Annotated in this window: 51 protein-coding genes and 2 pseudogenes (1 of these 53 cut by a window edge); 23 read left to right on the top strand and 30 right to left on the bottom strand. The window is 72.1% G+C overall.

Annotation, left to right across the window (positions count from 1 at the left end; genetic code table 11):
* From ACZ4WH_RS30770 to ACZ4WH_RS30705, 14 genes are all read right to left on the bottom strand, one after another.
* A protein-coding gene (locus ACZ4WH_RS30770) for a sugar kinase (RefSeq protein WP_468186914.1) crosses the window boundary here: on the bottom strand, positions 1–438 show its 5' portion. Its footprint begins 606 nt before the window's first position; the window shows 438 of its 1,044 coding nt (coding positions 1–438); it begins with the start codon at positions 436–438; its stop codon lies off the left edge, out of view.
* Positions 435–1,355, bottom strand: a complete 921-nt coding sequence (locus tag ACZ4WH_RS30765; protein WP_468186911.1) for an SMP-30/gluconolactonase/LRE family protein — start codon at positions 1,353–1,355, stop codon at positions 435–437. Before ACZ4WH_RS30765 ends, ACZ4WH_RS30770 begins: the two co-directional genes overlap by 4 nt.
* Positions 1,352–1,984, bottom strand: a complete 633-nt coding sequence (locus ACZ4WH_RS30760) for a bifunctional 4-hydroxy-2-oxoglutarate aldolase/2-dehydro-3-deoxy-phosphogluconate aldolase (RefSeq protein WP_468186908.1) — start codon at positions 1,982–1,984, stop codon at positions 1,352–1,354. Before ACZ4WH_RS30760 ends, ACZ4WH_RS30765 begins: the two co-directional genes overlap by 4 nt.
* Before the next feature lie 23 nt (positions 1,985–2,007).
* Positions 2,008–2,877, bottom strand: a complete 870-nt coding sequence (locus ACZ4WH_RS30755) for a hypothetical protein (protein ID WP_468186906.1) — start codon at positions 2,875–2,877, stop codon at positions 2,008–2,010.
* Positions 2,878–2,882: 5 nt separating this feature from the next.
* Complete coding sequence (dgoD, locus tag ACZ4WH_RS30750; protein ID WP_468186903.1) at positions 2,883–4,028, bottom strand: galactonate dehydratase; 1,146 nt, start codon at positions 4,026–4,028, stop codon at positions 2,883–2,885.
* Complete coding sequence (locus tag ACZ4WH_RS30745; RefSeq protein ID WP_468186900.1) at positions 4,025–4,762, bottom strand: FadR/GntR family transcriptional regulator; 738 nt, start codon at positions 4,760–4,762, stop codon at positions 4,025–4,027. The genes dgoD and ACZ4WH_RS30745 overlap by 4 nt, the downstream gene beginning before the upstream one ends.
* Positions 4,763–4,872: 110 nt before the next feature.
* Positions 4,873–5,643, bottom strand: coding sequence for an SDR family NAD(P)-dependent oxidoreductase (locus ACZ4WH_RS30740; protein ID WP_468186897.1), 771 nt, complete (start codon positions 5,641–5,643; stop codon positions 4,873–4,875).
* Between the two features lie 49 nt (positions 5,644–5,692).
* A complete protein-coding gene (locus tag ACZ4WH_RS30735) occupies positions 5,693–7,792 on the bottom strand; it encodes an alpha-galactosidase (RefSeq protein WP_468186894.1) in 2,100 nt (699 codons plus the stop codon).
* Positions 7,789–8,652 (bottom strand): carbohydrate ABC transporter permease, encoded by an 864-nt coding sequence (locus ACZ4WH_RS30730; protein WP_468186891.1) that lies wholly within the window; start codon positions 8,650–8,652, stop codon positions 7,789–7,791. Before ACZ4WH_RS30730 ends, ACZ4WH_RS30735 begins: the two co-directional genes overlap by 4 nt.
* Positions 8,652–9,587, bottom strand: a complete 936-nt coding sequence (locus tag ACZ4WH_RS30725; protein ID WP_468186888.1) for a carbohydrate ABC transporter permease — start codon at positions 9,585–9,587, stop codon at positions 8,652–8,654. The genes ACZ4WH_RS30730 and ACZ4WH_RS30725 overlap by 1 nt, the downstream gene beginning before the upstream one ends.
* A gap of 1 nt (position 9,588) precedes the next feature.
* Positions 9,589–10,878: an ABC transporter substrate-binding protein gene (locus ACZ4WH_RS30720; protein ID WP_468186885.1), complete on the bottom strand. Its 1,290-nt coding sequence runs from the start codon at positions 10,876–10,878 to the stop codon at positions 9,589–9,591.
* A 112-nt stretch (positions 10,879–10,990) separates the two neighbouring features.
* Positions 10,991–13,135 carry a DUF8189 domain-containing protein gene (locus tag ACZ4WH_RS30715; protein ID WP_468186882.1) on the bottom strand — a complete coding sequence of 715 codons (2,145 nt, stop codon included), beginning with the start codon at positions 13,133–13,135 and terminating at the stop codon, positions 10,991–10,993.
* A 159-nt stretch (positions 13,136–13,294) separates the two neighbouring features.
* The gene (locus ACZ4WH_RS30710) at positions 13,295–14,221 is read right to left on the bottom strand and encodes a GNAT family N-acetyltransferase (protein ID WP_468186879.1); all 927 of its coding nucleotides are present in this window, start codon (positions 14,219–14,221) and stop codon (positions 13,295–13,297) included.
* 390 nt (positions 14,222–14,611) lie between these two features.
* Positions 14,612–15,577 (bottom strand): LysR family transcriptional regulator, encoded by a 966-nt coding sequence (locus tag ACZ4WH_RS30705; RefSeq protein ID WP_468186877.1) that lies wholly within the window; start codon positions 15,575–15,577, stop codon positions 14,612–14,614.
* A gap of 181 nt (positions 15,578–15,758) precedes the next feature.
* Between ACZ4WH_RS30705 and snpA the strand changes: the two genes are divergently transcribed.
* Positions 15,759–16,454, top strand: coding sequence for a snapalysin (gene snpA / locus ACZ4WH_RS30700; protein WP_468186874.1), 696 nt, complete (start codon positions 15,759–15,761; stop codon positions 16,452–16,454).
* Between the two features lie 286 nt (positions 16,455–16,740).
* On the opposite strand, the gene ACZ4WH_RS30695 is transcribed toward snpA, so the two are convergent.
* The 3 genes from ACZ4WH_RS30695 to ACZ4WH_RS30685 form a co-directional block, all read right to left on the bottom strand.
* The gene (locus ACZ4WH_RS30695) at positions 16,741–17,964 is read right to left on the bottom strand and encodes a beta-ketoacyl-[acyl-carrier-protein] synthase family protein (RefSeq protein WP_468186871.1); all 1,224 of its coding nucleotides are present in this window, start codon (positions 17,962–17,964) and stop codon (positions 16,741–16,743) included.
* Positions 17,961–18,269 carry an acyl carrier protein gene (locus ACZ4WH_RS30690; RefSeq protein WP_468186868.1) on the bottom strand — a complete coding sequence of 103 codons (309 nt, stop codon included), beginning with the start codon at positions 18,267–18,269 and terminating at the stop codon, positions 17,961–17,963. Before ACZ4WH_RS30690 ends, ACZ4WH_RS30695 begins: the two co-directional genes overlap by 4 nt.
* Before the next feature lie 113 nt (positions 18,270–18,382).
* Positions 18,383–19,894: an MFS transporter gene (locus ACZ4WH_RS30685; RefSeq protein ID WP_468186865.1), complete on the bottom strand. Its 1,512-nt coding sequence runs from the start codon at positions 19,892–19,894 to the stop codon at positions 18,383–18,385.
* A gap of 153 nt (positions 19,895–20,047) precedes the next feature.
* Between ACZ4WH_RS30685 and ACZ4WH_RS30680 the strand changes: the two genes are divergently transcribed.
* The 7 genes from ACZ4WH_RS30680 (at position 20,048) to ACZ4WH_RS30650 (ending at position 26,390) form a co-directional block, all read left to right on the top strand.
* Complete coding sequence (locus ACZ4WH_RS30680; RefSeq protein ID WP_468186862.1) at positions 20,048–21,316, top strand: cytochrome P450; 1,269 nt, start codon at positions 20,048–20,050, stop codon at positions 21,314–21,316.
* Between the two features lie 60 nt (positions 21,317–21,376).
* Positions 21,377–21,994 carry a hypothetical protein gene (locus tag ACZ4WH_RS30675; RefSeq protein ID WP_468186859.1) on the top strand — a complete coding sequence of 206 codons (618 nt, stop codon included), beginning with the start codon at positions 21,377–21,379 and terminating at the stop codon, positions 21,992–21,994.
* A gap of 187 nt (positions 21,995–22,181) precedes the next feature.
* Positions 22,182–22,538 (top strand): PRC-barrel domain-containing protein, encoded by a 357-nt coding sequence (locus tag ACZ4WH_RS30670; protein WP_468186856.1) that lies wholly within the window; start codon positions 22,182–22,184, stop codon positions 22,536–22,538.
* A 26-nt stretch (positions 22,539–22,564) separates the two neighbouring features.
* Positions 22,565–22,738: a hypothetical protein gene (locus ACZ4WH_RS30665; protein ID WP_468186853.1), complete on the top strand. Its 174-nt coding sequence runs from the start codon at positions 22,565–22,567 to the stop codon at positions 22,736–22,738.
* A 187-nt stretch (positions 22,739–22,925) separates the two neighbouring features.
* Positions 22,926–24,080, top strand: a complete 1,155-nt coding sequence (locus ACZ4WH_RS30660) for a polysaccharide pyruvyl transferase family protein (RefSeq protein WP_468186851.1) — start codon at positions 22,926–22,928, stop codon at positions 24,078–24,080.
* Positions 24,081–24,114: 34 nt separating this feature from the next.
* Entirely contained in the window at positions 24,115–25,524 is a 1,410-nt protein-coding gene (locus ACZ4WH_RS30655; protein ID WP_468186848.1) for an FAD-dependent oxidoreductase, read from the top strand.
* Between the two features lie 89 nt (positions 25,525–25,613).
* Positions 25,614–26,390 carry a LamG domain-containing protein gene (locus tag ACZ4WH_RS30650; RefSeq protein ID WP_468186845.1) on the top strand — a complete coding sequence of 259 codons (777 nt, stop codon included), beginning with the start codon at positions 25,614–25,616 and terminating at the stop codon, positions 26,388–26,390.
* An 8-nt stretch (positions 26,391–26,398) separates the two neighbouring features.
* Here the strand turns inward: ACZ4WH_RS30650 and ACZ4WH_RS30645 are convergent, their stop codons facing one another.
* Both ACZ4WH_RS30645 and ACZ4WH_RS30640 read right to left on the bottom strand, forming a co-directional pair.
* Positions 26,399–26,644, bottom strand: a complete 246-nt coding sequence (locus tag ACZ4WH_RS30645) for a hypothetical protein (RefSeq protein WP_468186843.1) — start codon at positions 26,642–26,644, stop codon at positions 26,399–26,401.
* A gap of 109 nt (positions 26,645–26,753) precedes the next feature.
* Positions 26,754–27,635: an SDR family NAD(P)-dependent oxidoreductase gene (locus ACZ4WH_RS30640; RefSeq protein WP_468186840.1), complete on the bottom strand. Its 882-nt coding sequence runs from the start codon at positions 27,633–27,635 to the stop codon at positions 26,754–26,756.
* Positions 27,636–27,704: 69 nt separating this feature from the next.
* Between ACZ4WH_RS30640 and ACZ4WH_RS30635 the strand changes: the two genes are divergently transcribed.
* Positions 27,705–28,373 (top strand): TetR/AcrR family transcriptional regulator, encoded by a 669-nt coding sequence (locus ACZ4WH_RS30635; RefSeq protein WP_468186837.1) that lies wholly within the window; start codon positions 27,705–27,707, stop codon positions 28,371–28,373.
* Here the strand turns inward: ACZ4WH_RS30635 and ACZ4WH_RS30630 are convergent.
* Positions 28,374–28,687 (bottom strand): annotated as a pseudogene (locus ACZ4WH_RS30630) (methylmalonyl-CoA mutase family protein); the annotation flags it as partial. It abuts the gene before it with no gap.
* Positions 28,688–28,745: 58 nt separating this feature from the next.
* Positions 28,746–30,290, bottom strand: coding sequence for an aromatic amino acid ammonia-lyase (locus ACZ4WH_RS30625; RefSeq protein WP_468186834.1), 1,545 nt, complete (start codon positions 30,288–30,290; stop codon positions 28,746–28,748).
* A gap of 143 nt (positions 30,291–30,433) precedes the next feature.
* Here ACZ4WH_RS30625 and ACZ4WH_RS30620 point away from each other — a divergent pair, with 143 nt between their 5' ends.
* The 4 genes from ACZ4WH_RS30620 to ACZ4WH_RS30605 are packed head-to-tail and all read left to right on the top strand — an operon-like array spanning position 30,434 to position 33,753.
* A complete protein-coding gene (locus ACZ4WH_RS30620) occupies positions 30,434–31,468 on the top strand; it encodes an ABC transporter ATP-binding protein (RefSeq protein WP_468186832.1) in 1,035 nt (344 codons plus the stop codon).
* Positions 31,465–32,106 carry an ABC transporter permease gene (locus tag ACZ4WH_RS30615; protein ID WP_468186829.1) on the top strand — a complete coding sequence of 214 codons (642 nt, stop codon included), beginning with the start codon at positions 31,465–31,467 and terminating at the stop codon, positions 32,104–32,106. The genes ACZ4WH_RS30620 and ACZ4WH_RS30615 overlap by 4 nt, the downstream gene beginning before the upstream one ends.
* Positions 32,106–32,804 (top strand): ABC transporter permease, encoded by a 699-nt coding sequence (locus tag ACZ4WH_RS30610; protein WP_468186952.1) that lies wholly within the window; start codon positions 32,106–32,108, stop codon positions 32,802–32,804. The genes ACZ4WH_RS30615 and ACZ4WH_RS30610 overlap by 1 nt, the downstream gene beginning before the upstream one ends.
* A 10-nt stretch (positions 32,805–32,814) precedes the next feature.
* Positions 32,815–33,753, top strand: a complete 939-nt coding sequence (locus tag ACZ4WH_RS30605; RefSeq protein WP_468186826.1) for an ABC transporter substrate-binding protein — start codon at positions 32,815–32,817, stop codon at positions 33,751–33,753.
* 35 nt (positions 33,754–33,788) lie between these two features.
* On the opposite strand, the gene ACZ4WH_RS30600 is transcribed toward ACZ4WH_RS30605, so the two are convergent.
* On the bottom strand, positions 33,789–34,205 hold the full coding sequence (locus tag ACZ4WH_RS30600) for an SRPBCC family protein (protein ID WP_468186824.1): 417 nt from the start codon (positions 34,203–34,205) through the stop codon (positions 33,789–33,791).
* A 40-nt stretch (positions 34,206–34,245) separates the two neighbouring features.
* Entirely contained in the window at positions 34,246–35,253 is a 1,008-nt protein-coding gene (locus tag ACZ4WH_RS30595) for an aldo/keto reductase (RefSeq protein WP_468186821.1), read from the bottom strand.
* A gap of 144 nt (positions 35,254–35,397) precedes the next feature.
* Here ACZ4WH_RS30595 and ACZ4WH_RS30590 point away from each other — a divergent pair, with 144 nt between their 5' ends.
* The 4 genes from ACZ4WH_RS30590 to ACZ4WH_RS30575 all read left to right on the top strand — a co-directional run bounded on the left by ACZ4WH_RS30590 (position 35,398) and on the right by ACZ4WH_RS30575 (position 39,100).
* On the top strand, positions 35,398–36,297 hold the full coding sequence (locus ACZ4WH_RS30590) for a LysR substrate-binding domain-containing protein (protein WP_468186818.1): 900 nt from the start codon (positions 35,398–35,400) through the stop codon (positions 36,295–36,297).
* 161 nt (positions 36,298–36,458) lie between these two features.
* Positions 36,459–37,976 carry an MFS transporter gene (locus ACZ4WH_RS30585; protein WP_468186815.1) on the top strand — a complete coding sequence of 506 codons (1,518 nt, stop codon included), beginning with the start codon at positions 36,459–36,461 and terminating at the stop codon, positions 37,974–37,976.
* A gap of 345 nt (positions 37,977–38,321) precedes the next feature.
* The gene (locus ACZ4WH_RS30580; RefSeq protein ID WP_468186812.1) at positions 38,322–38,540 is read left to right on the top strand and encodes a hypothetical protein; all 219 of its coding nucleotides are present in this window, start codon (positions 38,322–38,324) and stop codon (positions 38,538–38,540) included.
* Between the two features lie 134 nt (positions 38,541–38,674).
* Positions 38,675–39,100: a pyridoxamine 5'-phosphate oxidase family protein gene (locus tag ACZ4WH_RS30575; RefSeq protein WP_468186809.1), complete on the top strand. Its 426-nt coding sequence runs from the start codon at positions 38,675–38,677 to the stop codon at positions 39,098–39,100.
* A 48-nt stretch (positions 39,101–39,148) separates the two neighbouring features.
* On the opposite strand, the gene ACZ4WH_RS30570 is transcribed toward ACZ4WH_RS30575, so the two are convergent.
* A complete protein-coding gene (locus ACZ4WH_RS30570; RefSeq protein ID WP_468186806.1) occupies positions 39,149–40,444 on the bottom strand; it encodes a DUF1479 domain-containing protein in 1,296 nt (431 codons plus the stop codon).
* Positions 40,445–40,546: 102 nt separating this feature from the next.
* On the opposite strand from ACZ4WH_RS30570, the gene ACZ4WH_RS30565 reads away from it, so the two are divergent.
* Positions 40,547–41,686 carry an ROK family transcriptional regulator gene (locus tag ACZ4WH_RS30565; protein ID WP_468186804.1) on the top strand — a complete coding sequence of 380 codons (1,140 nt, stop codon included), beginning with the start codon at positions 40,547–40,549 and terminating at the stop codon, positions 41,684–41,686.
* Here the strand turns inward: ACZ4WH_RS30565 and ACZ4WH_RS30560 are convergent.
* The 5 genes from ACZ4WH_RS30560 to htpG form a co-directional block, all read right to left on the bottom strand.
* A complete protein-coding gene (locus ACZ4WH_RS30560) occupies positions 41,652–42,224 on the bottom strand; it encodes a DUF2269 domain-containing protein (RefSeq protein WP_468186801.1) in 573 nt (190 codons plus the stop codon). The two genes, ACZ4WH_RS30565 and ACZ4WH_RS30560, sit on opposite strands and share 35 nt — an antisense overlap.
* 108 nt (positions 42,225–42,332) lie before the next feature.
* Positions 42,333–44,624, bottom strand: a complete 2,292-nt coding sequence (locus tag ACZ4WH_RS30555) for an AbfB domain-containing protein (RefSeq protein WP_468186798.1) — start codon at positions 44,622–44,624, stop codon at positions 42,333–42,335.
* A 118-nt stretch (positions 44,625–44,742) separates the two neighbouring features.
* The gene (locus tag ACZ4WH_RS30550) at positions 44,743–45,942 is read right to left on the bottom strand and encodes a S1 family peptidase (RefSeq protein WP_468186795.1); all 1,200 of its coding nucleotides are present in this window, start codon (positions 45,940–45,942) and stop codon (positions 44,743–44,745) included.
* A 183-nt stretch (positions 45,943–46,125) separates the two neighbouring features.
* A complete protein-coding gene (locus tag ACZ4WH_RS30545) occupies positions 46,126–46,722 on the bottom strand; it encodes a class I SAM-dependent methyltransferase (protein WP_468186792.1) in 597 nt (198 codons plus the stop codon).
* A gap of 248 nt (positions 46,723–46,970) precedes the next feature.
* Positions 46,971–48,881 (bottom strand): molecular chaperone HtpG, encoded by a 1,911-nt coding sequence (gene htpG / locus ACZ4WH_RS30540; protein ID WP_468186789.1) that lies wholly within the window; start codon positions 48,879–48,881, stop codon positions 46,971–46,973.
* A gap of 311 nt (positions 48,882–49,192) precedes the next feature.
* On the opposite strand from htpG, the gene ACZ4WH_RS30535 reads away from it, so the two are divergent.
* The 4 genes from ACZ4WH_RS30535 to ACZ4WH_RS30520 all read left to right on the top strand — a co-directional run bounded on the left by ACZ4WH_RS30535 (position 49,193) and on the right by ACZ4WH_RS30520 (position 54,113).
* On the top strand, positions 49,193–49,669 hold the full coding sequence (locus ACZ4WH_RS30535) for an SRPBCC family protein (protein ID WP_468186786.1): 477 nt from the start codon (positions 49,193–49,195) through the stop codon (positions 49,667–49,669).
* A gap of 346 nt (positions 49,670–50,015) precedes the next feature.
* Entirely contained in the window at positions 50,016–51,926 is a 1,911-nt protein-coding gene (locus ACZ4WH_RS30530) for an SMI1/KNR4 family protein (protein WP_468186783.1), read from the top strand.
* A gap of 272 nt (positions 51,927–52,198) precedes the next feature.
* Positions 52,199–53,101 (top strand): DUF6424 family protein, encoded by a 903-nt coding sequence (locus ACZ4WH_RS30525; protein WP_468186780.1) that lies wholly within the window; start codon positions 52,199–52,201, stop codon positions 53,099–53,101.
* Positions 53,102–53,189: 88 nt separating this feature from the next.
* Complete coding sequence (locus tag ACZ4WH_RS30520; protein ID WP_468186777.1) at positions 53,190–54,113, top strand: hypothetical protein; 924 nt, start codon at positions 53,190–53,192, stop codon at positions 54,111–54,113.
* 38 nt (positions 54,114–54,151) lie between these two features.
* Here ACZ4WH_RS30520 and ACZ4WH_RS30515 read toward each other — a convergent pair whose 3' ends face one another.
* Positions 54,152–55,369: an alginate lyase family protein gene (locus tag ACZ4WH_RS30515; protein WP_468186774.1), complete on the bottom strand. Its 1,218-nt coding sequence runs from the start codon at positions 55,367–55,369 to the stop codon at positions 54,152–54,154.
* 373 nt (positions 55,370–55,742) lie between these two features.
* Between ACZ4WH_RS30515 and ACZ4WH_RS30510 the strand changes: the two are divergent.
* Positions 55,743–55,927: pseudogene (locus ACZ4WH_RS30510) on the top strand (hypothetical protein); the annotation flags it as partial.

Here is a 55,927-nt window from a genome sequence, read left to right as displayed (position 1 = left end):
CAGAACCGCCGAGCGCACCGGCTCCGCGTCCAGCAGTTCGGGGCCGAGTGCGGAAGCCGCCGAGCCGGTCCTGTAGTAGTGCACGCGCGTGCCGGTGGAGGAGGCCGGGTTCTTCACCAGGAGACCCGTGGGACGGTGGGCGTCGGTGCGTACGTGCGAGACGTCGACTCCGGCGGCGGACACCGTGGCGCGGACGCGTCTGCCCAGCGCGTCGTCTCCCAGGGCCGAGAGCCAGGCGACCGGGATGCCGTGGTCGGCCAGGTACATGGCCACGTTCGACTCCGCGCCCGCCACCGACAGGCTCAACTGCCCGGCCCGCTCCAGCGGTTCCGGCGGGTCGGGTACCAGGGCCGCCATCGTCTCGCCGACGCACACCACGCGCCCGGCGGCGGGGCGCCAAGGTTGTGTCGTCAGGGGTTGGGTCCCGGCCCCGGTCATGCGGGTCCCCTCCCGGGCCTCTCGTCCCGGACCGCCCCCGGCGACGCCGGGACGGTCAAGGCAGCCGGCCGGTACGGCGCGGCGGGGCTGCCCGGCACGTCGACCCGGACGCTGAACACAGCGCCGTCGTACGGCCCGGGCGGGTTCAGGCCCAGCCGAGCCGTGGTGACGTGCAGGACGTCGCCTTCGAGGCACACACCGGCCGGCCGGCTCGCGGGCAGCCGCAGGGTGCGGTCCAGCGTGCCGTCGGGAAGGTGACGGCGTACCGTTCCGCTGCCCCAGACGGCGATCCACACGGCGCCTTCCGCGTCGATGGCCATCCCGTCGGGGCTGCCGTCGTCCACGGTGACGAAGACCTCGGGCGTGCCGAGCCGGGCGGTCGTGGGGTCGACCGGATAGCGGCGGACGACGCCTCGGGCGCTGTCGGCCAGGTACATCGAGCGCCCGTCCGGGGTGAAGACCGGGCCGTTGGGCACCGTGATGCCGTCCAGGACGCGTTGCACGGTGCCGTCGTGGTCGACACGGTAGAGGGAACCGGCGTCCTCGTCGGCGTCGTAGCTCATGCTGCCCGCCCAGAACCGGCCCGAGGGGTCGGCCACGGCGTCGTTCATGCGCATGCGGGGCGCGGAGCCGTCCTCCGGGCGGGCCAGCCAGCTGGTCGCGCCGTCGGGGTGCAGGAGGCAGATGCCGGTTCCGGCGGCGGCGATCCAGGTGCCCGGGTGACCGGCCACGGGGGCGACGGCCCCGAGCGGAACAGGGAGTCGCGCGACGGACAGCAGCGGGGCCGTGGGATCGGCGGGGGCCGTGAGGAGGCGTCCGGCGAGGAGGTCCACGAGGACGATCCCGGTGCCGGTCCAGCGGATGCCCTCACCGAGTTCGAGGCGGTCAGGGCGGGCGGGGAGGGGCTCTGCGGTCACGGTCCCACCTCTCGTACGACGGTACGGAGGGCGCGGGCGCGGGTCCTGAGCGCCTCGACGCTGCCGCCGTCGGCGGCGTCGCCGACGAGCGGGGAACCGACGCCGACCGCTGCCGCGCCGGCGGCGAGGCAGGCGCGGGCGACGGCCTCGTCCACTCCGCCCACGGGGACGAACGCGGCGTCGGGGAACGGGCCGCGCAGGGCCTTCAGGTACGCCGCTCCCCCGGCCTGCGCGATCGGGAAGATCTTCAGTGCCGCCGCGCCCATCCTGCGGGCGGCGATCACGTCGGTCGGGGTGAACACCCCGGCGAGCACCGGCAGGCCCAGCTCGTGAGCCACGGGTATGGCTTCGCCCAGGCCGGGTGTGACCACGAACGACGCGCCCGCGCGGTGGGCGGCACGCGCGTCGTCGGCGGTCAGGACCGTACCGGCGCCCAACGGGCGGTCGGGACCGAGGAGTTCGCGGGCCCGCGCGATGACGGTGAGGGCGTCTGTGCCGGAGAGTGACACCTCTATGAGGTCGATGCCCTCCTCGGTCAGGGTGAGTACGGTGCGCAGCGCGGCGTCGGCGTCGCGGCCACGGACGATGGCCAGCAGACGGTGGGCTGCCAGGGCGGCGGGTAGGTCCACGGACCGGTCTCCTTGCTGGGGGTTCAGGGGCAGCGGCAGGCGGTGGTGAGCGTCAGGCGCCAGCGCGCCTCTCCCGTGGCGGGCACCTCGGCGGCATCCCCGGGGCCGGCGTCGGCGAGATCGAAGACGCGGCCGAGCATCGGCTCGACGCCCGTGCTGCGGTAGGGGTTCGCCTCGGGGAAGCCGCCGAGGTTGCGCCACAGGGCGATCGACACGGGTTGCTCGACTCCACAGGGCCGGCCCACCGGTTGAGCGACCGCACGCTGTTCGGTCCCACGGGGTCCGGTCACCCGCACGCTCAAGGACAGCCGGTCGCGGCCGTCGTGCACGCAGCACACAGGTGTGTCCACGACCGCTCCCACCGCGGTGCCGTCGTCGGGGCCGAGCCGGTCGAGGGCCAGTCCGCGCGGGGCGGGCCAGGAGCCCGCGAGCCAGGGTGCGCCGTCGGGCCACGGCTCCTTCAGGAGGGGGGCGGCTTCCGGGAACAGGCGGGTGGTCGCGCCGCCGGTCATGTGGAGGGTGGCGTGCTCCGAGAGGTCGAGCAGGGCGTGGGCCGCCCAGAGGAAGCGGAAGCCCGGTTCGGCGGTCAGCGTGTAGTCGGCCTCGGCCCCGTCGGGCGTGGCGCGGAGGGTGCGGGTCAGGGTGAAGGCGTCGCAGTCGACGCGCTCGGTGTCGCCGTCCCGGGTCCACGGGCGGGACCAGGCGTCGCCGTGGTCGGGGCGGCCACGAATGGTGGGCACGCACTCTTCGAGTCCGCCCGCGTCGATGAACGCGTCACCGGGGACGGCCTTGTCCCGCTCCGGTGCCGGGCGGTGCCAGAGCCATTCGCGGCCGTCCGCGCGCAGCGAGGTCCAACGGCCGCCGTGGGCGGGGTCGGTGACGACGTCGAGCACGCGGGTCACCATTCCGCGAACGAGCCGTCGGGGTGCCGCCACACGGGGTTGCGCCAGGCGTGTCCGCGCCGGTCGGCCGCGCGTACGGCGGCCTCGTCGAGGGTGATGCCGAGGCCGGGGGCGTCGTTGCGGCGGGCGTGGCCGTCGACGAACCGGAACGGTTCGGGGTCGGCGAGATAGGAGAGCAGGTCGGCGTCCTTGTTGTAGTGGATGCCGCGGCTCTGCTCCTGGATCAGGAAGTTCGGGGTGGCGAAAGCGATCTGGAGGCTGGCCGCGAGGGCGATGGGGCCGAGGGGGCAGTGCGGGGCCAGCTGGGCGCCGAAGGTGTCGGCGAGCGAGGCGATCCGGTGCACCTCGGAGATGCCGCCCGCGTGGGAGAGGTCGGGCTGGGCGACGGCGATCCCGGCGGTGAGGACGGGCAGGAACTCGCCGCGGGAGTACAGCCGTTCGCCGGTGGCCAGGGGAACCGGGCTGGCGGTGACCAGGCCGGGCAGCAGGTGGCTGTGCTCGGGGAGGACCGGCTCCTCCACGAACAGCGGGTGCAGAGGGGCCACTTCGGTGAGGGCGCGGCGGGCGCTGGCGGCGGTGAAGCGGCCGTGGAAGTCGACGGCGACGTCCCGGTCGGGGCCGAGCACCTCGCGGGCCGCCGCCACCCGGGCGACGACGGCTGCCGTCTCGGCCTGGGTGGTGATCGGCGAGGTGGCCCCGGCGGCGTTCATCTTCACCGCCGTGAAGCCGGCCTCCACCTGGGCCGCTATCTGGTCGGTCAGCTCGGCGGGCTCGTCGCCGCCGACCCAGGCGTAGACCCGGACGCGTTCGCGCACGGAACCGCCGAGCAGGGCGTGCACCGGAGCGCCGTAGGTCTTTCCGGCGATGTCCCACAGGGCCTGGTCGAGGCCGGCGACCGCGCTGGAGAGCACGGGGCCGCCACGGTAGAAGCTGCCCTTGGTGAGCACCTGCCAGTGGTCCTGGATGCGCAGCGGGTCCTGTCCGAGGAGCTGTTCGGCGAGGACGTCGACGGCGGCGCGGACCACTTCGGCGCGTCCCTCCACGACGGGTTCGCCCCAGCCGACCACGCCGTCGTCGGTCTCGATCCGGCAGAACAGCCAGCGCGGCGGTACCAGGAACGTCTCAATGCGGGCGATCTTCACTTGCCGCCGGTGCCTTTCGTGTCGTCGGGGCCGTCGATCCGGTCCAGGTCGCGCCCGGCCTGCTCGAGGAGGGCGTGCATGGCGGCCTCGGCGGCCCGCGGGTCCTGGTCGCGTACGGCGTCCAGGACGGCGCGGTGGGCCGGAACCGGGTCCTCGCTGTGCGGGGAGCTGTGGACCAGGCGGTCGCGGTGGGCGAGGCCGGACTCGATCACCATCTCCATGCGTTCCAGCAGTTCGTTGTGGGTGGCGGCGAGCAGGGCGCGGTGGAAGGCGAGGTCGGCGTCGACGGCGTGGGCGGGGTCGGTGTCGTGCTCTCCCATCTCCGCGAGGGCGGCGTCCAGGGCCACGAGGTCGTCGTCGGTACGGCGCTCGGCGGCGAGGCGGACGGCGGCCGGCTCGATGATGGCCCGCACCTCGGCCAGGTTGCGCAGCAGCGCCCGGTCGGCCTCGTCGGCGCCGCCGCCCTCGAACTGCCAGCGCAGGACGTCGGCGTCGAGGAGGTTCCAGTCGGCGCGCGCCCGGACGAAGGTGCCCCGTTTCTGGCGGGCGTCGACCATGCCCTTGGCGGCCAGGACCTTCAGGGACTCGCGCAGGGCCGTGAGGCTGACGTCCAGTTCGCTCTGCAACGCCACCAGGTCGAGCGTGGCCCCCTCGGGGATCTCGCCGCCCAGGATGCGGCGGGCCAGCGCCTCCACCGTCTGGCCGTGCACGCCGCGGCGGGCGTAGGGCGTCATGTCGTACAGCCTTTCTCTTCGGATGCGCACGTGTCGGACGGGTTCGGATGCGCACGTGTCGGACGAGTATGGACCGGGTGCGCACGGGTCGCGTGTGCGGGCGGCGGTCGTCACGCGGAGGCCTTCGTGACGCTCCAGCCTCCGTCGACGACGAGGTGCGCGCCGGTGATGAACGAGGCCTCCTCGGCGCCGAGGAAGGCGATGGCCGCGGCGACCTCGTCGGGGGTGCCGAAGCGGCGAACCGCGGTGGCGACGACGCTGCGCTCGCGTTCCTCGGGCGGCACCCGTTCCCAGGCCGCGGTGAGCACCGGTCCCGGCAGGACGGCGTTGACGCGCACCTCGGGCCCGTACTCGACGGCGAGTTGGCCGCACAGGGAGAGCAGCGCGCCCTTGGAGGCGGCGTAGGCGGGATGGCCGGGGATGCCGGCGTGGGCGTGGACGGAGGAGGTGAGCACGACCGCTCCCCGGCGGGAGCGCAGGTCGGGCAGGACCGCCCGGAAGCCCAGGAAGGCGGCGGTGAGGTTGACGGACAGCTGCCGCTGCCAGGAGGCGAGGGACATCTCGTGGGCCGGGGTCACGTCGACGGTGTAGGCGTTGCTGACCAGCACGTCGACGGGCCCGTAGGCGTGGGCGGCGGAGACGATCCGCTGCCAGTCCTGCTCTGCCGAGACGTCGGCGGGCACGAAGCGGGCCCGGCCGCCGTCCTTGGTGATGCGTGCGGCCACGGCCTCGCCTGGTTCCTCGGCGATGTCGGCGAGGACCACTGCGGCGCCCTCCTGGGCGAGGCGTTCGGCGGTGGCGGCCCCGATGCCGGAGGCGGCTCCGGTGATCACGGCTGTGCGGCCGGTGAAGCGGGCGCCGTGCCGTCGTGCGGAATCCATGGGGCGGGGCTCCTTCTCGTCTGGGTGGCTGGTCGCCTGCGGGTGCGGGCTACTGCCGTGTCAGTACCACCAGGTCGGCGTCGTGATCGGCCGTCCACGCGCAGGGCAGCCCGTAGTGCAGCAGATGGGCGCCGCTGTACGTGGTCGCGGTCGCGGCGTCCCGGTAGGCCGCGGCGGGGTCCAGGCCGCGCAGTCGCAGCCGGGCGGGGCGGCCCGGCACGAGGGGGGCGCCGTCGAGCCGGCCGGTGCTGAAGGCGGCGACGACGGTACGGCGCGCGTCGGGGGCGTCGTACTGCACTCCGCAGGTGGCGTCCCCGGGAGAGCCGAGCAGGCGGGCGTCGCCGTGGTGGATGACGTCCCGCACCTCCTTGTACCGGGTGATCCAGCCGGCTGCCTCGGCGCGCTGCTCGGGCGTCCAGGCCCGCAGGTCGGCGCCGATGCCGAGGACGCCGCACATGGCGGTGACGAACCGGAAGGCGAGACTGCGCGGGCGGGGGTCGAACACGCCGGGGGCGTCGGTGACCCAGGAGCTCATGACGTGCGGGGCGTGCGCGTGCAGGAAGCCGTACTGGATGCGGAGCCGGTCCAGGGGTGCGGTGTTGTCGCTGGGCCAGACGACGTCGGTGCGCGCCAGGGTGGCGTGGTCGATCCGGCCGCCGCCGCCCGCGCAGCCCTCGATGGTGACGTGGGGGTGCGCGGCGCGCAGATGGTCCAGGACGCGGAGATAGCCGTGGACGTGCTCGGCGTCGAGGTCCAGCAGGTCCGCGGGGCCGGCGCCCGGACGGCCCCGCTCGGTCGGCGGGCGGTTCATGTCCCACTTCAGGTAGCCGATGGCGTGGCCGGTCAGCAGCCGGTCGAGGGTGGCGAGGACGAAGTCCTGCACGTCGGTGCGGCCGAGGTCGAGCAGGAGCTGGTTGCGGACGCGGCGCGCCGGGCGGCCGTCGATGCGGTACACCCACTCCGGGTGCTCGGCGTGCAGGCGGCTGCCGGGGCTGACGGCCTCGGGTTCGATCCACAGGCCGAAGTCCAGGCCGAGGGCGCGGACGTCGTCGACGAACCGGTCGAAGCCGTGCGGGAAGGCAGCCGGGTCCGGGTACCAGTCGCCCAGTCCCCCGGTGTCGTCGGCCCGGCCGGTGAACCAGCCGTCGTCCACCACGAACAGCTCCGCGCCGAGGTCGGCCGCCGCCTTCGCCAGCTCCAGCTGGCTCTCGGCGTCGACGTCGAAGCCGGTGGCCTCCCAGGAGTTGTACAGGACCTTGCGGGGGCGGTGCAGGCGCTCACCGGCGAGCCGGCGCTCGTAGCGGTGCCAGACGCGGGACAGTCCGTCGAGCCCGTCCGGGCTGAAGGCGCAGGCGAGGCGGGGGGTGGTCAGGGTGTCGCCGGGTGCCAGGCGCACCGCGCCCTCGTGCGGCACGCGTCCGGCGCGCACCCGTACGGCGCCGCCGGGTTCGGCCTGCGCGGTGATGTGCCAGTTGCCGGGCCATTCCAGGGCGATGCCGTAGGCGGGGGCGGGGGCGTCGCGGGGTGCCGTCGCGTCCTGGACGGCGAGCCAGGGGGCGTACGCGTGACCGGGCACTCCCTGGGTGCTGCTCATGGTGAACGTTCCCCGGGCCAGGTCGAGTTCGGTGTGCTGGAACTCCTGCGACCACTGGCCGGTCAGATACGTCAGCCGGGCGGCGGCGGTGACCGGGATGTTCACGGCGGCGGAGTCCAGCCGCTCCAGCCGTACGTCTTCCTCGCCCGTGCAGGTGAGTTCGGTCCAGCGGTGCAGGACGTCGGTGCCCGGAACGGTCGCGTAGCACAGGGTGGTGCGCAGGCCGAGGACGTCGTCGGTGAAGGTGAGCCGGAGCGTGCCGGGACCCTCTCGGGCGTCCTCGAAGCTCCACCACACGCCTCGGTCGGAGCCGGGCCGGGCGGCGACGAGGTCGGCGCCGGTGAACGGGCGCAGCCCGTGCGGCACGTATTCCGCGGGGGCGGCGTCCGCCGGGGTGATGAAGTGGGTGCGGTGGGACCAGTCCAGCGCCGAGGGACCGTCCTCCACGCCGTGCGGTCCCCACGCGTCGAGTTCCGCCCAGGGGCCGTCCGGTGAGAGCCGGACGGTGTAGCTGGTGTGCTCGGTGCGCAGCGTCCAGCGCTGGTGCGGGGTCACTTCACTGCTCCGAGGTTGAGGCCGGCCACGAAGTGGCGCTGGAAGCGGAGGAAGACGGCCACGGTGGGGGCGGCCGCGATGACGGAGCCGGCGGCGATCACGTTCCACATGGACACGTACTGGCCCTGGAGACCGATGAGCGCCGCGGTGATCGGCATCCTGCTGTCGCTGCGCAGCACGGTGATCGCCCACAGCAGGTCGTTGAAGATCCAGGTGAAGGACAGCGCGCTGAGCGCGGCGAGCGCGGGCCGGGTGAGCGGGAGGATGACGCGCCAGAAGATCTGCCAGGGGCCGGCGCCGTCGACGACGGCGGCCTGCTGGATCTCGGCGGGGATCGCGCGCATGAAGCCGTGCAGGACGAACACGTAGAAGCCGACGCCGAATCCGATCTGTACGCCGATCAGGGCGGGCAGGGTGTCGTAGACGCCCATCATCTCGCTGAGCTTGGAGACCGGGATGAGCAGGATCTGCGGCGGCAGCAGGTTGCCGCCGAGCATGAGCAGCAGCAGGGAGCGGCGGAAGGGCATCTCGTAGCGGCTGAGGGCGAACGCCGCCATGGCCGCCAGCGCGAGGGTCACCAGGACGCAGGGGACGCTGACGATCAGGCTGTTGATCAGGGCGCGTTGCTGGCCGCCGTCGACCCAGGCCTGGCGGAAGCTGTCCAGCGTGAAGGAGCGGGGCCAACTGCCCAGGCCGTGCGCGGCGATGTCGTTGAAGGACCGCAGGCTGGTCACCACGACCAGGAGGATCGGCAGCAGCCACAGGACGGCCAGCGCTCCGGCGCCGAGGTGGAAGCCGGCGGTGGCGGCCCGCCGGCGGCGCAGCGCGCGGGCGGACGTGTGCGGGTGCGCGGCGGACATCAGTCGGCCTCCCGGAAGGCCCGGACCAGGTAGGAGGCGATGACTCCGAAGGCCAGCAGGAAGATCACGACGGCGAGGGCGGAGCCGTATCCGAGGCGCAGGGACTGGAAGGCGGTGGAGTACATGTAGGTGCTCAGCAGTTCGGAGGAGTGGTAGGGGCCGCCGCGGGTCAGCGACCACACCACGTCGAAGGAGCGCAGCGAGTCGATGATGATGACGGACAGCACGACGGCGTTGACACCGCGCAGCTGAGGCAGCGTCACATGGCGGAAGCGCTGCCAGCGGCCGGCGCCGTCCACCTTGGCCGCCTCGTACAGGGCCGGGTCGATGCCCTTCAGGCCCGCCAGGTAGAGGACCATCACATAGCCGATCTGCCGCCACAGGGCGGGCACGATCACCGCGTACAGGGCGGTGTCCTGGTCGGCGAGCCAGGCATGCCGCAGGCTGTCCAGGCCGACCGACTCCAGGAGGCGGTTGAGCACGCCGTCGGGCTGGTAGATGGCCTGCCAGACCAGGGCGGTGGCCACCAGGGAGAAGACGACGGGCAGGAACAGGGCCGCGCGGTAGAAGCCGACGCCCCGGCGCTCCTGCTGGAGCAGCAGGGCGGCGGCCAGGCCCAGGACGGCGGACAGGCCGCCGAAGAGGAGCAGCCACAGGACGGTGTGGCCGGCGGCGCTGCGGAAGACGGTGTCGCCCGCCATCTCCCGGAAGTTGCCCAGGCCGACGAACTTCGGCGCGGAGACGCCGTCCCAGCTGGTCAGGGCGAGGTAGAAGCCTTGCAGCGCGGGCCAGAAGACCCAGACGGCCTCGGCGAGCAGGGGCACGAGGACGAAGGCGAGGACCAGCGGGGGTGTGCGCCGGGGGCCCCGGGCCCGGCGGCCTCGGGGCGGCGCCGGGACCGGGGACTTCCGGTGCGGGGCGGTCAGGACGGCCATGTCAGGCGTTCCAGATCTTCTCGGCGTCGCGCTGCCAGTCCCTGAGGATGCCGCCGATGTCCTTCGGCCTGGCGATGAACTTCGTGAGCGCGGTGTCGGCGGTGGGCTGGAGGGCGTCGCTGGAGTCGCGGTTGAAGAACTGCGTCAGCTCGGCCGCCTGCTCGATGTGCTCGCGGCCCTTCTTCACCAGCGGCGTGCCCGCGTCCTTCGCGTCGGGGTTGCAGGGCAGGACGGTGCCGGACGAGCCCTTGATGTAGATCTCCTGCGCCTCGGCGGTGGCGAGGTACTTCATCAGGTCGAAGACCTGGTCGCGGTGTCCGGTGCGGGCGCTCGCGAAGTAGCCGTCGGTCGGGGCCTCTTCGGCGAGCGGGACCTTTGGGTCGATGACGGGGAAGCGGAAGAAGTCGATGTCGTCGAGGGCGTTCTTGGGGGCGGCGTCGGCGAAGAAGGTGCCGATGAGCATCATGCCGGTGCGGCCGTTGAGCAGGGCGGTCGTGGCGTCCTGGAAGGCCACGGCGGTGCCGTCGGGGTCGAAGTACGGCAGCACCTCCTGCCAGCGGTCGAAGACCTTGCGCACCTCGGGGTCGTCGAAGCGGTGCTTGCCCGCGAGGAGTTGGCGGTGGTATGCGGCGCCGTTGATGCGGATGTCGAGGTAGTCGAACCAGGCCGAGGCGACCCACGGGGTGTTGCCGCCGGCGCCGAGCCCGATCGGCGCCACGCCCTTGGACTTGAGCTTGTCGCACAGGTCGAGGAACTCGTCCCAGGAGGTGGGCGCGCTCACGCCCCACTTGGCGAAGTTCGACTTCCGGTAGAACATGCCCCACCAGTAGTAGGTGGCGGGCACGAAGACCTTCTTGCCGGAGCCGGCGGTGCACAGGCTGTTCAGCGCCTTCGAGTACCGCTTGAGGTCGGGCGACGCGTTCCAGACGTCGTCGAGGTCGAGGAGGAGGTTCTTCTTCGCGTAGGCGTCCGACACGGAGCCGGGGTACCAGGTGTACACGTCCGGCGGGTTGGCGGAGGTCAGGTAGGTCGGCAGCTGGGTGCGGAAGGTCTCCGCGGCCACGGTGTTCAGGCTGGCGTGGCCCTTGCCCTTCGTGGCGTAGGCGGCGACGAGGTCCTCCATCGCGGCCTTGGCCTGCGGTGCGGACAGGTTGGACTGGAGGGTCACCGGGCCCTTGGAGGAGGACTTGGCGGAGGAGGTGGAGGTGACGCAGCCGCTGAGCAGCGCGGTCGCTCCGGCGGCTCCGAGTCCGGCGAGGAAGTGCCGGCGGCCGGACAGGTGGTTCGTCATGGAGGCTCCCTGTGGATCCGCGCGGCGGGGCCGGCCCTCTGACGGCCGGGCCCCGTTCGCGGCGGATCCAGAGTCGCGTGGCGATCTCACCACGTCAATATTAATTACTAATTTATTTGAACTGGGTTCTGTGGACGTAGCCGTCGACACCGCGGAACACCGCGTCGACCGAGCCGTCCGGTCCGGCGACCGCTCCGAGCGCGCCGTCGAAGGCCGCGCTGGGGAACTCCTGGCGCTTGGTCCAGCCCCGCCACGCGCCGTCGTCGTACCGCTGCTGCCACAGGGTGTAGTCGGCCGCCCGCGCGTACAGCACCACGGCGTCCCCCACGGCGACGAGCGTCGGGCTGCCGCTCACCGTGCCGCCGAGCGAACTCCACGCCGACCACTGTCCCGACTGGTCCCGCGAGCTGGTCCACACGTCGTCCGAGGCGGTGCGTACGGCGACATGGACGCGCCCGTCGGCGTCGACGACCGCGGACGGCCTGCCGTACGCCGGCCGGCCACCGGGCGCGCCGAGCGACGACCAGCCGGCCGAGGGGCCGCGCCGCACGACGCTGCCGTCGGCACCGCGCGCGACGAGGGTCCAGTGCGCGGGATCGGTGAAGGCCACGGTCGGCGCGTCGGTCAGCCGCCCGCCCAGATCCTGCCAGTCGCCCCAGCGCCCGCCGGAGAAGACCCGACGGTAGGCGTGGTGGTCGGTCCCACGGACGAAGACGTCGATACGGCCGCCGGCGGAGGCGTGGGCGGCGGGCTGGCCGAGAATCCGTCCGCCGACCGGGCCCGCGAGGTCCCTGGTCCGCGCCGGACGCGTGCCGTCCGCCGTGTGCTGGACGAGCGTTCCGCGCGGTCCCCGGAAGAAGGTGGTCAGCGTGTCGCCGTCGCGCACCACGGCCGGGCTCGCCGAGGCCTTCTGCCCGAGGCTCGTGCCGGGCGGCGCGTCCTGCCCGGTGAGCCGGAGGAACGCGGTGCCGTGGGCGGGGACCTCGACGGTGTACGACCCGGTGTGCGTGCCGCGATCGGCGCGTGCCCGCAGGTCGCGCACCTCGACGGACCCGCCGAGGGCGACGTCCGCGAAGTGCACGGTGCGCTCGGCCGGCTGGTCGGAGCGGTTGAGCAGGACGACCGCGCGCTCGCCGTGACCGGCCAGGACCTTGCTGTACACGTCACCGACGGAGTCCGTGGCGACCCGGACCCCCTGGATGCCGAGCGGGTCCTGGTCGACGGCGATGATCTCCGGGTTGCGGAGCGTCTCGATCATCGACGGCGTCAGGGTGCGCGGATCGGAACCGAGGACGAGCGGGGAGGCCATCTCGGCCCACATCACGAACTGGGTGGTGGACTCCTCCTGCGTCAGCTCCAGGGAGCCGTCGGCCATGCGGCGCATCGGGATGAGGTAGTCCGGGTCGTTGTAGTGGCCGGGCCCCTGGGCCTCCGGGTGCCAGGCGTTGGCGTCCATGTTGCGCAGGATGTTGGGCCACTCCCCCGGACTCGGGGTGCCCCAGGCTATGTCGGTGCCGGTGCGCCAGGAGTCCGCGATCGTCGGGGCGTAGGCGTAGGTGTTGTGCGCGTCCTGCTCGGGCGTGTGCGGCAGGCCCCAGTCGTCGGTGAGCGGATTGCACAGGTTCAGCAGCATCTTCCGGCCCGACTTGGCGACGGCGTCGCTGAACTCCTTGAAGGCCGGCCCAGGATCGAGCTTCTCGCCGATGCCGCACAGGAAGTCGACCTTGATCGCGTCGATCTTCCAGCCGGCGAACTGCCGTGCGTCCTCGGCGTAGTGGCCCCGGCTGCCGAGTCCGCAGCTCTTGCCGCCGTCGTAGGTACCGGCGTCGGTGTAGATGCCGGCGCGCAGGCCACGCTGGTGGAGGTAGGAGACCAGGGCCGGGATGCCGGACGGGGAGCGGTCCGGGTTGGCCACCAACCGGCCTTGCGCGTCACGGGGGTTGTCCGCCTGCCAGCCGCCGTCGAGCCAGACGATGTCGTAGCCGCTGTCGCGCAGACCGCTGCGCACGATTTCGTCGGCGACCGCGCGCACCTCCTTCTCGGTGGGCGCGCCGAGTCCGTAGTACGTGTTCCAGCCCATGTAGGGCGTCGGGGCGAGACCGCTGTCGTAGTAGTCGGGCGCCCCTTGGTCGACCGCGGTGTCCGCCGTGGCCGGTGGGACCGCGGACGCGGTGAGGACGACCGTGATCGCGGCGGCGAGGGCCAGCTTGGTGGACCGGTGGCGTGGGGGGCTGTGCGTGGGCGACTGGGAAGTCACGGGCCTCTCCCGGGGGTTGGGAAGCGGGAAGGTGTGAGCCGGGCGCGTCCCTGGGGAGGCCCGGGCTTCACGGCGAAGACTGTGGCCCGTGGCCGAAACCCTGTCAATATTAATTACTAATTTAGTAGCACCCCGGGGTCATGGCCGGGGTGAGTCGCGTCAGGCCGCGGTGCCGGGAAGGGTGTGAGGAAGGTCGGTGGAGCGCCACTCCTCCACGACGCGGTACCCGGCGCTCGTGTACAGGTTCATGGCCACCTCGTTGCCGCCCCACACGGTGAACATCAGCATCGAGTCACCGGCCGCGAGCGTGGCCTGTTCACCGGCCGCCATCGCGGCCCGGCCGTACCCCTTGCCGCGATGCCGCTCCTGGACGTACAGCGAATAGCCGTACGTCACCCCCGGCAGATGCCTGTGCCTCAACCAGCCGGTGCCGATCCGCTCGCCCGCCGCTTCGAGCACCAGGACCGTGTTGTCGGGCGTCGCCAGGCCCTGGGGAAGCAGCTTCTCGAAGTCCTGGTCGGACTTGCGCGCGGCCTCCTCCGGGCTCATGGCTCCCGACCTGACGATGTCGGCGATGTAGGCGGCCTTCTCCGAGGCATGCCACTCGGGGTACTCGCCCGGGGTCATCGGCCGTGCGGTGACGCCGTCGAGCGGTTCTGGCGTGGAGCTGATGCGCCGCGCTCTGAGCTGGCCACGGATGCCGTAACCGGCGAACAGTTCGCCGGCGGGCTCGGTGAGCCGTACGCGCAGCCGGCGCGCGCCGCGTTGCGCGCACCACGCCTCGGCCCAGTCCCGGGCGGCCTGCTCGTACCCTCGGCCGGCGTGGGGCGTGTCGACGCGGAGGTCGCCGATACTGCCCACGAGCACGCCCTTGTCGTCGGTCACGTCCACGGCGACGTGCCCCACTCGGGTCCCGGAGTCCGTGATCTCGGCGACGGTCCAGTCATCGATGCGGGCGCGTATGTCCTCGAGCATGCGCTCGGCCGCGCCCGCGCCGAGCCCGGCCGCCGTGTAGGAGGCGTGCAGCCGACGTTCGAAGTCCTGCCGCCATGCGCTGTGGTCATCAAGGATGCGGAGTTCTGTCACTTGATCACCTTAGAGCTGTCCGTCAACTGCCCTTGAGCGAGCGGCCCGTGATGGCTGTGCGGCGAGGACGACGTCCCCGATTCCCACGGTCGGGTCGGGGCCTGCCAGTCGATGTTCCGACGGTCGTCGCAGTGCGCTACGACGAACGCCGGGCAACTTGTCCGCGCGTGAGCGTGAGCGTCACGTACGACTCCGCCGGCCCCGGCGCACACGGTCCTGGTCCGAGCCATCGGTGGCGGACCTGGTGGCGTCCGGGAACAGGCCGTCCGGGCGGAGAGCGGCCGGGAGCGGGCCCGTCTGGTGGCGGTCGGCGCCGGGGACCGTGAAGGCGTACCGCTGCTCGCCGTCCTCGGCGCAGGCGAAGTGGAAGAGGTTCGCGCAGTGCGACGATCACGCGGTGACAGGTGTGTTCGGCCGAGCGCCAAGCGCACCCGCTCGTTTCAGCCACTCCCGGTAGGCCGGCGCCTCCCGGGCCGCTGTCCAGTACGCCTGCTCCAACTCCGGGTACGCCTCGTCCAGTTCGTCCTCGGTGCGGGCCGCCAGCAGCAGGCGTACCCCTATCGGGTCGCCCTTCAGCGGGCGGATCGCGAGGTCGGGGCGCGGGTGGGCGGTCGGCTGGCTGACCGTGACGACCTCGCCGGTGGCCGCCAGAGAGTACGCGGTGAGGTAGTCACCGTGCAGCATCTCGGGGTTCAGACCCGCGGCGCGCAGTACCCGGCTCAGGCCGTCCCACTCGCCGTCGACCGTGGAGTCGACCATCCAGCGGTCACCGGCCAGGTCGGCAAGGCTCACCTCCTGCTGCGACGCGGCCGGATGATCCGCGGCGAGCGTGACGAACTGCGGTTCGCGCTCGACGAGCACGCGCAGGCACAGGCCGGGCGGAATGCGCAGCGGGCTGCCCTCGACCTCGTGCACGAACGCCATGTCGAGCCGGCCGGCGGCGACCATGGCCAGCAGGGCGTTGGCGGACACGTTCATCTGGAGCGTCGGTCCGGGTCCGGCGCCTCGTGCCCTCAGCAGGCGTAGCCAGCCCGGGATGGCCCGGCTCGCGGTGGCGCCGATGCGCAGCTGGAACCCGCCGGCGGCGCGGGCGGCCGCCGCCCTGGTCTCGGTGACGATCGCCGCGAACTCCGTGACCAGGGGCCGGGCACGGCTCAGCACGGCCAGGCCCAGCGGGGTGGGGTGGCAGCCGGTGCGGCCGCGTACGAAGAGCTGAGCACCGAGGGCGCGCTCGATGCGCCGCAGCTGAGTGCTCAACGAGGGCTGCGCCAGGCCGAGTTGCCGTGCCGCTTTGTGCAGACTGCCGGTGTCGGCGATGGCGCACAGGACGCGCAGGTGCCTCACCTCCAGCTCCATGGGGGGAGCGTAGGGCGGCGCGCGGCACCGCACCAGATGTTCAAGTCCCAACGAACAGGGACGAGTCGGCCCGCGATAGCCCCGCGCTATCCCCGATTGCCATCATCCCTGGCCCCGTTGGCCTGCCCGAGACTCACTGGCAACCGATCGTTCCACCCCACAGGACGAGAAGGAGCCCCCCATGGCGTCGTTCCGTACCAGCACCGGGTCGAAGCACACCAGAAGACTTGTGGCCCTGGCGCTCGGTCTCGGTCTGGCCTCCGCCGCGCTGGGTACCGCGAGCCCGGCGAGCGCCCAGAACACCGCCGAGGCACCGGCCCGCACCACCACCGTCGCCGCCGGATACGTGGGCGCGGCCGACAGCGCCGGCAGCAAGGCGTTCTTCGACGCGGTGCTGAAGTCGGTCGCCGAGCGGCAGGCCGACCAGCCCTCGCTGAAGGTGGTGACCGTCTACTACAACGCCTCCCAGGCCCCGAGCTTCCGCTCCCAGATATCGAGCGCCGCCTCCATCTGGAACAGCTCCGTGTCGAACGTCAAGCTCCAGGCGACCTCGGGCACCGGCGACTTCGCCTACTACGAGGGCAACGACTCGCGCGGGTCCTACGCCTCCACCAACGGCCACGGCCGCGGCTACATCTTCCTGGACTACGCGCAGAACCAGCAGTACGACTCCATTCGCGTCGCCGCGCACGAGACCGGCCACGTGCTGGGCCTGCCCGACCACTACAGCGGCCCGTGCAGCGAACTGATGTCGGGCGGCGGCCCCGGCCCGTCCTGCACCAACCGGTACCCGAACGCAACCGAGCGCTCGCGGGTCGACCAGCTGTGGGCCAACGGCCTCGCCAAGGCCCTCGCGAAGGTGAACCGGACCGGCTGATCCCCCACACAGCCCAGCCGTCTCACCCCGGTACGGACCGCGGAGTCGCCGACCCGCGGTCCGTACCGCCGCTCGTAGTCGGGGGCGACGATCCGCCGGTGCCGGATGGCCTCGGTGACGATCTGCTCGGGGGCGGCGTGACGACCGGAGGTGAAGGGGGTGTCCGCGCGGCGCCCTCTCGCGGTCCGCGGCGAGCAGTCGAACGGGGCGCTGAACCCTTCGCGGGCGATCGGGCTCGTACGAGGATGAAATGCTCACCAGGGGGGCGCGTACCGGCCGTTGGTGGTCAGACGGCCTGGAAGACGAGGACCGCGTTCTGGCCGCCGAAGCCGAACGATGTGCTCAGGACGGTGTCCATCCGACAGGTGCGGGCGGCTTTGGTGACGATGTCGAGGTCGAGTCCGGGTTCGGGCGTGTCGAGGTTGGCCGTCGGGTGGATGGTCTGGTGGTGCAGCGTCAGCACGCACACGGCGGCCTCGACGGCACCCGCGGCTCCCAGGGAGTGCCCCAGGACGCTCTTGGTGGCCGTGACGGGCGGCGGTCGGCGGAAGACCCGGTGCAGCACGGCGGATTCCATGCGGTCGTTCAACGGCGTCGAGGTGGCGTGCGCGTTGACGTGGTCGACGTCGCCGGGCGTCAGGCCGGCCTCCGCCAGTGCCTGCCGCACCGCGCGTTCGGCGCCCTCGCCCTCGGGGTGCGGGCTGGTGGGGTGATGGGCGTCGCTGGTGGCACCGAATCCGGACAGCACCGCTTTCCCCCTGACCCCACGGGCGCGGGCGTGTTCCCTCCGCTCCAGGACCAGGACGCCGGCGCCCTCCGCCAGGACGAAGCCGTCGCGTTCCGTGTCGAAGGGGCGCGAGGCGCCCAGCGGGTCGCGGCAGCGGGTGGACAGCGCGCCCAGCCGCCAGAAGCCCATGCTGGACAGCGGCCCGCAGGCGCTCTCCGCCCCGCCGACCAGCGCGATGTCGCACATGCCGCCGTTCAGGAGCTGCCGGCCGATGCCGATGGCGGTCGCGCCGGAGGCGCAGGCGGTGCTGACACCGAGGCCGGGTCCCTTGGCGCCCAGGTCGGCGGCGATCTCTCCGGCGGCCATGTTGGGCAGGGCCCGCGGGACCGTGGTCGGCGAGATCTTCCGGTGGGTGCCCGAGATCAGGCATCGCGCGACATGCAGATCGGTGTCCCGGCCGCTGCCGCCCACGCCGATGACCACGCCGACCCGGTCGCCGTCCCACTCCCCCGGCTCCAGACCGGCGTCCCGGATCGCTTCGCGGGCGGCGGTGACGGCGAGGTGGATGAAGCGGTCGGTGCGCCAGCGCAGCCCGCGCCCGAGGGCGGCGGCGAGCTGCTCGTCCGGGACCCGGCAGCTGAAGTCGACGGGCAGGCCCGCGAGTTCCGGGTCGGTGGACGCCGTGGGCTCCGCCGCGCACAGCCGTCGCCAGGTCGCGTCGGCGCCGACTCCGGCGGGGGTGGCCAGTCCGATGCCCGTGACGACGGTCTGTGATCGACTCATGCGTCGACGTCCGCCGGGGCGGCGGCCAGGGTGTGCAGGACGGCGCGGGTGGACTCGTCGGCGAACCGGGCCACGTAGTCGGCCACCGCGGCGATGGTGACACCGGGACCCGTCGGCATCGTCTCGTCGGTGAGCGGCACCTCGATGCCGGTCTCCTCCTCGACCACGACGAGCAGTTCCGCGAGGGCGATCGAGTCGAGACCGAGGTGTTGCAGATTGCTGTCGGCGTGCAGTTGCGCCGGGTCCATTTCGAAATGGCGGACGATGAGACGGACAAGCGTGTCGACGATCAGCTGGTCGGCCAAGAATTCCCCCTGGGCAGGAAAGGGTGTGTGATCGACGGAAAGCCAGCAAAGCGCACCTGCGGCGGGCCCGATCATGAGACGGGCGCGTGTCGGAGAACAATGACCAGAGTGGTCTACGGAGAACCGCTCATCTCCGAACAGGGCGACGCGAGGGCGGTGGTCCGGCGCGGCAGCCCGCGCCATGCGGCCACCGCCCCGGTGACGGCGACCGCGGCCGCCACCCACGCGCTGCGGGTGAGCCCGGCGACGAAGGCGTCCGCCGCCGCGGTGAGCAGCTGGCTCCGCACGGCCGGGGTCGCGTGCCGGCCCGCCAGCGCGGCGGCGACGACGCTGTCCTTGGCGGCGGACGGCAGGCCGCGCAGGCCGGCGTGGGCGAGTGCGTCGCCGATCCGGTCCCGGTAGACGGTGGCGAGGACGGAGCCCTGGACGGCGACCCCGAGGGTGGCGCCGACCTGGCGGGTGGCGTCGTTGACGGCGGACCCGACCCCGGCGTGCGGCTCGCCCACGCTCTCCATCACCGCGGCGGTGCCCGCCGCCGCCGTCAGCCCCGCCCCCACACCCGCGACGATCTGCACCAGGGCCAGGTGCGGATAACCGGACTCCGACGTCGTACGGGCCAGCAGCACGAAGGAGCCGGCGACCACGACGAGGCCGCTCACCATGACGGGCCGGTGGGTCAGCCGCGCGGTGAGCGCGGCGGCCAGCGCGGCGCCGGCGACGAGAGCGGCGGGCAGCGGCAGCGTGCGCACACCGGCCTGCCAGGGGGTGCAGCCCAGCACGCCTTGCAGATACAGGGAGATGACGAAGAGCGCGCCGAACATCCCGAACGACATCATGGCCAGGGCCGCCGCCGGGACGGTGACCGCACGTCGCCTCACGTGCCGGGGCAGCATGGGCGCCGGAGCCCGCCGCAGCCACACGCCGAACGCGGTCAACAGCCCGGCGGCGAGGGCGGACGCGGCGAGGACCGGCCCACTGGTCCATCCCCGGCCGGGGCCTTCGGTGATCGCCCAGACCAGCGCCAGCAGCCCCGTCGCGGACAGCAGGGTGCCCGGTACGTCGACGGGCCCGGTGCGGGAGCGCGGCGGCGAGGGGACCACGAGGAGCGTCAGCGCGATGACCCCCGCGGCGAAGGGGACGTTCAGCCAGAACACCGCCCGCCACGAGTGCTGACCGACCAGCCAGCCGCCGATCACCGGCCCCAGGGCGCCGCCCAGCCCGCCCACCGCGGCCCACAGCGCGATGGCCCGCCGCCGCGGCACGGGCTCCGGAAACAGGCCGGTGAGCAGCGACAGCGTGGCGGGCATGATGAGCGACGCGCCCGCGCCCATGGCACCGCGCGCCGCGATCAGCTGCCACGGTACGGCGGCCACCGCGCCGGCCCAGGAGGCGCACCCGCAGAGGGCGAGGCCGGCGAGGAACGCTCGTCTGCGGCCGATCCGGTCGGTGACGCCCCCGGCCGTCAGCACGAGGCCGCCCAGGACGAGTGCGTAGGCGTCGACGATCCACTGCGTCTGCCCCGCCGACGAGCCGAGCGCGGTCTGGAGATCGGGAAGGGCGACGTTGAGCACGGTGAGGTCCATGCCCAGCAGGAACAGCCCCGAGCAGACGGCCCCGGCGCTCACCCAGCGTCTCCGCGTTTTTCCCGCAGCCGCGTGAAAAGCGACGAATTCCGTTCCGCGTTCACCCGTCATGTGCACTCTTTACCAGAGTGCGGGGACAGAGGAATCACGGGCGAGGTCTGAATGGAAGCATCCGATACGCTGACCGACTCTCTGATGAGACAGTTCCCCTTCGACATCGGCGCCGACGAATTCGTACAGAATCCGTACCGCTTCTACGAGGAGGTGCGCCGTGCGAGCGGCCCGGTGCACCGCACGCCCTCGGGTGACGTCGTGGTCCTCGGCTACGTAGAGGCCCAGGCCGTCCTGCGCGATCCGCGCTTCGGGCACGGCGCCCAGACGGCACAGGACCGGACCGGTTACGGCGTACCCGCCCGCACCTTCCTGCTGACCGATCCGCCCGGCCACACCCGCCAACGCGAGCGCGTACGGCGCGCCTTCACCGCGCGCGAGGTGCTGGCGCTGCGCCGGAGGATCGACGACGTGGCGGCGGGTCTGGTCGAGGCGGCGGCGCGGTCGGGTACGGCGGAGGTCGTCGCGGAGGTCGCGCGGCCCCTGTCCGCCCGGGTGGTCGCGGATCTGATCGGCGTGCCGGAAGACCTCCGCGACCGCTTCGCGCAGGCGGCCGCGCTCCTGGTGCGCGGCATGGATCCGCCCGGTCTGCTCACCCCCGGCACGCGCGAGCGCATCGCGCGGGCGGGGGTCGGGCTGGCGCGGGACATCGGCGTCGCCCTGCGGCGCCCGGAAGCCTCCGGGATTCTGGGCGTGCTCGCCCACGACGCCGACGACCGGCCGGCCCGGGCGGAGACCGTGACGACGTGCGCGCAGCTCGTGGCGGCCGGGTACGAGACGACCGTCGGTCTGATCGGCAACGGCCTGCACGCGCTGCTCCAGCACCCCGACCAATTGGCGTGGCTCGCGGCCGCCGGCCACGCGGAGGAGGCGCTGGCGGCGGCCGTGGAGGAACTGCTCCGCTTCGATCCGCCCATTCAACTGGCGCCCCGCACCGCCCTGGTGGACGCCGACATCGCGGGTACGCCCGTTTCGCGCGGCGCCGTCGTCTCCGTGCTGCTGGGCGCGGCCAACCGTGATCCGCGTGTCTTCCCCGATCCGCACCGGCTCCGGCTCGACCGGCAGCCGAAGCATCTCGCCTTCGGGCTGGGCAGCCATTACTGTCTCGGCGCCGCGCTGGCCCGGCTCGAAGCCACCGCGGCCCTCAGACACCTGCTCGCCCGCCGGCCCCGGCCGGACGGTCACCCGGTGTCGTACGGCCCCGCTCGCGTGGCCCGCAGTGTGCAGAGCCTGCGCGTGCGGCTGGACCCGGGCGACAACCGGACGGAGCAGCCGACCGGTGACGTCTGTGACCGTTCTGTGGCACACGGGGGCACAACGCACCGCCCCCGGGACGGGTCGTACTCCACATGACGGCCGGGAAGGAACCCGTCCTCCCGGCATCCAGCGCATCACACCGCACAGGGGGACACCATGAAGATCCGGACGCGGGGCATCCGCAGCGCTCTGACGGCCCTGGCCACCGGCACCGCCCTCGCGTTGGCGGCGGTGCCGGCGACGGCTGCCGCCGGCACCGCCGGTACACCCGCCTTCCTCGACCCGGCGGAGCTGCCGCCCCACCCCTCGTCGCCCTGGTACGCCGGCCCGGTCACCGCCGGCCAGCCGGACCCGCTGCCGATGTGCGTCGGCGACGCCCTGCCGTCGATCTCCGTGCACCGCGCCTACTGGACGGACCTCGACACCAACGCCCTTCAGGTCACCGTCGTCGAGCGCGACGAGCAGCGCGCCGCCGACTTCGCCGCCCTGCTGCGCAAGGACCTCTCGGGCTGCGCGAAGAAGCTGGAGTCGCAGTCCTCGGACATCACGGCGGCGAAGAAGTACTACGGCAAGGTCGAGGTGGCGGAGGGCGCCCACGTCTACGGCATTCACACCACCGCGTCCTGGGGCGCCTCCGACATCGCCCTGTTCTCGGTCGGCCGCGACGGCAGGACCGTGACGGTCGTGAAGTGGTCCCAGATGGGCTCGTTCCGCGACGCCCCGGTCAAGGCCTTCAAGACGACCACCCGAACGGCGGTCGACAAGCTCTCCTGACCTCCGGTACGGCGCCGTTCCTCGGCGGGTCGGCCGCACCGCCGAGGAACCGCTTCGACGTCACATGCCTACAGTGGAGTGAAGCCTCCACCCCTCTGGCCGCGCATCCGGTACGCCGTCCGGGGCCTTCGGTGCCGGACACCACATCGCCGGCCTGATGGTGGGTACTCCCGCAGAGGAGGTTCTGATGTTCGAGGCAACCGATATCCGTGAGTGGCGGGGTCACGACGTCGTCGACCCCAAAGGTCACAAGATCGGCGTCATGGAGTCGGTCTATGTGGACACGTCCACCGACCAGCCCTTCTTCGTCACGGTGACCGTGGGCCTGCCCACCCGTCGCCGTCTGGTGTTCGTGCCGCTCCCCGGCGCGACGGTGGGTCCCGGCTACCTGAAGGTCGCCCACAGCAAGGACCAGGTCAAGAAGGCTCCGGCGATCGACACCGACGGCGAACTGCCCGTCGCCGAGGAGCCGGGCGTCTTCGCCCACTACGAGCTGACCTATACGCCAGGAGCCGGCGGCGAGCGGCGCCTGGCCCGCCGTTGACGCGCCGAAGACCGCCGGGAGATCCGATGAGTCTGTTCCTGTTCCTGATCCTCGTGGCCGTCGTCCTGGGCATCATCGGATTCGTCGTCCACGGTCTGATGTATCTCCTGGTCATCGGCGCCGTCGTTCTCGTCGCCGACCTCGTCTACGCCGCGGTGCGCTTCCGCCGGGGAGGCAGGAGGCACCGCCTCGTCCGCTGACCGGCCGCGTCAGGCACGGTCACGGCGGTTTCCCGGCCGGTCACGCCCCCCGCGGGGAGCCGCGACCGGCTGGTCCGCCAAGTGCGCGGCGACGCGGTCGCGCGTTCCCCGCGGCTGACGGCAAGCTGGTACAGACATGCTCATAAGGGTCGTACGGCAGGGAGCGGTCGTGGATGGTGCGCAGAGCATGACCGTAGGCGTGCTGGGTTCCTACGGCGGCCGGAACGTGGGCGACGAGGCGATCCTCACCGCCCTGCTGGACCGTGTCCGGGCGGGTCGGCCGGACACTCGCTTCGTGGTCTTCTCCCGCAATCCCCAGCACACCCGCAGCGTCCATCCGGATGTCGAGGTCGTCGGGTGGGAGGGCGTCTGCCGGGAGGGCATCTCCGCGCATCTGCGCCGGCTGAGCGTCCTGGTGCTCGGCGGCGGCGGGATCCTCTACGACACCGAGGCGCGGCGCTATCTGCGGACGGCCCGCACCGCCCAGAGTCTCGGCGTGCCCGTCTTCACCTACGCGGTGGGGGCGGGGCCGCTCACCGAGGAGTCGGACTGCGCGTGGGTCCGTGCGGTGCTCTCGGACGCGGTCGAGGTGACGGTCCGTGACGAGGAGTCGAAGCTCGTGCTGGAAGAGGCCGGCCTCGACCGGCCCGTCCTGGTCACCGCCGATCCGGCGCTGCTGCTGGAGCCCGGCGGCCGGGGTGCGGCGCTGCTGCGGGCGGAGGCCGTGCCGCGCGGCGTGCGGCTGGTGGGCATGAGCGTGCGGGAGCCCGGGCACGCGGCGGAGCACCTGGACGAGGAGGGATACCACCAGCTCCTCGCCAGCATGGGCGACTTCCTCGTCCACCGCCTGGACGCTCACATCGTCTTCGTCTCCATGGAACGCGGCGACATCCGGCACGCCCACGCGGTGGCGTCCCGCATGGCGGAGGCGGACCGCTGCACGGTGCTGCACGGCGATCACGGGCCGCAGCAGGTCCTCGACATCGTCAAGCAGCTGGATCTGGCCGTCGGCATGCGGCTCCACTTCCTGATCTTCGCCGCGCTGGCCGGAATCCCTCTGCTCCCCCTGCCCTACGCGGGCAAGGTCTTCGACTTCGCGCAGCAGATCGGCGCGCCGGCCCTGCGCGGGGTGGTCAGGGAGACGGCGGGGCTGCTGCTGGCGGAGGTGGACCGCCTGTGGGACGAGCGGCGCGCCCGGGTGGCGGACACGGCTGTGCGTACGGCGGCGATGCGGCTGCGGGCGGCCCAGACGGCCGATCGGCTCCTCGCCTATCTGGACAGTGCCGCCGGGCACGACGTCGTACGCGGCGGCACGCCCGTGGCGGCCTCCACCGCGGGCTGAGGCCGCGACCACCGGTTTCCCGAGGGAGTGAAACGTGTCCTACCTGATGCCGCCCCGCGTTCCCCGGACGGTGGAACTTCCGCCGCGTCAGGCTCTGCACGCGGGGTCGACGCAGGTGCTGGTGATCGGCGGCGGGCCGGCCGGCATCGGCGCGGCTCTCGGTGCCGCCAACGCGGGCGCCGAGGTGGTCCTCGTGGAGCGCTACGGGTTCCTCGGCGGCAATGCCACCGCGGCGCTGGTGATGCCGCTGATGAGTTTCCACAACGAGGTCAAGCAGGCCGTGGCCGGCGACACCGCGCGTCTGCTGCCGCCGGATCACGGCGAGGGCGAGCCGGTCGTCGGCGGGGTGCTGTGGGTGCTGCTCGACCACCTCGTGCGCGCGGGAGCGGCGATCCGGCCCTCACTGGAGACGGGCTACACCGTGCCCTTCGATCCGGAGCTGTTCAAACTGGTGCTGTACGAGCTGCTGGAGATGCACGAGGTCCGTACGCTCCTGCACGCCTTCGCCTCCGACGTCCTCAGCATGCCGGACCGGGCGCGTGCGGTGTTCGAGACGAAGTCCGGGCCCCTCGTCATGGACGCGGACGTGGTCGTCGACTGCACCGGGGACGGCGACATCGCCGCGGCGGCGGGGGCCGCGTACGAGATCGGCCGGCCGGAGGACGGCTGGACCCAGCCCATGTCGCTGATGTTCCGCATGGTCCGCTTCGACCACGACGCCTTCACCGCCTACACCCGCGCCCACCCGGACCAGTGGCGGGGCGTGCACGGGCTGTGGGACCTGGTGCGGGCCGCCACGGACGCCGGGGAGCTGGACCTGCCCCGCGAGGACGTGCTCTTCTTCGCCACCCCGAACACGGGTGAGGTGGCGGTCAACTCCACCCGGATCACCGAAGTGCTCGGCACCAGCGTGTGGGACCTCACCCGGGCGGAGTTCACCGCTCACCGGCAGATGGCGCAGATCGCGCGGTTCCTGCGGGAGCGGGTGCCGGGGTTCGCGGACTCCTACGTCGCGCAGAGCGGCGTCCAGGTCGGTGTCCGGGAGACGCGTCGGATCGTGGGCGAGTACCAGCTGACGGGCGAGGACGTGCTCACGGCCCGTACCTTCCAGGACGCGATCGCCCGCGGTGCCTACCCGGTGGACATCCACAACCCCAGCGGACGCGGCACCACGCTGAGACGGCTGCCGCGCGGGGAGTCGTACGACATTCCGTTGCGCTGCCTCTTTCCCCGGGGCGTGGAGCGGGTCCTGGTCGCGGGCCGCTGCATCTCCGGGGACCACGTGGCCCACTCCTCCTACCGCGTCATGCCGATCTCCATGGCCACCGGACAGGCGGCGGGTGTCTGCGCGGCCCTGGCCGCGACGCAGGGCCGGCAGCCACGGGACGTCCAGGTGAGCGCGGTCCAGCGAGAACTGCGCGCCCAGGGCGCCAGTCTGCGCTGAACCGCCCGCCGTTCACCCGGACGGCCCAATCTCGGCGCCGGATCGGGGCCCGGGCGCATGACCGGGCCACCACCGGTGAGACATCGGGCATGGAGGAACTCGCACCGGGCGGCCGGCTGCCCGCTCCGCGCCGCCCGACCGGACCCGACGTCGTGTTCACGGCGGACTTCGCTTCGGAAACACAGTGGGTCGCGGGTCGCTCGTGGGCCTATCCGGACGGCGGCCCGGTCAATCCGGACGACGACAAACTGGACTACCTGGTACCCGACGCCGACCACAGCCGCTCGGGGGTCTTCCGGGCCACACGCCGGCCGGACGGCAGATGGAACACGGGTCTGCTGACCACGGAGGGGAGCCAGGAGGGCTTCACGGTCCGGTCGGGTGATGTGCTGGAGGCCCGGGTACGGCTGCCGCTGGAGATCGGCGCCTGGCCGGCCATCTGGACCTGGCGGGACGGCGACCAGGAGATCGACGTCTTCGAATACCACCCGGACCACCCGGACCTGCTGGAGCTGACCAACCATGTGCGGGGCGCCGAGCACTCCGTGCACGACGACGCCGTCCGCCCCGGTGCCTGGGTGGACCTGCGCACCGAGTTCGGACGCCGCTCGGTGGTCTGGTGGCTGAACGGGACGCGGGTGTTCTCGGACAGGCGGGGTGTGGGCCGCGCCTGGCACGCCTATCTCATCGTCAACCTCTCGGTGAGCGCCGGGCGTTACCACCCGCCGCCCGAGGCCGGCACGGCCGAGATGAGCTTCGAGGTGAGCAGTCTCGTCGTACGGCGTCCCGCAGCGGACGACGGAGACGACGGAGACGAGGGCGGGGAGGGCAGCGAGGCCGCCACCGTCGGCAGCCCCGCCGACTGACGCGGTCCCTACCGGTCGGGACCCGTCTCCTCGTCTCCTTGCCGGCGCTCCCCCGGCTGCTCCTCGGCGCTCACGCCTCGCAGCGGCTCGTCGGCGGCTGTGCCCTGCTGGGGCTGGTAGCCCTCCTTCGCGCTCGCGGTGCCCGGGATCGTCCGGTCGCGGGCCTGGCTCTCGCTGCCCGAGTGCGCTCCGGGCTCCTCGTCGTCGCGGGCCCGGGCGAACCGGTCGGCGGGCTCGTCGGTGTGTCCCGTCATGGCCATCCTCCGATCCATCGGTCGACACCGCCGGGTTCCCGTGGGCCGACCGGGGAAACGGAGGGGGAGGACGCACGCGGAACCAGAGGCCGCCGTGCTCAGGGGGTCGTCACGGACGCTCTTCGGGCGGGAGCTCCACGGGGTAGGGCTCGCTGAAGTCCGCCGACCTGCTCACCTTCTCCCAGGCGGTCGCCTCCGCGACCTGGCGGCGGGAGTAGTCCAGCGCCATGGTCACGGCGTTCACGCCGAGGGGGAGGTGGCTGGGGATCTGCTCGCGCCCCACGGTCCGCACGATGATCTCGGCCGCGCGGCGGGGGTCCCCGGCCGCGCCGTCGGTGCTCTGCCGCACCCGCCGGTTCATCTCGCCCACGGTCGCGTCGTAGGCGTCGGGGATGGCGTGGACCGTCATGGAGGAGCCGGCCCAGTCGGTGGCGAAGCCGCTCGGCTCGACCACCATGACCCGCACGCCGAACGGTGCGGTCTCCGTGGCCAGCACACGGCTGAAGCCGTCGACCGCGAACTTGGCCGCCTGGTAGGAGGCGATGCCCGGGGAGCCGCCGACCCGGCCCCCGATCGAGGAGAACTGCACGACGGTGCCCGACCCCTGCCGGCGCAGGGTGGGGAGCGCGGCCTTCGTGACGTGGTAGACGCCCCAGAAGTTCGTCTCGAACTGGGCGCGGAAGTCGTCGTCGTCCGCCGTCTCGATGGGCGACACGTTCGCGTAGCCCGCGTTGTTCACGAGGACGTCGATGCGTCCGAAGCGCTCGACCGCCGCGTCGACGGCCGCGCGGGCCGCGTCGGGGCTGGTGACGTCCAGGGCGAGGGGAAGGACGCGGTCGCCGTACTCGCCGAACGCCTCCGCGAGTGCCTCGGGGCGGCGGGCGGTGGCGACGACGTGATGGCCGGCCTCCAGGGCGGCGGCGACGAGGGCCCGGCCGAGGCCGCGCGACGAACCGGTGATGAACCAGACCTGTGGGTGCTGTTGACTCATGGCCTTAGTACAACACCGTTCTCTTAATAACGCAACACCGTTGCGCTATGGATTCCTATGATGTCCTCCATGAGTGAGCCTGCCTTTCAGCGTGCGCGCAGTGCCGAGGCCAAACAGGCCCGCGAACAGGCGATCCTGGACGCGGCCCGCGCGCTCGGTCGCCGGCATGGGGTGAGGGACGTCACCCTCACCGACATCGCGGCGGCCGTGGGCATGCACAAATCAGCCCTGCTGCGCTACTTCGAGACGAGGGAGCAGATCTTCCTCGAACTGACCGCGGAGGGGTGGCGGCAGTGGTCCGCCGACCTGTGCGGCGACCTCGCCGGCCGGGCACAGGCCACGCCCGCCGAGGTCGCCGAGGTCATCACCGGCACACTCGCGGCGCGCCCCATGTTCTGCGACCTGCTCGCCCAGGCGCCCCTGAACCTGGAACGGAACGTGTCGATCGAGTCGGTGCGGTCCTTCAAGCTGGTGACGCTCGGGGAGGTCGAGCGGATCGGCGGCGAGCTGCACCGGCTGCTCGGACTGACCGAACTCCAGGCCGTCGACACGATCGCCACGGCGACCAGCATGGCCGGAGCGCTGTGGCAGATGGCCACCCCGGGGCCGCGCCTGCGGGAGCTGTACGCGAACGACCCCCGGCTCGGCCATGCCGTCGTCGAGGTGGAACCCCGCCTGACCCGCGTCCTCACCGCCTATCTCACCGGGCTCGGCGTGGAGTCCCCGGCGACCACCTGAGCGTCGCTTGGCGAGCCGCTTGGAGCGCTCCGCCCAGGTCGTCGCCAGGTCGGTGCGCACCGGGCCGGAGCGCAGCACGGCCGCCCGGCCGCCACGCGCTCGATCGACCGGAAGAACTGCCAGGCGGCCTGGGCGAGTTCGGCCGTCAGCCGCTCGACGTACCAGGATCCGCCCGCCGGGTCGATGACCCGGGCCGGATGGGACTCCTCGATCAGGACGGAGGAGGTGTTGCGGGCGATCCGGCGCGCGAACGCGTCCGGGAGGCCGAGCGCGTGGTCGAACGGCAGCACCGTCACGGAGTCGGCGCGGCCCCGAGCCCGGCCCGCATCCGTGGGCTCCGGTGAGACGCGCCAGGGGCGGCGGTACGGGTCGTCACGGGGCCCGGCGCCCGGAAACACGCTCCGGCACCGACTCGGCCAGCCGTTCCAGCAGTGCGCCGGCGATCGTGACATCGTCGGTGAGAGGGCGGTCGGCGTCCTGCGCGTCGAGGCTCTCCGCGGCGAGCGCGAAGACACGGCCGACCGGCAGCAGGGCGGGGGGACGCAGGCCGCGCTGCCGCAACGCCCGTACCGCCGCGACGAGTTCGCAGGCGACGACGAGCCGGTACGCGCCACAGGCGCGCAGCGCCTGGCGCGCGGCGAGCGAGGCGAAGCTGGCCTGTTCCTCGACGCCACGCGAGAGCACGGCGTGTCCGAGCGAGGCGGGCGCGCAGAACGACCTCAGGTCCCCGAGGGCCGCTCCGGCCGCGTATTCGAGGATCATCACGCCGGAGGAGGCGGGCTCGCCGTTCGCGAGGAAGGGCCGCAGGCCGGTGCAGGCCGGCTCGTTGAGCGCGGAGAGCCGCGAGGTGGACAACCGGGCCACCTGCATCAGGGCCAGCCGGAAGTGGTCGAGGGCGATGGCCAGTTGGGCCTGGTAGAAGCCGCCGTGATGGTAGGCGGCCATGTCGTCGGGTGCGATCAGCGGGTTCTCGGCGGCGGCGTTGATCTCGACGGTGAGGACGTCCTCCAGCGCGTCGGCCGCCTCCAGCGCGGGTCCGTGGACCTGGGGCAGACACCGGAAGCCGTAGGGGTCCTGGATGCGGCCGGCCGGCGGGGCGGGCCGGTCCGCCGCTCCGATCAGCTCCCGCATGGCCTGAGCGACCCGCACGCTGCCGCGGTGCGGGCGCGCGGCATGGACGGGGGCGGCGTATGCCTCGTGGGAGCCGTCGACGGCGAGCAGGGAGAGGGCCGCGACGGCCTGGGTGGCCGTGAGGAGTCTGCGCAGTTCGGCGAGGGCGAGGGCGGACTGTCCGAGGGTCAGGGCGTTGCTGCTGATGAGGGCGAGGGCGTCGTTGTTGTCCAGCGCGAGCGGGGCGGGGCCGGGCCGCTCGTGCCACGGGCGCTCCCCGGCCAGGGTGAGACCGACCTGGGCGAGGGCGGCGATGTCCCCCGTGCCGACGGAGCCGAACTCGTTGACGGCCGGACGGGCACCGATGGACAGCGCGTCGCACAGGGCGGTGACGACGGCCGGGCGCAGTCCGGCCCCGCCCGCCAGGAGTTGGTTGGCCCGCACGGCCAGCATGGCGCGGACCTGCCGGGCGGGAAGCTCCTCGCCGATGGCACCGGCGTGGCTGCGCAGCAGCCGCAGCCCGTGGTCCGCGGCGGCGCCGGTGGGCACCGGCTGGTTCCGGTTGGCGCCGACTCCGGTCGAGCGGCCGTAGACGCGGCCCGTCGCGGCGATCCGCCGCGCGGCGTCCCAGGAGGCCGTCACGCGCTCCATCGCCCGGGTGTCCGGGAGCGGACGCGCCAGGCCGTCGGCGAGTTTCTCGACCGCGTCGACGGAGAGCGTGGAGCCGTCGAGGACGAGGGCGTCGGACTTCGCGGGTGCGGACGGTGCTTCACCATCCGCCACACCATCCACTATCCGAGACGACATAGAGTGCAAACCCTCCCTGAACCGGACAGTTCTTCTTGCCTGTTGGTCATTTACCGCGAGCGATTCCCGCCAGACCATTGACAACTTATTCAGGCACCGAGAACTCTGCATGACACTATGCAGCCCAGGCAAGGGGCCATCACATGATCCAGTTCAGGTCGGTCCACAAGCGTTTCCCGAACGGCTCCACCGCCGTGCACGATCTCAGCCTGGAGATCCCGGACGGCGGGGTCACCGTGCTGGTCGGGTCTTCCGGTTGCGGCAAGACGACGACGCTTCGCATGATCAACCGGATGGTCGAGCCGACCTCCGGGACGATCCTCGTCGGCGGCCGTGACGTCCGCGACCAGGACGCCGCCGAGTTGCGGCGCTCCATCGGCTACGTCATCCAGCAGGGCGGCCTCTTCCCGCACCGCACGATCCTCGACAACATCGCCACGGTGCCGCTGCTGCTCGGCTGGGGCCGCCGCAAAGCGCGGGCCCGTGCGGCCGAGTTGCTGGAGACGGTCGGCCTGCCCGCCGAGACGGGAAAGCGCTACCCGCACCAGCTCTCCGGCGGCCAGCAGCAGCGCGTCGGCGTCGCCCGCGCGCTCGCCGCCGATCCGCCGGTCCTGCTCATGGACGAGCCGTTCGGCGCCGTCGACCCCGTTGTGCGGACCCAGTTGCAGGACGAACTCCTGCGGCTGCAACGTGAGTTGAGCAAGACCATCGTCTTCGTCACCCATGACATCGACGAGGCGGTCCGGATCGGCGACCGCATCGCCGTCTTCCGCTCCGGCGGCCACCTCGTGCAGTGCGCCCCTCCCGGCGAACTCCTCGCCCGCCCGGCCGACGAGTTCGTTCAGAGCTTCCTCGGGTCCGAGCGCGGCCTCAAGCTGTTGTCCCTGGCCACCCTCGCCGACGTCGCGCAGAGCCCGGTGCCCGCGGGAGGCCCGTGGGAACTCGTGCCGGACGAGGCCGGCCGGCCCGTCGTGTGGCGCAACGGTGAGGAGCGGGTGCCGGTACGGCCGCTGCGCGACGGCGACTCCCTGCTGGCCGCCCTCGACGAGTCCGTCGCCTCGCCCAACGGCCTCGTGGTGCGGGTCGGTGCGGACGGCGCGGTGACCGGGGTGACCTCCCACGACGACATCCACCGCCACGCGAGCCGGGCCCACTCCGCGGCGAGGGTGGCGGCATGACGATCGACCGGGCGTGGATCGCCGACCACGCGAGCGACCTGGCCGGGCTCTCCCTCTCCCACCTCCAGGCCGCCCTCTCCGCCGTCTTCTTCGGCCTGTTGATCTCCCTCCCGCTGGCCGTGCTGGCCCACCGGGTGCGCGCCCTGCGCGGTGTCCTGCTGGGCATGTCCAACGTCCTGTTCACGATCCCGTCGATCGCGGTCTTCGTGCTGCTGCTCCCGGTCTCCGGCCTGTCCCGTACGACCACGGTGGTGGGCCTGACGATCTACACGCTGGTGGTCCTGCTGCGGAACACGGTCGAGGGCCTGGACGCCGTACCGGCCCGGGTGAAGGAGGCCGCGCGGGCCATGGGCACCCGCCCGCTGCGGACGCTGCTCACCGTCGAACTCCCGCTGGCACTCCCGGTCGTCATCGCAGGCGTCCGGATCGCGACCGTCATGTCGATCTCGCTCGTCTCCGTGGCCACGTACATCGGCGACGGCGGCCTCGGCCAGCTCTTCACCGACGGGTTCCAGCGCAACTTCCCCACTCCGGTCATCGTCGGTGTGGCGCTGACCCTGCTGCTGGCCGTCGTGGCGGACGCGCTGCTCGTGGCCCTCCAGTACGTGCTGACCCCGTGGACGAGGCGGCGAGCCTGATGTACGAACTCCTGCACAACCTCGTGAAGTGGCTCCTCAGCGGCGCCCAGTGGTCCGGCCCGGACGGCATCGCGCACCGACTCGCCGAGCACGTCCAGTACTCGCTGGTCGCCACGCTGGTCGCGGCCGCCATCGGCCTCCCGCTCGGCCTGCTCATCGGGCACACCGGCAAGGGCGCGTTCCTCGCCGTCAACCTCGCGTCGTTCGGCCGCGCACTGCCCACCGTCGGCCTGGTCGTGCTGGTCTTCCTGGCCAGCGGCCTGTCCATGTGGCCGGTGTACGTCGCGCTCGTCGCGCTGGCCGTGCCGGCGATCGTCACGAACACCTACGCCGGCATGGCCGCCGTCGACCCGGACGTCCGGGACGCGGCGCGCGGCCAGGGCATGCGCGGGCACCAGGTGCTCCTCCAGGTCGAGATTCCGCTCGCCGCCGGGCTGATCATGACCGGGCTGCGCCTGGCGCTGATCCAGGTCGTCGCGACGGCCACCATCGCCGCCTATGTGAGCTTCGGCGGCCTGGGCCGCTATGTCTTCGACGGCCTCGCCCAGCGCGACCTGGTGCAGGTGCTCGGCGGGGCGGTCCTCGTCGCCCTGCTCGCCGTCGTCCTCGACCTCGCGCTGTCCGCCCTTCAGCGGCTCGTCCTTCCGTCCCGCTCCCGGCCCCGGCCGGGCGGCAAGACGTCCACCCGCACCGCCTAGGAGCTTCGTCATGAATCGCCGTACCGTCCTCGGCGGCCTGCTGGCCGCAGCGTCCCTCCCCGCGCTCGCCGCCTGCGGCGGCGGTGTCACCTCGCTCGACAGCCAGGGCTCCGGCCTCGGCAGCGGTGGCGGGGCCGGCTCGGACGGCCTCACCATCGGCACGGCCAACTTCACCGAGAACCAGATCCTCGGCCACCTGTACGCCTGTGTCCTGGAGGCGGCGGGTGTGAAGACGACCGTCCGGGCCAACCTCGGCACGCGGGAGATCCTCATCCCGGCCATGAAGAGCGGGGACATCGACCTGCTCCCCGAGTACCAGGGCGCGCTCCTGCACTATGTCGACCCCAGGTCCACCGCGACCGAGGAGGGCGAGATGCAGAACGCCCTCGCCATGGCCCTGCCCCGCGGGCTCCAGATCCTGCCGTACGGCCGGGCCGAGGACTCCGACGCCTTCGTCGTCACCCGTGAGACGGCCGACAAGTACGGTCTGACCTCCCTGGCCGACCTGCGGAAGCAGAACGGCCGGCTCGTCATCGGCGCCGCGCCCGAGGTGAAGACGCGGGAGGTGGGAGCGGTCGGCCTCAAGAGGGTGTACGGGGTCGAGTTCAAGGAGTTCAAGTCGCTCGACTCCTCCGGGCCGCTCGTCAAGGGTGCCCTGAAGAAGGGCGATGTCGACGTGGCCAACCTCTTCACCACCGACACCGACATCCAGGCCAACCACTGGGTGGTCCTGACCGACCCCGAGAACCTCGTCCCCGGCCAGCACATCGTGCCGCTCATCGCCGACCGCAAGGCCGACGACACCGTGCGCAAGGCACTCGCCCGGCTCGGCAACGTGCTCACCACGGCCGATCTCACGGAACTCAACCGCCAGGTCGACAAGGAGAAGAAGGACCCCGACCGGGTGGCCCAGGCGTACGCGAAAGCCCACGGGCTCACCTCGGCCTGACCGGGCGCCGCACGGTGTGCGCGGCGCCTGTCCGGTCAGCCGGTGAGGGTCCGGCGCAGGGCGGCCAGTCCGTCGGTGTAGATGCCGTGGAAGAGGCCGACGGCCTCCTCGTCCGGCACGCCGACGGGGGTGAAGGTACCGGACCACTCGACGCGGGCGCCGTGGCCGTCGGGCGTCTCGCGCACGGTGAGGGTGGACCGGTAGTCGGTGACCGGGAAGGGGGCCTGGACGATGGAGTAGGTGTAGGTGCGCGCCCTGTCGTCGAACGCCTCCAGCCGTTCGACGATGACGCCGCCCTCCTCGTTCGTCAGCGTGCGCACCCGGCCGCCCTCGCTGAGTTCGCTGCCGGGGATGTACGGCAGCCAGTCGGGCAGCGAGTCGAAACCTCCGATGAGCTGCCATACGCGGTCGGCGGGCACGGGGATGTCTAGGGACGCGGCGGTGGTGGCCATGGGTGTCTCCTGGGGTGGATCGATGTGGTTCGGGAGATGATCAGGCGGGCAGCGGCGCGTTCTCGGCGATCAGGCCCTCCTCGCGGAGCGCGGCCCAGAACGCGGCCGGGACCGTCTCGGCGAGCGCGGCGACGTCCTCGGCGACGCGGCTGGGGCGGGTGGCGCCGGGGATGGCCGCGGCGGTCGCCGGGTGGGCGAGGGAGAACTGCAACGCGGCGGCCTTGATGCCGACGCCGTGCCGCGCGGCGAGCGCCTTGATCCGCTCGACCTTGGCCACGATCTCGGCGGGGGCCTTCTGGTACTCGAAGTGCGTGCCGCCCGCGAGGATGCCCGAGCTGTAGGGGCCGCCGACGACGATGTCGACGTCCTGCGCGGCCGCGGCGGGCAGCAGCCGCTGAAGGGCGCGCTCGTGGTCGAGCAGGGTGTAGCGGCCGGCGAGGAGGAACGCGTCCGGCCTGGGCTCGTCCAGGTCGAGGGTCACCTCCAGGGGTTCGACCCGGTTGACGCCGAGCCCCCAGGCCTTGATGACGCCTTCGTCCCGCAGCCGGTCCAGGACGCGGAAGGCTCCGGTCCGCGCGCTCTCGTACATGGCCAGCCACTCGTCGCCGTAGAAGTCCTGGGCGACGTCGTGCACCCAGACGATGTCGAGGCGGTCCGTCCGCAGTCGCTTCAGGCTGTCCTCGACGGACCGCAGGGTGGCGTCCGCCGAGTAGTCGTTGACCATCTTGTTGGGGCGTCCGTGTTCGAACAGGCCGCCCTTCTCGCCCAGGTCGCGGGCGGCCGGGTCCTCGGCCTCGTCCAGGATGACGCGGCCGACCTTGGTGCTCAGGACGTAGGCGTCGCGGGGCATGCCGGACAGCACCTCGCCCAGGCGGATCTCGCTCAGGCCCGCGCCGTAGAACGGGGCGGTGTCGAAGTAGCGGATGCCGTGGTCCCAGGCGGCCTGGACGGTGGCCGCGGCCTCCTCGTCCGGGATGGCGCGGAACATGTTGCCCAGCGGGGCGGTGCCGAAGCCGAGACGTCCGGGAAGCAGGTTCTTGATGCTCATGGAGGGTTCTTTCGGTGAGGGGAGGTGACGAGTACCGCGCGGGGCGTCCGGCGGACCGTCGTCCTTGTGTCACCGAGGCTAGGATCGAGGAGTTGAGACTGTCCAAGACATAGTTGGACAGACTTCAGTCCCCAGAGGTCTTACATGCTTGATCTGCGCCAGCTCACCTACTTCGTCGCCGTCGCCGAGGCCGAACACGTCGGCCGGGCCGCGGAGGCCCTGCACATCTCCCAGTCGCCGCTCAGCCGACAGATCGCCCAGCTGGAGCAGAAGCTCGGTCTGACGCTCTTCGAGCGCAGCCAGCAGCGCATCCGGCTCACCGCGGACGGCCGGGTCTTCCTCAGCGAGGCCCGCGCGCTGCTACGGCACGCCGAGCGGCTGGAGAACCTCGGCCGGCGGCTCGGCCGGGGTGAGGAGGGCGGACTGTGCATCGGGTACGTCCCGCACGCCCTGCACACCGGCATCCTGCCCGGCGCGCTGCGCGCCCTCCAGCAGCGCAGCCCCGACATCCACGTCGCCCTGTACCGCCTGAGCCCCGCCGAGCAGTTCGAGGGTCTGCGGCAGCGGAGCCTGGACATCGCGCTCGTCCACGAGCCGCCCGCCGACGACGACCCGGACCTGCGCTCCGCGCTGCTGCTGGAGGACCCGCTGCTGCTCGCGCTCCCCCACGGGCATCCGCTCGCCGCGCAGGAGGTCATCGCCGCCGCCGATCTCGACGGGCAGCCGTGGATCGCCGTGGCGGACTCCCAGCATCCGGCCTGGCGCGACGTCTTCATCGCCGCCTGCGCGGCCTCCGGGTTCACGCCGGACGTGCGGCTGGACGCCGCCGAACCGCAGACCGCCCTCGGACTCGTCGCCTCCGGGCTGGGCCTCGCACTGATCCAGAAGAGCATGCTGCGGGGCGCCGGCGAGAGCATCACGGTACGGGAGCTGCCCTGGCACCAGGCGTCCGTACGGCTCTGGGCGGCCTGGCACCACACGGACCTCCGACCGGTCGTGCCGTCGTTCCGCGAACTGGTCCTGAGCGGGGCCGGGACCGGGTGAGCGAGGGACGGCGACGCGTGAGCGCACGGGCGGCGCGGGTAGGCGAGCGGACGGCTCATGCGGGGCGGTATGTCGTGATGGCGCAGGCTGGGGTATGTGTGCCCGTGCCCGGCCCGGGAACCTGGTTCGCCCGGGTGCGGCCCTGGTGAGAGGAGTCCCAGGTGACAGCGTCGACGTCGGCGGCAGGCGGTCGGGACCCGGGTGCTCAGGAGGCCGAACACGAGCCTGATCCGCGCCGGTGGCGCGCCCTGTGGGTCACGCTGGTGGCGGGCTTCATGAGCCTGCTCGACGTGACGATCGTGGCGGTCGCCCTGCCCACCATCCAGCGCGAACTGGGTGCCTCCCCGGCGCAGGTGCAGTGGGTGGTCTCCGGATACGCCCTGACCTTCGCCCTCGCCCTCGTCACCGCCGGCCGTCTCGGCGACGCGCTGGACCGGCGCCGTATCTTCCTGCTGGCCCTCGGCGGTTTCGTGATCTTCAGCGCGGCCTGCGGGGCGGCCCCCGACATCATGCTGCTGGTGGCGGCCCGCCTCGCCCAGGGCCTGGCGGCCGGCTTCATGGCCCCGCAGAACTCCGCGCTCATCCAGCAGATGTTCCGCGGCGCCGAACGCGGCCGTGCATTCGGCTTCTTCGGCGCCACCGTCGGCATCTCCTCCGCCGCCGGCCCCATCACCGGCGGTGTCATCCTCGCGCTCGCCTCCGGCGCCCAGGGCTGGCGGTGGATCTTCTACGTCAACGTGCCCATCGGCATCCTCGCCGTCCTGATCGGGCGCCGCCTGCTGCCCCGTACCCGGCGCTCCGGGCGGGGCCAGGTGGACGTGCCCGGTGTCCTGCTCCTCGGCCTCGGCGTCCTCGCGCTCATGTATCCGCTGGTCCAGGCGGACTCCGGCGGCCTCGAGCACCTGTGGTGGCTGTTCCTCGTCGGTGCGGCGGTGCTCGCCGTGTTCACTCGGTGGCAGCGCCTCCTCGTCGCCCGGCACGCCCAGCCGCTGCTGGACCCGCGCCTGTTCAGCACCGTGCGCGGCTATGCCGTCGGCGCCGGCATCGGCACGCTGTACTTCATCGGCTTCAGTGGGGTCTGGCTGGTGTTCGCCCTCTTCTACCAGCACGGTCTTGGCTTCTCCCCGCTCCGGTCCGGCCTCGCCGTGACTCCGTTCGCCCTCGGCTCGGCGAGCGCGGCCGTGGTGTCCGGGCGGCTGGTGGACAGGTTCGGCCGGCTGCTCACCGTGTGCGGTCTGACGGGGGTGATCGTCGGTCTGGGCGGCACCGCGCTGCTGCTCCGCTTCGTGCCCCTGCACATCGCTCCCTGGGTCGCCGCCCCGGTGCTGTTCCTCGGCGGCATCGGCGGTGGCTTCGTGGTCGCCCCCAACATCACGATGACCTTGCGGGACGTGCCCGTGCGGATGGCGGGCGCGGCGGGCGGCGCCCTCCAGACCGGGCAGCGGCTGGGTGCCACGCTGGGGACCGCCGCCCTGCCCGGCCTCTTCTACCTGGTGCTCGGCCGGAGCCACGACTACCGGGGCGCCCTCGTCACCGCGCTGTGCGCCGGCCTCGTCGGCATGGCGGCGTCCCTGGCGCTGGCGACGTTCGACTGGCAACGCGACCGACGGCTGAGCCCCCCGCACCGGAAGTGCCCGGACGAGGTCGCCCACGACCCGGTACACGCCCGGCAGACCTGACCGATCGCCTCGCGGCCGACCGCCGATCAGCGCCACGCGGCACGGCCCACCCGATCCGTCCACACGCCACCACGGGTCGCGGCTCCTGTGCCGGCCGGGACCGCCGTCCACTCGCCACCACCGGCCACGGCTCCCTGCCGACCGGGAAAGCCGTCCACCGTCATCAACCGTTACGGCTTCCCCTCATCCACGGACGCCGCGCCCCTGACCGCCCGCCGCGGCCACCACGCCGCCACCGCGCCCGCAGGGCCATCAGGGTGGTGCCGGGCCGTGTCGAGCGGCCGGCGCGGGTGGGGTTGGCCATGCTGGGCCGGAGCGGCACCTAGTGGCGACAAGGAGCACAGCATGCCGACGGACCCGGTCGAACGATTCCTGGCGGCGCTGGACCCCCACCACCGGGAGGCCGTCGGCGCGAAGCCGCGCGACGAGCAGGAGCGCCTCGCGGCGGCCTGGGAGCGGGAACTGGAGTCGGACGACGAGCTGGACACGCTCGACGAGTTGTCCCCGCCGGCGGCGGAGGCCGAGGCGGCCCGCCGCGTCATGGACCGCGGCGCCGACTACTAGTACGCGCCCAGCGTGCCCAGCAGCCAGCACCAAGCACCCAAAACCCGGCACCCAACACCCAGCACGCGGTCAGCCGACCGACTCGGCGCAATCCTTGCGACCGACCCTGCGCCATCGGCGTTAGGGTCGGCCACGTGACACTCTCCATCGAAGAACGAGAGCAGTTTCTGGCGGAGCCTCACATCGGCGCGCTGTCGGTCGTCGAGCGGCCGGACCGCGCCCCGCTGACGGTTCCCATCTGGTACCAGTACACGCCGGGTGGCGAGCTGTGGGTGCGTACCGGGGCCGATTCCCGGAAGGCGCGGGCGATCCGCAGCGCGAGGCGCTTCAGCCTGATGGCGCAGCGCACGGAGCCCACCGTGCGCTATGTGTCGGTCGAGGGACCGGTCACCAGAACCGCCCCGGACAGCCGCGAGCACTCCTGGGAGATGGCCGCGCGGTACCTGCCGGAGGCGAAGGTCGCCGCGTTCGTGGAGTACGACCAGGCTCAGCTCGGCGAGCACTTCCTCATCTACATGCGGCCCGAACACTGGGTCTCCGCCGACCTCGGAGCCGTCTGACGGCACGGCACGGCTCCGAGCCGAGGCCGCCCGCTCGGTGCCCCGGAGTCAGTCCAGGCCCAGACCCCGGCGGCCGGTGTCGTTGAGCTGGTCGGGGGTGAACCGGCCGCTCCAGGAACGCTCGTAGTGCTCTTCGGGGAAGTCGCTCGGGCTGGAACCGGTGACGAACGCCTCCCGGACGGAGGCCGCGTACGTCTCGTTGCGGGGGCACCAGGGGGCGGCGGGGATGTACATGACGTTGCCCCAGCCCTTCTGGTTCTCCACCGGGGCGACGCTGTGGACCATGTCGCAGTGCCACCAGACGGAGTCGCCGGCCCGGACGTCGGGGATGGGGGTCAGGGCCCGGTAGAGCATCGGGTGCCAGCGTTTGGTGACGGGGAAGACCTGGCTGGTGCGCACGCCGCACAGGGAGTCCTCGGGGACGTCCGGCAGCAGGGGGCGCAGCAGCAGGTAAGCCATGATCTCCGGGATCGGCACGGTGTGCAGCACGCCCTGGTCGGCGTCCATGTCGGACAGCGCGGTCCAGCCCTGGAAGGTGCGGAAGGCGGAGCACATGGTGGAGCCGGGGTACTGGGGGCCGGTGGTGCGGTGGGCCGCGTCCCAGGGGTCGTACTGCTCGGCGCTGCCGTCGAAGAGGTGGCGGAAGGCCTTCTGGTACTCGCGCGTCATCCACAGGTCGAGCGTGCCGGGGTCGCAGTGGGTGCCGAGGCCGGCGGAGTCGGTGCCCGGCGGGCGGCGGCGGATGCGGTCGGGGTACAGCGCGTCGCGGTCCGGGTCGAACCACCGCGTGCCGTCGTCGGCGGTGTGCTTCCAGAACGAGTTGAGGAAGGACTGCACGGTGGCCATGCGCTCGCACTGGCGGGCCTGCATCTGGGCCTGTGACCAGTAGACGGGGTAGATCTCCGGCGTGGAGCCGACGCTGCCGAAGAAGTCGTCGCCGGGGCCGGTGTAGTTCTCGAAGAACCTGTTCCGTTCGACGTAGTCGACGATGCCGGCGTCCCAGGCCAGCGCCTGCTCGCGCGGGAAGTGGCCGCGTACGACGAGACAGCCGCGCTTCCTGAGCTTGGCCGTCTCGGCCGGTGTGACCGTTCCGCCGGCGATCGCGTCGTAGTCCAGGACGGGCCACACCTCCTCGCCGTGCGCCCGGTCGGCCTCGATCTCGGCGATACGGGCCTCGATGCGCTGCTCGACGGCGGCGAACACCTCCTGGACGCTGCGGCCGGAGGCTTCGATCCGGGCGCGCAGGGCGGGCTTGATCGCGCGGACGGCGGCCGAGAGGTCGGCCGGGGTCTCCTCCCAGTGCGGCAGGGCGGCGGGGTGGCGGGGTTCTGCGGTGAGTGGCATCGCCCGACTCCTTTGGTGAGGACTCCTTACTAGAACGACGGTAAACACGTCCGCCGTATTTAGGCAAGCCATTTAGGCAAGAGTCCTTACTAGAATGTCCGCATGACCCAGCCGAAGCCGTCACTGGAGATGCTGCGCGCGCTGACCGACGAGAACGTGCTGCGCGCGCTCATGGACCGTCCCCGCCTGACCAGGGCGGAGATCTCCGCTCACACCGGGATCTCCAAGCCCACGATCTCCGACAGCGTCCAGCGCCTCACCGGCGCCGGCCTGGTCGTCGACACCGGCGAACGCACGACCGGACGCGGGCGGGTCGGCTCCTACTACGCGCTCACCCCGCAGCTCGGCGCCGCGCTGGTGGCGAGCATCACCCCGCACGGTGTGACGGCCGAAGCGGTCGACGCCCTCGGCCACGTCCACGGACAGGTCCGCACCGCACTGGAGGCGAACGCGGGACCCGAGGCGGCGGCCGGCGCCCTCACCGAGGCCGCCGGACAGCTGGCCGAGCGGATCACCGGCCCGCTGCGCCTCGCGGTGATCAGCGCCGCCGACCCGGTGGACCGCGAGACCGGCCGGCTCGTGCATCTGCCCGACGCCCCCTTCCTGGTCGGCGACCTGGACCCGCCCGCCGTCCTCGCGGACCACGTGACCGGCGCCGTGCTGGTGGACAACGACGTCAACTGGGCCGCCCGCGCCGAACACCAGGCCGGCTGCGCCCGGGGCGTCGACGACTTCGTCTACCTCCACCTCGGTGAGGGCCTCGGCTGCGCCGTGGTCAACGACGGCACCGTCCGGCGCGGGCACAGGGGGCTCGTCGGCGAGATCGCGCACCTGTGCACCTACGGCCCGGACGGTGAGGCCATGGCCTTCACCGACGTGTTCGCCGCCCTCGGCCTGCGCCGGCCCTCCTCCACCGCCATCGACGTCCCGGCCCTCCAGGAACTGCTCGCCGGGCACGACGAGCGGGCCCAGCGCATCCGCGCCGCGCTGGCCCGCGCCGTCTGCGGGGTCCTGTCCGCGGCCGTCTCCCTCGCCGACCCGCGGATGATCGTCATCGGCGGCGCCTGGGGGCCGGATCCGGCCATGATCACCGCCGTCGAGAAGCACTTCCGGCGCACACCGCGCCCCGTCCCCGTCACCCCGGCCACGCTGTCCTCGCCCGAACTGTCCGGAGCCCGCGTCCGGGCCGTGGAAGAACTCCGCTCGCTCATCGTCCGGTCGGCACGCCCCGCACCGGACTAGGCCGCCGGCCGGTGCCTGCCCCTTGGCGTCGGCCGCCGCCACCGGCGGCGGCTCGGTGGTTCCTGCCCCACCTGGTGAGTCCCCAGGGCTTGAGGACCGAGATCGCCGTCATGAAGACGTAGGCGCACAGCGACACGATCGGGCCGGGCAGGAGGTCGCCGGGGCCCGGCGGTGGTCCGCCCGCCGCGATGCCGGCGAGCGCGGAGTTCACGCCCGGGCGCAGCGCGAACGCCGTGGCGGCGGTCGTGACGAGGGTCAGCCAGAACTTCGTGAAGACCCACCGGTGCCGGGCCAGTCCCCACGGGGTGCCCACGGAGAGCAGGACACCGCTGAGGAGCGTCAGGAACGCGAGGGGAAGCAGCAGCCAGTCCGCGAAGAGCTTCATGGCCCGCACGGACGCCTCGGCGGTCACCGCCGATCCGGTGGTGGTGGCGGTGACCGCGAGGGCGAGCAGCCCGAGCGTGAGCCCGAGCCAGCTCGCGGAGACGGCCACATGGACGACGAGGGAGGCCCGGCGCGCGGGTCGGCTCAACTTCATGTGCGACACGGTGCCGGAAAAGCCCGTCCGTGCCGTCCGGCGGGGAGAGCAATGCGGTGTACTCGGCGGGGAGTACACCGCACGCCCGGTGCCTGGGCGGTACGGCGCTCAGGGCGCCCAGGGTGCCTCGACGGACCAGGTGGTGTCCTCGGTGAACGTCCCCGGGTCGTCCCAGGCGTGGGTCCCGCCCGACCGGGCCAGCCACAGTTCGGCGTTGATGTGCCGCAGGTACTGGCCGGGGAAGTTGGCCGCCGACAGCCGGATGCCGCCGCTGCCCTGGACGGGGCACCACGTCGCGTCGGCCTTGTACAGGGCGGAGTCGTCTCCCGCCTCCCGACGGATCCGGAAGTCGCGGTGGCGCAGGTATTCACCGGGGTAGTTGCGCGACTCGAAGGAGTAGCAGAGCTTGTTCGCCAGGCCGGGCCTCACCTTCCAGGTGGCGTCCTGCTTCAGCAGGTCGCTGCTGCCGGAGTCGACCACCTCGGTGTAGCCGAGCCCGTCGTAGTGACGGACGTAGCGGTCGGTGTGGCCGGGTGTCGTGACGCGGATCGACACGTACTGCTCCAGCGGCAGCTTCACCGGCGGGCCGACGGTGCGCGAGGCGGCGATGAGCGCCTGGTTGGCGGCGCGGACGCGGGACTCGTCGACCTTGACGACCCGGCGGTCGTAGGTCATCAGCCCGTTGGTCTCGTTCTCGACGTCGGTGATCTGAGTGTAGACGGACGCCGAGAGACCGCCGGCGGGCATGGCGTTCTCCCGGATGCCGTCGAGCAGCCCCACGAACCGGTCGTCGAGCGCGGACAGGCTCGGCTGGTCCTCGTAGCTGAACCCGCCGCCCGGGTACCACTCGTGGCCGGAGATCCGGTAGCCGAGGCCGCCGTACTCCCCCAGCACCGAGGCGCGCACCGGTTCGGTCGGCGTGTTGCCCGGCCCGACGTAGTTGTGGTTGTCGACCACGTCGCCGTTGCCGCCGTCCTGGGCGCCGCAGCAGTTGACGCCGCTCATGTTGTCCACGAGGCGCGAGGGGTCGTACGCCTTGACCATGTCCGCGATGCGCGCCTGGTCGTACTGGCCCCAGCCCTCGTTCTGGTCGACCCACTGGATGAGCGCGGGCGAGCTGCGGTGCTGGTCGATGACGGCGCGGTACTCGCTCTCCCACTGGGTGCGGGCCGCGCTGTCCGGTGCCTTGCCGCTGTCCATGGACGGCATGTCCTGCCACACCAGCAGCCCGAGCCGGTCCGCCCAGTAGAACCAGCGCTGCGACTCCACCTTGATGTGCTTGCGGACCATGTTGAAGCCGAGGTCCTTGTGTTTCTGGAGGTCGTACTTGAGCGCCGCGTCGGTGGGGGCGGTGGAGATGCCGTCCGGCCAGTAGCCCTGGTCCAGGGTGCCGGTCTGGAAGACGAACCGCCCGTTCAGGACCGGTCGGCGCACGCCGTCCACGTCCTTCACCGCGATCGAGCGCATGCCGGTGTAACCGCCGACCTTGTCGCCGCCCGGGCTCCCGGTCAGCTGGGCGGTGACGTCGTACAGGAACGGGTCGTCCGGCGACCAGAGGTGGGCGTTCGGCACCGGGACGGAGAACTCGGTGCCGACCGTGCCGGTGGCGCTCGCGACCGGCGTACCGCCGCTGGAGACGGTGACCTTGACGCCGGCACCGGTGGCTCCGGTGCCGCGCACGGTCACGCGCAGGGTGCTGTCCTCCAGGTGCGGGACCAGGTCGAGGCGGGTGATGTGCGCCGCCGCGGTCGGCTCCAGCCAGACGGTCTGCCAGATGCCGGACGAGGCGGTGTAGACGATGCTCCGGCCGGCGTGCGGGGTGACGTCCTGGACGCGCTGCTTGCCGATGGCCTGGCCGCCGGTCTCCGTCGGGTCGTACACGGAGACGACGACGGTGTTGGTCCCGCCGCTCCTCAGCAGGGGCGTGATGTCGTACGAGAACGCGTCGTACCCGCCGCGGTGCGCGGCGCCCGCCTGCCGGCCGTTGATCCAGACGGTCGTCTCCCAGTCGGAGGCACCGAAGTTGAGCTGCACGCGCCGGCCGCCCCAGTCGGCGGGCACGGTGAAGGCGCGCTTGTACCAGAGCCTGTCGTTTCCGGTGATCTTGCGCTGGATGCCGGAGAGCGCGGACTCGGGCACGAACGGGACGCGGATCCGCTCACCGAACGTCGCCGGCTGCGCGGCGTCGCGGGCGGTGACGGCGAAGTCCCAGATGCCGTTCAGGTTGGCCCAGTCGGGCCGGGTGAGCTGTGGGCGGGGATACTCCGGCAGGGGGTGGTCCACCGGCACCCGGTCGGTCCAGGGGGTGGACATCGGCGCGGGTCTGGGCGTCCAGGGCACGGCGGCCCGCGAGGGGGAGGCCCCCGCGGCGAGGAGGGTGGTGACGGCCAGTGTCGTCACCACGAGGGCGGTCAGGAGGTGCCGTAAGGCCTGTCTGGGTCCGGACGGGGGGAGGGCCCTGCGGGGTGGGAGTCTCAGCACGGGGTCTGCTCCATGTGTGTTCTGGCCGGGTCCGTGGTCAGCCGGTGTAGGTGTGCAGGGTCAGGCCGTACCGGTTGAGGATCTCGTTGACGGGCTGGAACCAGGTCTCGCCTCCGCCGGAGCAGTTGCCCCAGCCGCCCGAGGTGACGCCCTGTGCCTGGTCTCCGGTGATGAAGGAGCCCCCGGAGTCGCCGGGCTCGGCGCAGACGCTCGTCTTCGTCAGCTGGTGCACCGCGCCCTGGCTGTAGTTGACGGTCTCGTTCGTCGCCAGGACCGTGCCGCAGTGCCAGTGCGACGTCGATCCCGAGCGGCAGACGGAGGAGCCGACCGGCGCCACGGCCGAGCCGCGCACCAACTGGTCGGGCACCGTGCCCCAGCCCAGCACCACCGGAACCGTCCACCAGCCGCTGCCCACGCTGACCCACGCGTAGTCGTTGTCCGGGAACGAGGAGTCCTGGAACGTCCCGATGTAGGAGCCGTCCCAGCCGCTGACTCCGGCGCCGGGCGAGCCGCAGTGTCCGGCGGTGACGAAACCGCCGTACACGGAAAAGCCTATGGAGCAGCGGACGTTGCCCGTGTAGTAGGGGTCTCCGCCGACCGTCCCCGCGGCGAAGGTGCGCGGGGCCGCGGAGACGGTCCGGACGGTGACGGGACCGGCCGCGCGAGCGCGGGACACGAAGCGCCGGACATCGTTGTCGGAGCGGTCCTTCCGGACGATGTCGACGACGACCGTGTTGGCCATCGGATCGACATGCCAGCCGCTCACCCCGGAGGGGGCGGAGAGCCGGTCGACGCGTGCCTTGACCGCGTTGAGCTGCCGGGCCGTGTGCGCGGCGGTACGGATCTCGGCCCCGGCCGCCTCGATGGCGTGGCGTGCGCCCGGCGAGGCGTCCGGGGTGAGGGCCACCGTCAGGCGCTCCTTCGCCGGGTCGAACCAGGAGCCGGCGTAGGCGTCACCGGCCGCCCGGCGCAGCTTCGGATCGAGGGCCGCGGCGGACCGCTCGGCGGCGATCCGTGCCTCGGCCTGCTTCCGCGTGAGGCCGAGATCGCGCTGCATGGCGGTCACGACTCCGTCGGACGCGGGCTTCGGGGACGTCGTGGCTTGGGGAGCCGTGGTACGTCCGCCGGGTTCGGCGGTGGCGCCGCTCGCCGCCGCCGGGACCGCTCCCGCCGCTCCCGACCCGCCGAGGATCAGGAGTGCGGCCAGTACGGCATGCGTAAGTCGCGTGCGTCTCATGGGACTTGCCCTTCGTCGTTCCAGTGGTGGGGTGGAACAGCCGATTTCTGAGAGCGCTCTCATGTGTGGCGGGGCAGAGCCTAGCCCTCCCAGCGCGTCAGGTCCATGCCAACGCGAGAGGTAGGTGGGGATTGGGAGAGGCCGGCATGTTCCGCTGCGGCTTCGGTCCGCTTCGATGAACGCCTAGCCGCGTACCGCGCTCAGTTGGGCCGCTGTCGGCGTTCCGCGGGTCGGGGGCTGCCAGGTCCAGGTGTGCACGGAGGTGAAGCCCGCCGTGTGGACCGTGGTGGCGAGGGTGGGGAGGTCGGTGGGGAGCCACCTCTCGTGGGTGGAGAGGAGGAGGCGACCGCCCGGGCACAGGACGCGGCGGAGTTCGGCGAGGGCGGCCGGGATGTCGGGCCACAGCTGGAGATTGTTCACGGAGATCACCACGTCGACGGAAGCGTCGGGTTCGCCGGTTCGCGCGGCGGTGCCGGCGGCGAGGCGGACGCGGCCACGGGTGATCAGCGGTGCGCAGCGTCGGCGGGCCATGGCGAGCATGACGTCGGACGGGTCGACGCCGATGACATGGGCCGAGCGCTCGGCGGCGGCTGCGAGGCCGACGCCGGGACCGGGGCCGATGACGAGGACGACGTCCTGTTCGGCGGGCGCGGCGAGGGTGACGACATGGCGTTCGGTGGCGGCGTTGGCGTGCGCCATGAGCCGTCCGCCGATACGGCCGAGCAGGCCACGGGGCCGGCCCAAGCCCTTGGTCAGGAGCCGGTGCTTGATGCTCTCCACCCTCACATCGAAGCACTCGGCGTTCTGCTGACGTGGCCGGCGCGAGCCTTGGCGGTGGCCGTGTCGGGGATTGCGGACGCGGGGAGCGCAACCGTGCGGGCAGTGCGCGCGTGGTGGAGGGCGCGGTCGAGGTCGGTCCGCGTCTGCGCGCCGCTGTCCCGTTCCGCGTGGAGGAGGAGCAGCGCGGGCTTCGGCGGCCCGCGCGTGGCCTGGGCCGGCGCAGGCCGCCGGATTCCGGCGGAGTCGGGTTACAGCGCGCGTTCCAGACGGTCCGCCATCAGCTTCACGAAGCGGGCCGGCTCCTTCGGCTGGCCGCCCTCGGCGAGCACCGCCAAGCCGTGCAGCAGCTCGGCGGTCTCGGCCAGCTCGGTGCGGTCCTCGCGCTCCTTGAACGCCTGGTTGAGGCCCTTCACCAACTGGTGCTCCGGGTTGAGTTCCAGAATCCGCTTGGCGCGGGGCACCTCCTGGCCCATGGCGCGGTACATGTTCTCCAGGGCCGGGGTCAGGTCGTGCGCGTCGGAGACGACGCAGGCCGGTGAGACGGTGAGCCGGGAGGACAGGCGGACCTCCTTGATGTCCTCGTCCAGCTGCTCCTTCATCCAGCCGAGCAGCCCGGCGTAGTCCTCGGTCTGCTTCTCCCGCTCCTCGTCGGACGTCTCCTCGTCCTTCGCGTCGAGGTCGATCTGGCCCTTGGCGACGGAGCGCAGCTTCTTGCCCTCGTACTCGCCGACGGCGTCCGCCCACACCTCGTCCACCGGGTCGGTGAGGAGCAGCACCTCGATGCCGCGTTCCCGGAACGCCTCCATGTGCGGGGAGTTCTCGATGCTCTGCCGGGACTCGCCGGTCAGGTAGTAGATGTCCTCCTGACCGTCCTTCATCCGCTCCACATAGCTCTTGAGCGTGGTCGGCTCGGTGTCGTGGTGCGTGCTCGCGAACGACGCGACGGCGAGGATGGCGTCGCGGTTCTCCGGGTCGGTGACCAGTCCTTCCTTCAGGACCGTGCCGAACTCCCGCCAGAACGTGGCGTACCGCTCCTGGTCCTTGGTCATCATCTCCTTGACCGTGGACAGGACCTTCTTCGTCAGCCGTCGCCGCATCATCTCGATGTGGCGGTCCTGCTGGAGGATCTCGCGGGACACGTTGAGCGAGAGGTCCGCCGCGTCGACGACGCCCTTGACGAAGCGGAGGTACGGCGGCAGCAGCGCCTCGCAGTCGTCCATGATGAACACGCGCTTGACGTACAGCTGCACACCGCGCTTGGAGTCCCGCGTGAACAGGTCGTGCGGGGCGTGCTCGGGCAGGAACAGCAGGGCCTGGTACTCGAAGGTGCCCTCCGCCTGGAGCCGGATCGTCTCCAGCGGGTCGCGCCAGTCGTGGGCGATGTGCTTGTACAGCTCGTGGTACTCGTCGTCGGACACCTCGTCGCGTGGCCGCGCCCACAGCGCCTTCATCGAGTTGAGCGTCTCGGGCTCGGGCGCCTCGTCGCTCTCGTCCGTCGTGGCGGGACGCTCGGGCACCATCCGGATGGGCCAGGTGATGAAGTCCGAGTACCGCTTGATGATCTCCCGGATCTTCCAGGGCGAGGTGTAGTCGTGGAGCTGGTTCTCCGGGTCGGCCGGCTTGAGGTGGAGCGTGACCGAGGTGCCTTGCGGGGCGTCGTCCACCTTCTCCAGCGTGTACGTGCCCTCGCCGCGCGACGTCCAGCGGGTGCCCTGGCTCTCGCCGGCGCGCCGGGTCAGCAGGGTGACCTCGTCGGCCACCATGAAGCCGGAGTAGAACCCGACGCCGAACTGGCCGATGAGTCCCTCCTCCCCGGCCGCGTCCTTGGCCTCCCGCAGCTCCCGCAGGAACTTCGCGGTGCCCGAGTTGGCGATCGTGCCGATCAGCTGCCCGACCTCGTCGTACGACATCCCGATGCCGTTGTCCCGCACGGTGAGCGTACGGGCGTCCTTGTCGATGTCGATCTCGATGTGCGGGTCGGACACGTCGGCGTCGAGCGAGTCGTCCCAGAGCTTCTCCAGGCGCAGCTTGTCCAGCGCGTCGGAGGCGTTGGAGACGAGCTCCCGCAGGAAGACGTCCTTGTTCGAGTAGACCGAGTGGATCATCAGCTGGAGCAGCTGACGGGCCTCTACCTGAAACTCGAAGGTCTCAGTCGGCATGTTCGCGAATACCTCACACGTCCTGTCGCCGGAACTGGTGGAGTCACTGTAAAACACCACGTCAGGCCGGTGGCCGGAATGGGGCTCGCTGGCTGGTTCCGTACCGTGCGCGTGAGCGCCCGCGCGCGGGGTCTCCACCGTTGACGCGGTAGGTAGTCAGCCTCTCACGCTGCGGAACGGCAGCGCCGGTACCGGCCCCCTTGCCGGAGCCGCCGCTCATAACCACCGGCTCCCCGGGTACTCGCCGGGTCCAGGTCCCGGCAACGGCCCGGGGCTGCCGCCAGTCGAGCAAGGACAACGGAGGTACAAAGATGAGCACGGTCAGGGAAGCGGTGGAGGTCGAGGTTCCGCTGCATACCGCCTACAACCAGTGGACGCAGTTCGAGGACTTCCCGAACTTCATGGAAGGCGTCGAGGAGGTCAGGCAGCTGGACGACCGGCACAATCACTGGACCACGAAGATCGGCGGAGTACGGCGCGAGTTCGACACAGAGATCGTCGACCAGCTGCCCGACGAGCGCATCACCTGGCGCACCACCAGCGGCGACACCAGCCAGAAGGGCAGCGTCCGCTTCGAGCGCCTGGACGACATGCACACCAAGGTGGAGCTGGTCATGGATATCGAACCCAGCGGAGCCGTGGAGAAGGCCGCGGATCTCATCGGCACGATCGACCGGCGTGTCAAGGGAGACATGAAGCGGTTCAAGCAGTACATCGAGGAACACGGCGGGGAGTCCGGTGCCTGGCGCGGCCGGATCCGGCCCGGAGACAGCGGTTCGCCCCTCTGACCGGACACAGCCGTGAGACATACGCCGCCGGGCACACGGCTCGGCGGCTGTCTGCTGCCCGGCCGGGCATGCGGGCTCGGCGGCCGTCTGCTGTCCCCCGGGGGGCGGCCAGTCCGTCCGGGCGGGGCCTGATCGCCCTCGCCCTCGCCTCTCCCCGCCGCCGTCCGGACCGGAGGCCTGCCCTCCGGAGGTCCGATCGCCGTCCCGTGGGGGTCCGATCACCGTCCCGTAAGTCCAAGAGCCGTCCGCAGGTTCAACAGCCGTCCGTCGGTCCAACCCCCGTCCGTCGGTCCAACCGCCGTCGCGGGCCGGGGCGTTGTCAGTGGTGCCTGGCACGATCGGTGGCATGACGGACATCGACGACTGGCGGGCCTTTCTGGCGCGCTGGAGCCAGGAGTGGGCGGACGCGCAGCACCTCGACGTGCCGGCGGAGGAGCGGCTCGCGAGCGACGAGGAGCCTCTGCGGGCCCGGTGGCTGGGGTTCCCGCCCGCGTCCGAGGACCGGATCCGCGCCCTGGAGGAGCGGCTCGGACACCGGCTGCCTCCCTCCTACCGGGCTTTTGTGGCGGTCAGCGACGGCTGGCGGCACGCGGGCGGCTTCGTCTGGCGGCTCGCCGGCACCGACCAGGTCCGGTGGCACCAGGACGCGGCGGGGCTGGCCGAGTACTTCCCCGGGGAGCTGGGCGACGACCCGGCGCCCGAGGAGAAGCTGCTGGCCGGGATGTGGCACCGGGCCCTCCAGCTCGACGTGGAGTCGGACGCCGTGTACGTCCTGATGGACCCCGGGGACGTGGCCGCCGACGGTGAGTGGGCCGTGTACAGCTACGCCTCGTGGCGCGCGAGCCCGCCGGAGCGGTACGCGTCGTTCCGGGCGTTCATGGAGGCCATGTACCGGGAGTTCCACAGCCTCCAGGTGGACCGGTCGCACCGGGCGGGGGTGGAGTTCGTCAACGCGACGACGCGCGCGCTGGACGCGTCCGTGGAGGACGCCCGCCTGGAGGCGCTGCGGGGACGGTACGAACGGGCCGAGGCCTTGCTGACGGAGGCGATCGAGTACGGCAGACCACGGGCGGCAGGCCTGCGCGACCAGATACGGAGGGTGCTCGGGCACACCTACACGGGATCGTTCCCCGGGCTCGCGGCCGATCCGCTGTACGCACCGGAAGTCCTGCCCGTGCTGGCGGCCGAGCATGTGAGCAACCGGCGGGACGACGCCTCCTGGACCTATCACCTGAGGAGCGCCTCCGGGACGGTGGCCGAGACGGCGGACGCGATTCTCCGCGACGTCCGGGAAGGCACCTTCCGCTACACCGCCGTAGGCCCCTTCGGCCGTGCCGTGGAGGAGGCGCGGGAGCAGGCGCGGTGGGGCGACACGGACGCGGCGTGGCGGACCCTGCGCGCCGCGCTGCCCGAGTGGCGGCCCGTGGGCCCGGAGCACATCGCCCCGGTCGGCCTGTGCGCCGACCCGCTCCTCGGCCCCCCGCTCACTGCGGAGCGGGGCCGGGAGTTGCTGGCCACGCCCCGGGCCGGGCAGCGGGGTGAGGCCCCGGCCCCGGTGGCCGACCTGGATCCGCCGGGACTGGCGTGGCTGGCCGAGACGGACCGCGGTCATGTCCTGGCGTCGTACCGCTTCGTCCTCGTGGAGGGGGTGGAACCGGCCGAGCTGCCCGGCCGTATCGGCGCGGACGACACCGTGCTGCACGAGCCGATGACCTTGTGGGACGCGCGTATGCGGCAGCGCGGCGGGGCGGACGGCTCGGTGTGGGAGGACAGGGCGCTGACCGCCGTCGGCCGGGCGGGCACCGGCTGGAGCTTCGCCCTGGAACCGTCGCCCGGCAAAGGCTTCGTGGAGAAGTGGTTCGTCTCTCCGGGCATCGCCGCGTCCCGGGGCACCCGGGCGGTGACGGTGTGGAGCGAGCCGTCCGACGGGCACGGCCATGGTGTGTTCCATCTGTCCGTCGCGGAGGACGGCGAGGAGCGATACGCGTTCACCGTGCGGGGGACGGCGGTCGGCATACGGGGATCCGTGCCGGCCGCACTGCGTCCGGAGCGGTTCTTCCGGCCGGACGACCCGCACATCGGGCGGCTGGGCGAGCGCCGGGCCCTGGAGGCGCTCGCCGCCGCGTACGGCGTCCGGCTGCCTCGGTTCGCCCTCACCCGGGGACGGCTGCACACCTTCCGGACCAGACCCTGGAACCGGCCGCCGGCGCCCGGTGAGAGCTACGCGATCCTGCGCTTCATCCGCACCAGGCCGTAGCGCCGGACGGACGGCAGCGGCCGGCGGTTCCTGGCCGGTCCGGGCCGGTGTGCGGGGCCGGGTGCGCGTACGCGGGCCCGTGACGGTCCGCGGGCCCGCGTACCGTACGCGGTGTCGGTGTCGGTGTCGGTGTCGGTGACGGTACGCGGGGCGCGTGACGGTGCGCGGCGCGCTCCGGCTCGCACACACCAGCCCCACAGCGCACGATTGTCACAGGGGGCACTCGGACCACGGTCCGTGCTCGGGGCCGTGGTCGGCACGAGGAGGTCATCATGGCCCGCGCCGACACCGTCGCCGCATCCCGGACACCCGACACGATCCAGCCGGGCGGCGTCGAATCGGAGAACCATCCCTGGAGGATCCGGCTGGTCAAGCATCCGGAGCGCTTCGAGTCGTCCTTCTTCAGGGCCGCGAAGCGCACGGCACGCAAGATCCTGGACCAGATCGACGACGCCGACCTGCCCTACGGGCCCCGGCCCGTGGCGCCCGAGCACTGGGAGATGCACCACGGGGGCAGCCTGTGGGTGAAGACCGCGAGCGGCTGGCGGATGTACCGGGCCCGCGCGGGCATCGAGTGGAGCATGCAGTTCTGCGCCGAGCCGGCCAAGGTCGACCGGCTGCGCCAGGACGCGGCCGCCCTCGTGGCCGGCTTCCCCGAGACCCTCCCCGCCCTGGCGGAACTGGGCTACGAGGAGGCCGAGGAACTGCTGCGCACGCCGATCACGGACGCCGACGGCGTCGAGGCGTGGACCGACTCCGTCTTCAACGCCTGTGTGCCCATGGGCCGCGCGGACCACCAGGGAATCCTGCCGAAGGTGCCCGGTGAGCATCACTACCCGTGGCCCGTGAAGGGTGCGGACTTCTTCCGGTACGAAGACTTCCAGCTGTGGGTCACCTTGCCCGACGGCACGCACGGCGCCGTGGCGCCGGTGGACCGGCGGGGGGCCGGTGACGGGCATGTGCGCCTGGTGCTCACCTCGGAGGGCAGCCAGGCCGCGGACACGCTGGCCGAGGCACAGGACCGGGGGCTGATGGCGGTCCTGCCGCCGAACAGCTCGGCCGCGCTCCAGGCGTTCACCGAGCAGATCGAGCCAGGGCAGCGCACCGCGTCCGGGCCGCTGATGACACGCCGGACCCCCGCCCAGGGGAACGGCCGGGGCTCGCGGTCCCGTTGAGACAGACGGCGCCGGCACGCGGCGTCCGGCCGACGGCATGTTCGGGGACCCCTCCGCCCCGCAGGACGGCCCCGCTAGGCTTTCGGGCATGTCCACAGCAACCGCTGGATCCGTCGTCGGCACCATCGCTCTCTCTGTCGTCTGCCTGCTCGGGGCGACCGGCTGTTCCTCCGGCTCCGGCCAGGACGAGTCCGGTGGTGATTCCCCGCTGTTGAAGGGGCTGCGCACGCTGGCCGACGACAGCGGCAGGAGCGGCCAGGTGACGTATCTCGACGCCGCCGAGGCGCGTGGCCTGGTCAAGAGCGCGGGGAAGCGGTTCGCCGTCGCCGGGCAGCCGGCCAGCGGCCTGTTGAACGCTTACGACCCCGGTCCGTGGGCAGGGCACCTCAAGCCGGACCAGATCGACACCGCGGTCGACGCCAAGGCGGCGGGCCACTGGGAGGGTTCCTTCGACGCGGCCGCCATCACCGCCTCGTTGAAGGCGAACGGCTACACCCGCAGCGAGCAGGACGGCGGGGAGACCTGGACTCGCCCCCACGGCAAGGGCCTGGCGCTGCAAGTCTCGAAGGACACGATCTCCTACTCCTACGCCGCGCCGGGCACCACACCCCGGTCGGCCGTCCACCCGAAGAAGGGTGCCTCGCTGGCCGACATCGAGGAGTACCAGCGCGCGGCCGGATGTCTGGGCGACGTCTACCGCGCCGACTTCAACCCGCTCACCGCCACGAAGCCGGTACGCCTGTCCGCGCTCGGTCAACGCGCCGACTCCGCGGGGAAGAACACCGAGGTGCTCTGCGTCGTGGTGAAGGACGAGGCGACCGCCCGACGCCTGTCGGCCAGGCTGCGCTCGGTGATCCGGGCCAAGTCCCCGCGGTTCGACGGCGCGAAGGTCACCGTGCGGCAGGGCGAGCGGCCGCTGGTACGGACGACCGTCCCGGACACCATCGCTCAACGCCCCGGCCGCCTGATGATCTCCGACCTGGACCTGTGGCTGGCCGTCGTCAGGCTGTGAGGGGGTACGGGTGGTCATGCCGGCGGGAACCGGTGTGCTCAGTTCGGGTTGTCTCCGTGGGTGAGGGTCTCCCAGGCGACGAAGAGGTTGTTGCTGCCGGCCGGGCGGTTCTGTTCGGTCAGGGCCTGGGTGTTGGTCATGGCGATGCCCAGGCGGTTGTGCAGGGCGTTGTAGCCGACCTCGGTGACCGGGCCCAGCCCCCGGTTGACCGACCCGCCGCACAGCCAGCTCGGGACGGCGGTGCCCAGTTCGTACTTGGACTGGAAGCCGAGTGCCTGCCGCAGGCGCTCACCGACGTCGGTGCCGTAGAGATCCTGCCCCTGGATGCGGCTGGTCTCGGCGACGTGTGAGATGGCCGAGATGCCGTATCCGGTATGGGTGAAGTCACGGCAGGTCTCCTGGGTGAGTCCGGTGACGAAGGTGGACTGGCCCTGCCAGTAGGAGACGATCTTGTCGCGGGTGTTCAGGTTCTGGCTCGGCACGGTCTTCGGCAGGTCACCGTCGGAGGCGAGGTACACGTACGCGGCGGTGCGGGTGCGGAACTTCGCCATGGCCGTGTCGTACGACGCCTTGTCCTCCAGGAAGACGGAGATGCCGACTGCCGCCTCCATCATCGACAGCTCCCAGTTGCCGTTGGAGTTGGAGCCGTTGATGATCTCGGGCAGATAGACGTTGCGGAGCATGGTCGCGAACCGGCCGGAGTTGGCCCACGTACCGGTGTACGTGTACTTGATGATCTCGGCGGCCTTCGGCCAGGAGGAACCCGCCCAGCCCGTCTGTAGCGGGGCGTTGCTGTTGGTGTGGTCCTGGAGCACGGCGGACCAGGCGTCCATCAGCTCGATCGCCTTCTTGGCGTAGCGCTCGTCACGGGTGATGTACCAGGCGAGCGCGTCGGTGTACGCGGCGATCGCGTCCTCGCGTTCGTCCGTGCAGCCGTAGTTGGGGTTCGAGTACGAACCGCACTCGACGACGGCGCGCGGCTGGGGCGTGCGGCTGAGGCTCGCGTACTTGCTCGCCATCATCTGGTCGTACGCGCTCTTCCAGGGCTGGGCGCCGGTCAGCACTTTGCCGCGGGCGAAGTCGAGTTGGGCGCGGGAGACGGTGACGCCGGGGTGGGTGAAGGTGGTGGGGGCGGCCTCCGCCCGCTGGGTGCCGGGCCAGGAGAGCAGTCCGGTGGTGAGCAGGGTGGCCGCCGCCGTGAGGGCGAGAGCGGAACGCGGGGACTTACGGCGGCGCCGAGCGGGGGTGTCCTGCATATGATCCGTCCTCATATGTGAACGCAATGCGGCTGATTGAACGTCCGAGTTGACGAGACCATAGGTACGGACCAGGCCTCCGTCAAGTGGCCGGGAACGACACGTCCAAGCCGCCGCCATCAACAAGTGAACGCCGAGTGAGAGGCGTCACCGCCCGCGCCCTGACTCGAATTCAAGACCGCAGGTCACTCAACTCCCCTCGCCGGTAACGCTGTTCACATCTTGACGGAATTGGTTCAGACCTCTTACTTTCCCGGTGCCGGGTGGGTCTCCACACGCAGCGCTCGGCTCAGCGAGGCCCTCCCTGTCCTTCATCGACCACGAAAGGCAGTGATCTCCTCCCTTGGCAGCACAACCCCCCACTCGTTCCGTCCTGTTCAGAACCGCGCTCGCCGCCGCGGTCGCCGTCTCGGCCGGTGTGCTCGCCGCCTCTCCCGCGCAGGCCGCCACGGGTGCCATCACGGGCCTCGCCGGCAAGTGCCTCGACGTCGCCGGGGCCAGCTCCGCCGACGGCACCGCCGTACAGCTCTACGACTGCAACGGCACGAGCGCCCAGCA

The sequence above is a fragment of the Streptomyces sp. NPDC029138 genome, from assembly GCF_055564375.1.
The sequence above is the reverse complement of the archived record's forward strand: the minus strand, read 5'-3'. Positions and strand labels throughout refer to the sequence as shown.

What these genes read in the sequence shown, in the direction of transcription:
- ACZ4WH_RS30695 (WP_468186871.1), bottom strand. Translation starts at nt 17,964, where the DNA reads ATGAGTCGATCACAGACCGTCGTCACGGGCATCGGACTGGCCACCCCC.
- ACZ4WH_RS30635 (WP_468186837.1), top strand. Translation starts at nt 27,705, where the DNA reads ATGAGTGAGCCTGCCTTTCAGCGTGCGCGCAGTGCCGAGGCCAAACAG.
- ACZ4WH_RS30620 (WP_468186832.1), top strand. Translation starts at nt 30,434, where the DNA reads ATGATCCAGTTCAGGTCGGTCCACAAGCGTTTCCCGAACGGCTCCACC.
- ACZ4WH_RS30515 (WP_468186774.1), bottom strand. Translation starts at nt 55,369, where the DNA reads ATGCAGGACACCCCCGCTCGGCGCCGCCGTAAGTCCCCGCGTTCCGCT.
- ACZ4WH_RS30680 (WP_468186862.1), top strand. Translation starts at nt 20,048, where the DNA reads ATGAGACAGTTCCCCTTCGACATCGGCGCCGACGAATTCGTACAGAAT.
- ACZ4WH_RS30595 (WP_468186821.1), bottom strand. Translation starts at nt 35,253, where the DNA reads ATGAGCATCAAGAACCTGCTTCCCGGACGTCTCGGCTTCGGCACCGCC.
- ACZ4WH_RS30745 (WP_468186900.1), bottom strand. Translation starts at nt 4,762, where the DNA reads ATGACGCCCTACGCCCGCCGCGGCGTGCACGGCCAGACGGTGGAGGCG.
- ACZ4WH_RS30565 (WP_468186804.1), top strand. Translation starts at nt 40,547, where the DNA reads ATGACCCAGCCGAAGCCGTCACTGGAGATGCTGCGCGCGCTGACCGAC.
- ACZ4WH_RS30650 (WP_468186845.1), top strand. Translation starts at nt 25,614, where the DNA reads ATGGAGGAACTCGCACCGGGCGGCCGGCTGCCCGCTCCGCGCCGCCCG.
- ACZ4WH_RS30535 (WP_468186786.1), top strand. Translation starts at nt 49,193, where the DNA reads ATGAGCACGGTCAGGGAAGCGGTGGAGGTCGAGGTTCCGCTGCATACC.
- ACZ4WH_RS30645 (WP_468186843.1), bottom strand. Translation starts at nt 26,644, where the DNA reads ATGACGGGACACACCGACGAGCCCGCCGACCGGTTCGCCCGGGCCCGC.
- ACZ4WH_RS30640 (WP_468186840.1), bottom strand. Translation starts at nt 27,635, where the DNA reads ATGAGTCAACAGCACCCACAGGTCTGGTTCATCACCGGTTCGTCGCGC.
- ACZ4WH_RS30590 (WP_468186818.1), top strand. Translation starts at nt 35,398, where the DNA reads ATGCTTGATCTGCGCCAGCTCACCTACTTCGTCGCCGTCGCCGAGGCC.
- ACZ4WH_RS30615 (WP_468186829.1), top strand. Translation starts at nt 31,465, where the DNA reads ATGACGATCGACCGGGCGTGGATCGCCGACCACGCGAGCGACCTGGCC.
- ACZ4WH_RS30530 (WP_468186783.1), top strand. Translation starts at nt 50,016, where the DNA reads ATGACGGACATCGACGACTGGCGGGCCTTTCTGGCGCGCTGGAGCCAG.
- ACZ4WH_RS30610 (WP_468186952.1), top strand. Translation starts at nt 32,106, where the DNA reads ATGTACGAACTCCTGCACAACCTCGTGAAGTGGCTCCTCAGCGGCGCC.
- ACZ4WH_RS30740 (WP_468186897.1), bottom strand. Translation starts at nt 5,643, where the DNA reads ATGGATTCCGCACGACGGCACGGCGCCCGCTTCACCGGCCGCACAGCC.
- ACZ4WH_RS30580 (WP_468186812.1), top strand. Translation starts at nt 38,322, where the DNA reads ATGCCGACGGACCCGGTCGAACGATTCCTGGCGGCGCTGGACCCCCAC.
- ACZ4WH_RS30560 (WP_468186801.1), bottom strand. Translation starts at nt 42,224, where the DNA reads ATGAAGTTGAGCCGACCCGCGCGCCGGGCCTCCCTCGTCGTCCATGTG.
- ACZ4WH_RS30730 (WP_468186891.1), bottom strand. Translation starts at nt 8,652, where the DNA reads ATGTCCGCCGCGCACCCGCACACGTCCGCCCGCGCGCTGCGCCGCCGG.
- ACZ4WH_RS30520 (WP_468186777.1), top strand. Translation starts at nt 53,190, where the DNA reads ATGTCCACAGCAACCGCTGGATCCGTCGTCGGCACCATCGCTCTCTCT.
- ACZ4WH_RS30665 (WP_468186853.1), top strand. Translation starts at nt 22,565, where the DNA reads ATGAGTCTGTTCCTGTTCCTGATCCTCGTGGCCGTCGTCCTGGGCATC.
- ACZ4WH_RS30725 (WP_468186888.1), bottom strand. Translation starts at nt 9,587, where the DNA reads ATGGCCGTCCTGACCGCCCCGCACCGGAAGTCCCCGGTCCCGGCGCCG.
- ACZ4WH_RS30525 (WP_468186780.1), top strand. Translation starts at nt 52,199, where the DNA reads ATGGCCCGCGCCGACACCGTCGCCGCATCCCGGACACCCGACACGATC.
- htpG (WP_468186789.1), bottom strand. Translation starts at nt 48,881, where the DNA reads ATGCCGACTGAGACCTTCGAGTTTCAGGTAGAGGCCCGTCAGCTGCTC.
- ACZ4WH_RS30705 (WP_468186877.1), bottom strand. Translation starts at nt 15,577, where the DNA reads ATGGAGCTGGAGGTGAGGCACCTGCGCGTCCTGTGCGCCATCGCCGAC.
- ACZ4WH_RS30675 (WP_468186859.1), top strand. Translation starts at nt 21,377, where the DNA reads ATGAAGATCCGGACGCGGGGCATCCGCAGCGCTCTGACGGCCCTGGCC.
- ACZ4WH_RS30605 (WP_468186826.1), top strand. Translation starts at nt 32,815, where the DNA reads ATGAATCGCCGTACCGTCCTCGGCGGCCTGCTGGCCGCAGCGTCCCTC.
- ACZ4WH_RS30720 (WP_468186885.1), bottom strand. Translation starts at nt 10,878, where the DNA reads ATGACGAACCACCTGTCCGGCCGCCGGCACTTCCTCGCCGGACTCGGA.
- ACZ4WH_RS30625 (WP_468186834.1), bottom strand. Translation starts at nt 30,290, where the DNA reads ATGTCGTCTCGGATAGTGGATGGTGTGGCGGATGGTGAAGCACCGTCC.
- ACZ4WH_RS30550 (WP_468186795.1), bottom strand. Translation starts at nt 45,942, where the DNA reads ATGAGACGCACGCGACTTACGCATGCCGTACTGGCCGCACTCCTGATC.
- ACZ4WH_RS30570 (WP_468186806.1), bottom strand. Translation starts at nt 40,444, where the DNA reads ATGCCACTCACCGCAGAACCCCGCCACCCCGCCGCCCTGCCGCACTGG.
- ACZ4WH_RS30600 (WP_468186824.1), bottom strand. Translation starts at nt 34,205, where the DNA reads ATGGCCACCACCGCCGCGTCCCTAGACATCCCCGTGCCCGCCGACCGC.
- ACZ4WH_RS30670 (WP_468186856.1), top strand. Translation starts at nt 22,182, where the DNA reads ATGTTCGAGGCAACCGATATCCGTGAGTGGCGGGGTCACGACGTCGTC.
- ACZ4WH_RS30660 (WP_468186851.1), top strand. Translation starts at nt 22,926, where the DNA reads ATGACCGTAGGCGTGCTGGGTTCCTACGGCGGCCGGAACGTGGGCGAC.
- snpA (WP_468186874.1), top strand. Translation starts at nt 15,759, where the DNA reads ATGGCGTCGTTCCGTACCAGCACCGGGTCGAAGCACACCAGAAGACTT.